This window comes from Nocardioides sp. (assembly GCF_035481145.1).
In the GTDB taxonomy this organism is placed as follows: Bacteria; Actinomycetota; Actinomycetes; order Propionibacteriales; family Nocardioidaceae; genus Nocardioides.
This window is the reverse complement of record NZ_DATIHB010000003.1, coordinates 1-55,552: the sequence shown is the minus strand read 5'-3', so window position 1 is coordinate 55,552 and position 55,552 is coordinate 1. Positions and strand designations below refer to the sequence as shown.

General features: G+C 67.4%; 54 protein-coding genes, 2 tRNA genes, 1 other RNA gene and 2 pseudogenes (1 of these 59 cut by a window edge). 14 read left to right on the top strand and 45 right to left on the bottom strand.

Annotated features, from left to right (window positions below; genetic code table 11):
• Positions 1–1,121, top strand: the 3' portion of a protein-coding gene (locus tag VLF38_RS00375) for a hypothetical protein (RefSeq protein WP_325269311.1). Its footprint begins 118 nt before the window's first position; 1,121 of the gene's 1,239 nt are visible here — the last part of the coding sequence; the start codon falls outside the window, past its left edge; its stop codon occupies positions 1,119–1,121.
• Positions 1,122–1,221: 100 nt separating this feature from the next.
• Here VLF38_RS00375 and VLF38_RS00370 read toward each other — a convergent pair whose 3' ends face one another.
• From VLF38_RS00370 to VLF38_RS00355, 4 genes are all read right to left on the bottom strand, one after another.
• Positions 1,222–2,265 carry an aspartate-semialdehyde dehydrogenase gene (locus VLF38_RS00370; protein WP_325269310.1) on the bottom strand — a complete coding sequence of 348 codons (1,044 nt, stop codon included), beginning with the start codon at positions 2,263–2,265 and terminating at the stop codon, positions 1,222–1,224.
• Positions 2,266–2,318: 53 nt separating this feature from the next.
• The gene (locus VLF38_RS00365) at positions 2,319–3,596 is read right to left on the bottom strand and encodes an aspartate kinase (RefSeq protein WP_325269309.1); all 1,278 of its coding nucleotides are present in this window, start codon (positions 3,594–3,596) and stop codon (positions 2,319–2,321) included.
• A gap of 225 nt (positions 3,597–3,821) precedes the next feature.
• Positions 3,822–4,448: a response regulator transcription factor gene (locus tag VLF38_RS00360; protein ID WP_325269308.1), complete on the bottom strand. Its 627-nt coding sequence runs from the start codon at positions 4,446–4,448 to the stop codon at positions 3,822–3,824.
• On the bottom strand, positions 4,445–5,698 hold the full coding sequence (locus VLF38_RS00355) for a sensor histidine kinase (protein WP_325269307.1): 1,254 nt from the start codon (positions 5,696–5,698) through the stop codon (positions 4,445–4,447). The genes VLF38_RS00360 and VLF38_RS00355 overlap by 4 nt, the downstream gene beginning before the upstream one ends.
• A 116-nt stretch (positions 5,699–5,814) precedes the next feature.
• Here VLF38_RS00355 and VLF38_RS00350 point away from each other — a divergent pair, with 116 nt between their 5' ends.
• Both VLF38_RS00350 and VLF38_RS00345 read left to right on the top strand, forming a co-directional pair.
• A complete protein-coding gene (locus VLF38_RS00350) occupies positions 5,815–6,798 on the top strand; it encodes a gluconolaconase (RefSeq protein ID WP_325269306.1) in 984 nt (327 codons plus the stop codon).
• Complete coding sequence (locus VLF38_RS00345; protein WP_325269305.1) at positions 6,798–7,517, top strand: ankyrin repeat domain-containing protein; 720 nt, start codon at positions 6,798–6,800, stop codon at positions 7,515–7,517. The genes VLF38_RS00350 and VLF38_RS00345 overlap by 1 nt, the downstream gene beginning before the upstream one ends.
• Positions 7,518–7,528: 11 nt before the next feature.
• Here the strand turns inward: VLF38_RS00345 and VLF38_RS00340 are convergent, their stop codons facing one another.
• The 6 genes from VLF38_RS00340 to ffs form a co-directional block, all read right to left on the bottom strand.
• On the bottom strand, positions 7,529–8,152 hold the full coding sequence (locus VLF38_RS00340; RefSeq protein WP_325269304.1) for a DUF5063 domain-containing protein: 624 nt from the start codon (positions 8,150–8,152) through the stop codon (positions 7,529–7,531).
• A complete protein-coding gene (recR, locus tag VLF38_RS00335; RefSeq protein ID WP_325269303.1) occupies positions 8,145–8,744 on the bottom strand; it encodes a recombination mediator RecR in 600 nt (199 codons plus the stop codon). Before recR ends, VLF38_RS00340 begins: the two co-directional genes overlap by 8 nt.
• 172 nt (positions 8,745–8,916) lie before the next feature.
• Complete coding sequence (locus tag VLF38_RS00330) at positions 8,917–9,297, bottom strand: YbaB/EbfC family nucleoid-associated protein (RefSeq protein WP_325269302.1); 381 nt, start codon at positions 9,295–9,297, stop codon at positions 8,917–8,919.
• Positions 9,298–9,319: 22 nt separating this feature from the next.
• A complete protein-coding gene (locus VLF38_RS00325; protein WP_325269301.1) occupies positions 9,320–11,629 on the bottom strand; it encodes a DNA polymerase III subunit gamma and tau in 2,310 nt (769 codons plus the stop codon).
• A 99-nt stretch (positions 11,630–11,728) separates the two neighbouring features.
• Positions 11,729–12,718, bottom strand: coding sequence for a hypothetical protein (locus VLF38_RS00320; RefSeq protein WP_325269300.1), 990 nt, complete (start codon positions 12,716–12,718; stop codon positions 11,729–11,731).
• A 45-nt stretch (positions 12,719–12,763) separates the two neighbouring features.
• Positions 12,764–12,854, bottom strand: an RNA gene (gene ffs / locus VLF38_RS00315) — signal recognition particle sRNA small type.
• Between the two features lie 96 nt (positions 12,855–12,950).
• Here ffs and VLF38_RS00310 point away from each other — a divergent pair.
• Positions 12,951–13,038 (top strand) — tRNA-Ser (locus tag VLF38_RS00310).
• A 118-nt stretch (positions 13,039–13,156) separates the two neighbouring features.
• Positions 13,157–13,474: a hypothetical protein gene (locus VLF38_RS00305; protein WP_325269299.1), complete on the top strand. Its 318-nt coding sequence runs from the start codon at positions 13,157–13,159 to the stop codon at positions 13,472–13,474.
• 453 nt (positions 13,475–13,927) lie between these two features.
• On the opposite strand, the pseudogene VLF38_RS17340 reads toward VLF38_RS00305, so the two are convergent.
• Positions 13,928–14,716 (bottom strand): annotated as a pseudogene (locus VLF38_RS17340) (recombinase family protein); the annotation flags it as partial.
• Between the two features lie 229 nt (positions 14,717–14,945).
• On the opposite strand from VLF38_RS17340, the gene VLF38_RS00295 reads away from it, so the two are divergent.
• A tRNA-OTHER gene (locus VLF38_RS00295) sits at positions 14,946–15,029 on the top strand.
• Positions 15,030–15,217: 188 nt separating this feature from the next.
• Here the strand turns inward: VLF38_RS00295 and VLF38_RS17335 are convergent.
• From VLF38_RS17335 to VLF38_RS00220, 15 genes and pseudogenes are all read right to left on the bottom strand, one after another.
• Positions 15,218–16,030: pseudogene (locus VLF38_RS17335) on the bottom strand (tyrosine-type recombinase/integrase); the annotation flags it as partial.
• 173 nt (positions 16,031–16,203) lie between these two features.
• On the bottom strand, positions 16,204–16,446 hold the full coding sequence (locus VLF38_RS00285; protein WP_325269296.1) for a helix-turn-helix domain-containing protein: 243 nt from the start codon (positions 16,444–16,446) through the stop codon (positions 16,204–16,206).
• A gap of 23 nt (positions 16,447–16,469) precedes the next feature.
• Entirely contained in the window at positions 16,470–16,877 is a 408-nt protein-coding gene (locus VLF38_RS00280) for a helix-turn-helix domain-containing protein (protein ID WP_325269295.1), read from the bottom strand.
• Between the two features lie 197 nt (positions 16,878–17,074).
• Positions 17,075–17,359, bottom strand: coding sequence for a hypothetical protein (locus VLF38_RS00275; protein ID WP_325269294.1), 285 nt, complete (start codon positions 17,357–17,359; stop codon positions 17,075–17,077).
• 138 nt (positions 17,360–17,497) lie between these two features.
• Positions 17,498–18,238, bottom strand: coding sequence for an antirestriction protein ArdA (locus VLF38_RS00270; RefSeq protein ID WP_325269293.1), 741 nt, complete (start codon positions 18,236–18,238; stop codon positions 17,498–17,500).
• The gene (locus tag VLF38_RS00265) at positions 18,235–19,266 is read right to left on the bottom strand and encodes a site-specific DNA-methyltransferase (RefSeq protein ID WP_325269292.1); all 1,032 of its coding nucleotides are present in this window, start codon (positions 19,264–19,266) and stop codon (positions 18,235–18,237) included. Before VLF38_RS00265 ends, VLF38_RS00270 begins: the two co-directional genes overlap by 4 nt.
• Complete coding sequence (locus VLF38_RS00260; protein ID WP_325269291.1) at positions 19,263–19,670, bottom strand: hypothetical protein; 408 nt, start codon at positions 19,668–19,670, stop codon at positions 19,263–19,265. The genes VLF38_RS00265 and VLF38_RS00260 overlap by 4 nt, the downstream gene beginning before the upstream one ends.
• Positions 19,667–20,638, bottom strand: a complete 972-nt coding sequence (locus VLF38_RS00255; RefSeq protein WP_325269290.1) for a replication-relaxation family protein — start codon at positions 20,636–20,638, stop codon at positions 19,667–19,669. The genes VLF38_RS00260 and VLF38_RS00255 overlap by 4 nt, the downstream gene beginning before the upstream one ends.
• Complete coding sequence (locus tag VLF38_RS00250; protein WP_325269289.1) at positions 20,635–22,746, bottom strand: type IV secretory system conjugative DNA transfer family protein; 2,112 nt, start codon at positions 22,744–22,746, stop codon at positions 20,635–20,637. Before VLF38_RS00250 ends, VLF38_RS00255 begins: the two co-directional genes overlap by 4 nt.
• Complete coding sequence (locus tag VLF38_RS00245) at positions 22,739–23,005, bottom strand: hypothetical protein (RefSeq protein WP_325269288.1); 267 nt, start codon at positions 23,003–23,005, stop codon at positions 22,739–22,741. The genes VLF38_RS00250 and VLF38_RS00245 overlap by 8 nt, the downstream gene beginning before the upstream one ends.
• Before the next feature lie 157 nt (positions 23,006–23,162).
• Positions 23,163–23,357 (bottom strand): hypothetical protein, encoded by a 195-nt coding sequence (locus VLF38_RS00240; protein ID WP_325269287.1) that lies wholly within the window; start codon positions 23,355–23,357, stop codon positions 23,163–23,165.
• Positions 23,354–23,887, bottom strand: a complete 534-nt coding sequence (locus VLF38_RS00235; protein WP_325269286.1) for a hypothetical protein — start codon at positions 23,885–23,887, stop codon at positions 23,354–23,356. The genes VLF38_RS00240 and VLF38_RS00235 overlap by 4 nt, the downstream gene beginning before the upstream one ends.
• A 115-nt stretch (positions 23,888–24,002) precedes the next feature.
• Positions 24,003–24,131 (bottom strand): hypothetical protein, encoded by a 129-nt coding sequence (locus VLF38_RS00230; protein WP_325269285.1) that lies wholly within the window; start codon positions 24,129–24,131, stop codon positions 24,003–24,005.
• A gap of 21 nt (positions 24,132–24,152) precedes the next feature.
• Positions 24,153–25,244 (bottom strand): hypothetical protein, encoded by a 1,092-nt coding sequence (locus VLF38_RS00225; RefSeq protein WP_325269284.1) that lies wholly within the window; start codon positions 25,242–25,244, stop codon positions 24,153–24,155.
• 104 nt (positions 25,245–25,348) lie between these two features.
• Positions 25,349–26,161: a hypothetical protein gene (locus VLF38_RS00220; protein WP_325269283.1), complete on the bottom strand. Its 813-nt coding sequence runs from the start codon at positions 26,159–26,161 to the stop codon at positions 25,349–25,351.
• 169 nt (positions 26,162–26,330) lie between these two features.
• Between VLF38_RS00220 and VLF38_RS00215 the strand changes: the two genes are divergently transcribed.
• Positions 26,331–27,110: a hypothetical protein gene (locus VLF38_RS00215; protein WP_325269282.1), complete on the top strand. Its 780-nt coding sequence runs from the start codon at positions 26,331–26,333 to the stop codon at positions 27,108–27,110.
• A 168-nt stretch (positions 27,111–27,278) separates the two neighbouring features.
• Positions 27,279–27,569, top strand: a complete 291-nt coding sequence (locus VLF38_RS00210; protein ID WP_325269281.1) for a hypothetical protein — start codon at positions 27,279–27,281, stop codon at positions 27,567–27,569.
• Positions 27,570–27,633: 64 nt separating this feature from the next.
• On the opposite strand, the gene VLF38_RS00205 is transcribed toward VLF38_RS00210, so the two are convergent.
• Complete coding sequence (locus VLF38_RS00205) at positions 27,634–28,458, bottom strand: hypothetical protein (RefSeq protein WP_325269280.1); 825 nt, start codon at positions 28,456–28,458, stop codon at positions 27,634–27,636.
• 181 nt (positions 28,459–28,639) lie between these two features.
• On the bottom strand, positions 28,640–28,918 hold the full coding sequence (locus tag VLF38_RS00200; protein ID WP_325269279.1) for a hypothetical protein: 279 nt from the start codon (positions 28,916–28,918) through the stop codon (positions 28,640–28,642).
• A 221-nt stretch (positions 28,919–29,139) separates the two neighbouring features.
• Here VLF38_RS00200 and VLF38_RS00195 point away from each other — a divergent pair, with 221 nt between their 5' ends.
• Positions 29,140–29,457: a hypothetical protein gene (locus VLF38_RS00195; RefSeq protein WP_325269278.1), complete on the top strand. Its 318-nt coding sequence runs from the start codon at positions 29,140–29,142 to the stop codon at positions 29,455–29,457.
• A gap of 11 nt (positions 29,458–29,468) precedes the next feature.
• Here VLF38_RS00195 and VLF38_RS00190 read toward each other — a convergent pair whose 3' ends face one another.
• The 3 genes from VLF38_RS00190 to VLF38_RS00180 are packed head-to-tail and all read right to left on the bottom strand — an operon-like array spanning position 29,469 to position 31,265.
• On the bottom strand, positions 29,469–29,867 hold the full coding sequence (locus VLF38_RS00190) for a DUF6527 family protein (protein WP_325269277.1): 399 nt from the start codon (positions 29,865–29,867) through the stop codon (positions 29,469–29,471).
• Positions 29,864–31,030 (bottom strand): ThiF family adenylyltransferase, encoded by a 1,167-nt coding sequence (locus VLF38_RS00185; protein ID WP_325269276.1) that lies wholly within the window; start codon positions 31,028–31,030, stop codon positions 29,864–29,866. The genes VLF38_RS00190 and VLF38_RS00185 overlap by 4 nt, the downstream gene beginning before the upstream one ends.
• A complete protein-coding gene (locus VLF38_RS00180) occupies positions 31,005–31,265 on the bottom strand; it encodes a multiubiquitin domain-containing protein (protein WP_325269275.1) in 261 nt (86 codons plus the stop codon). The genes VLF38_RS00185 and VLF38_RS00180 overlap by 26 nt, the downstream gene beginning before the upstream one ends.
• Positions 31,266–31,419: 154 nt before the next feature.
• Between VLF38_RS00180 and VLF38_RS00175 the strand changes: the two genes are divergently transcribed.
• Positions 31,420–31,791: a hypothetical protein gene (locus VLF38_RS00175; RefSeq protein ID WP_325269274.1), complete on the top strand. Its 372-nt coding sequence runs from the start codon at positions 31,420–31,422 to the stop codon at positions 31,789–31,791.
• A 2-nt stretch (positions 31,792–31,793) separates the two neighbouring features.
• Positions 31,794–32,372, top strand: coding sequence for an ImmA/IrrE family metallo-endopeptidase (locus VLF38_RS00170; protein ID WP_325269273.1), 579 nt, complete (start codon positions 31,794–31,796; stop codon positions 32,370–32,372).
• A gap of 9 nt (positions 32,373–32,381) precedes the next feature.
• On the opposite strand, the gene VLF38_RS00165 is transcribed toward VLF38_RS00170, so the two are convergent.
• Positions 32,382–33,632 carry a hypothetical protein gene (locus VLF38_RS00165; protein ID WP_325269272.1) on the bottom strand — a complete coding sequence of 417 codons (1,251 nt, stop codon included), beginning with the start codon at positions 33,630–33,632 and terminating at the stop codon, positions 32,382–32,384.
• A complete protein-coding gene (locus VLF38_RS00160; protein WP_325269271.1) occupies positions 33,599–35,302 on the bottom strand; it encodes an AAA family ATPase in 1,704 nt (567 codons plus the stop codon). Before VLF38_RS00160 ends, VLF38_RS00165 begins: the two co-directional genes overlap by 34 nt.
• A 162-nt stretch (positions 35,303–35,464) precedes the next feature.
• Between VLF38_RS00160 and VLF38_RS00155 the strand changes: the two genes are divergently transcribed.
• A complete protein-coding gene (locus tag VLF38_RS00155; protein ID WP_325269270.1) occupies positions 35,465–36,778 on the top strand; it encodes a site-specific DNA-methyltransferase in 1,314 nt (437 codons plus the stop codon).
• Between the two features lie 45 nt (positions 36,779–36,823).
• On the opposite strand, the gene VLF38_RS00150 is transcribed toward VLF38_RS00155, so the two are convergent.
• Positions 36,824–37,780, bottom strand: coding sequence for a DUF4365 domain-containing protein (locus tag VLF38_RS00150; RefSeq protein WP_325269269.1), 957 nt, complete (start codon positions 37,778–37,780; stop codon positions 36,824–36,826).
• A gap of 4 nt (positions 37,781–37,784) precedes the next feature.
• On the bottom strand, positions 37,785–38,357 hold the full coding sequence (locus VLF38_RS00145) for an NYN domain-containing protein (RefSeq protein WP_325269268.1): 573 nt from the start codon (positions 38,355–38,357) through the stop codon (positions 37,785–37,787).
• A gap of 215 nt (positions 38,358–38,572) precedes the next feature.
• Here VLF38_RS00145 and VLF38_RS00140 point away from each other — a divergent pair, with 215 nt between their 5' ends.
• Positions 38,573–40,000: a TIR domain-containing protein gene (locus VLF38_RS00140; RefSeq protein ID WP_325269267.1), complete on the top strand. Its 1,428-nt coding sequence runs from the start codon at positions 38,573–38,575 to the stop codon at positions 39,998–40,000.
• Between the two features lie 410 nt (positions 40,001–40,410).
• Here the strand turns inward: VLF38_RS00140 and VLF38_RS00135 are convergent, their stop codons facing one another.
• The 9 genes from VLF38_RS00135 to VLF38_RS00095 form a co-directional block, all read right to left on the bottom strand.
• A complete protein-coding gene (locus VLF38_RS00135; protein WP_325269266.1) occupies positions 40,411–41,289 on the bottom strand; it encodes a MaoC/PaaZ C-terminal domain-containing protein in 879 nt (292 codons plus the stop codon).
• 60 nt (positions 41,290–41,349) lie between these two features.
• A complete protein-coding gene (locus tag VLF38_RS00130; protein WP_325269265.1) occupies positions 41,350–43,083 on the bottom strand; it encodes a lipase family protein in 1,734 nt (577 codons plus the stop codon).
• A 92-nt stretch (positions 43,084–43,175) separates the two neighbouring features.
• The gene (locus tag VLF38_RS00125; protein ID WP_325269264.1) at positions 43,176–43,529 is read right to left on the bottom strand and encodes a Rieske (2Fe-2S) protein; all 354 of its coding nucleotides are present in this window, start codon (positions 43,527–43,529) and stop codon (positions 43,176–43,178) included.
• A 92-nt stretch (positions 43,530–43,621) separates the two neighbouring features.
• Positions 43,622–45,352 (bottom strand): aldehyde dehydrogenase family protein, encoded by a 1,731-nt coding sequence (locus VLF38_RS00120; RefSeq protein WP_325269263.1) that lies wholly within the window; start codon positions 45,350–45,352, stop codon positions 43,622–43,624.
• Between the two features lie 10 nt (positions 45,353–45,362).
• On the bottom strand, positions 45,363–47,141 hold the full coding sequence (locus VLF38_RS00115) for an NAD(P)/FAD-dependent oxidoreductase (protein ID WP_325269262.1): 1,779 nt from the start codon (positions 47,139–47,141) through the stop codon (positions 45,363–45,365).
• Between the two features lie 62 nt (positions 47,142–47,203).
• Positions 47,204–48,442, bottom strand: a complete 1,239-nt coding sequence (locus VLF38_RS00110; protein WP_325269261.1) for an oxygenase MpaB family protein — start codon at positions 48,440–48,442, stop codon at positions 47,204–47,206.
• Between the two features lie 43 nt (positions 48,443–48,485).
• Positions 48,486–50,261: an NAD(P)/FAD-dependent oxidoreductase gene (locus VLF38_RS00105; RefSeq protein WP_325269260.1), complete on the bottom strand. Its 1,776-nt coding sequence runs from the start codon at positions 50,259–50,261 to the stop codon at positions 48,486–48,488.
• The gene (locus VLF38_RS00100) at positions 50,258–52,057 is read right to left on the bottom strand and encodes an NAD(P)/FAD-dependent oxidoreductase (RefSeq protein WP_325269259.1); all 1,800 of its coding nucleotides are present in this window, start codon (positions 52,055–52,057) and stop codon (positions 50,258–50,260) included. The genes VLF38_RS00105 and VLF38_RS00100 overlap by 4 nt, the downstream gene beginning before the upstream one ends.
• Positions 52,054–53,265 carry a DUF2306 domain-containing protein gene (locus tag VLF38_RS00095; RefSeq protein WP_325269258.1) on the bottom strand — a complete coding sequence of 404 codons (1,212 nt, stop codon included), beginning with the start codon at positions 53,263–53,265 and terminating at the stop codon, positions 52,054–52,056. The genes VLF38_RS00100 and VLF38_RS00095 overlap by 4 nt, the downstream gene beginning before the upstream one ends.
• A 91-nt stretch (positions 53,266–53,356) precedes the next feature.
• On the opposite strand from VLF38_RS00095, the gene VLF38_RS00090 reads away from it, so the two are divergent.
• Positions 53,357–54,058: a TetR/AcrR family transcriptional regulator gene (locus VLF38_RS00090; RefSeq protein WP_325269257.1), complete on the top strand. Its 702-nt coding sequence runs from the start codon at positions 53,357–53,359 to the stop codon at positions 54,056–54,058.
• 217 nt (positions 54,059–54,275) lie between these two features.
• On the opposite strand, the gene VLF38_RS00085 is transcribed toward VLF38_RS00090, so the two are convergent.
• A partial coding sequence (locus tag VLF38_RS00085; protein ID WP_325269256.1) for a hypothetical protein occupies positions 54,276–55,552 on the bottom strand: 1,277 nt, incomplete at its 5' end.

Sequence of the window (55,552 nt, the reverse complement as noted above, 5' to 3'; positions counted from 1 at the left end):
AGGCACCCGAGGTCGCTCCGGAATCCGCAGACGAGGAGCAGGTCAGTGCGCCCGCCGCCGGATCAGCGACGGAGACGCCTGCTGCTCCGTCTGCTCCCGCGGCTCCGGCCGTGCCGGCGAGTGGCGCCCCGGTCCCGCCTCCTGTCGCCGCGCCGGACGCGGAGACGCCCGGGACGTCCCGGTTCGCGCCGCCAGCTGCCGAGGCTCCCCCTGCTCCGGCGCCCGGTGCTGCTCCGGGGCCGTTCACGTTCGGTCAGCGGACAGCCGGCCAGCCCGCTTCCACCCAGCCCACTCCCGCCCAGCCTCCGGCACAGCCTGCGGAGGCACCGACCCCCGCCGTGACCGAGCCGGCCGCGGCAGCACCGGAGGCTCCCGTAGCACCGGCCGAGCCCTCCGTGTCCCACCCGCCCCAGCCGGCCGACGACCCAGCCTCTGCCCCGCCGTCGACACCGGCCGCCCCTGCTCCGGCTGCCCCCGCGGCTCCGGCCGAGGCTGCCCCGGCGCCGTACGCTCCGCCCGCGACCGACATCGAGCACACCGCGGTCCTGCCGTCCGTCGCTCCCGCGCAGCCGGCAGTCACCCCGGCGGGCACCCCGGCCAGCGACACGGCCGGCGATGCCACGAAGGCCGAGGAACGCCCGATGTACGTCGAGGAGCGGCTCGACGCCAAGGCCCGCAAGCCGAAGCGCGAGAAGGCACCGAGCGTCCCGAAGCCGCCCAAGGACCGCGCCCCGCTGGTCTCGGTGCCGGAGATGGCGGCCGAGCGCGGCGCCGCCATCGTCGGCCTGGTCGTCGGGCTGCTGGCCTGTGGCCTCACCTGGGTGAGCCTCCAGGGCTGCGAGGCGATCCGCGGCACCAGCTCCTGCGGCGGGCCCGGCTTCCTGGTCCTCCTCGTGATCCTGCTGCTGCTCGTGGTCGTGGGCGCCTTCCTGCTGCGCCTCTTCCGCGTGCCCCAGCCGCCGAGCACGAGCTTCCTCGCGGTCGGTCTGCTCTCGATGCTGACGCTGCTCTTCCTCGCCAGCTGGATCTTCGAGTGGTGGGTGGTCCTGATCATCCCGCCGCTCGCCGCCGGGTGCTACGTCCTCGCTCAGTGGGTCACGCGCCACTCCGCGGAGGACTAGGGACGGCCTGGGCGCAAGCGAAAGGCCCGGCGGCCGAGGAGTCCCACCGCATGGGCGTGAACTCTTCCTCGGCCGCCGGGCCTCTTCGCGTGCGCGGAGATCAGATCTGGCTGGCGATGATCTCCGCGAGCTGCACCGTGTTGAGCGCGGCGCCCTTGCGCAGGTTGTCGTTGGAGATGAAGAGCGCCAGGCCGCGGTCGCCGTCGACGCCCGGGTCCTGCCGGAGCCGACCGACGTACGACGGGTCCTGGCCGGCCGCCTCGAGCGGGTTCGGGATGTCGACGAGCGCGACGCCGGGGGCGTCCTCGAGCAGCTCGGCCGCGCGTGCGGGAGTCATGGCGGAGGCGAACTCGGCGTTGACCGCCAGCGAGTGGCCGGTGAAGACCGGAACCCGGACGCAGAGGCCGGAGACGCGGAGCTCGGGGATGCCGAGGATCTTGCGCGACTCGTTGCGGAGCTTCTGCTCCTCGTCGGTCTCGTTGAGGCCGTCGTCGACGAGGCCGCCGGCAAACGGGATGACGTTGTAGGCGATGTTCTTCTTGTAGACGCCCGGAGCGCCGAAGTCGACGGCCGAGCCGTCGTACGCCAGCTCGGTGGCCTTGTCGCCTGCGGCGGCCACACCGTTGGCGAGCTCGGCCACGCCGGCGACGCCGGAGCCGGAGACCGCCTGGTACGACGAGACGACGAGACGGACCAGGCCGGCCTCGTCGTGGAGCGGCTTGAGGACCGGCATGGCGGCCATCGTGGTGCAGTTGGGGTTGGCGATGATGCCGCGGCGGGCAGCGATCACGCCCTCCATCGCCTCGGGGTTGACCTCGGAGACGACGAGCGGGATCTCGGGGTCCTTGCGGAACGCCGAGGAGTTGTCGACGACGATGACACCGGCGTCGACGAAGCGCGGGGCGTGGGCCTTGGAGGTCGCACCACCGGCGGAGAAGAGCGCGATGTCGAGCCCGGTCGGGTCGGCGGTCTCGAGGTCCTCGACGACAACCGTGCGGTCACCGAACGGGATCTCCTTGCCCGCCGAGCGCGCGGAGGCGAAGAAGCGGATCTCGTCGACCTCGACGTTGCGCTCGAGCAGGATCTGCCGCATGGCGACGCCGACCTGACCGGTGGCGCCGACGACGCCCAGCTTGATGCCCATGGATCAATCCTCTCCAGTGCGCCCGGAAGGCGCCAACGAATATGCGGGCCGCGTCAGCGGCCGGTGCCGCCGTAGACGACGGCCTCGATCTCGTCCGAGCCGAGGTTGTACGCCGCGTGGGCAGCGTTGACGGCCGCCTCCACCTGGGACTCGGCGACGACGACCGAGACCCGGATCTCCGAGGTGGAGATCATCTCGATGTTGACGCCTGCGTCCGCCAGAGCGGCGAAGAACGTGGCGGTGATGCCGGGCGCCGTGCTCATGCCGGCGCCGACGACGGAGACCTTGCCGACGGAGTCGTCGTACTGCAGGCGCTCGTAGCCGACCTCGCCCTGGAGCTTGGAGAGCGCGGCCATGGCGGCCTGGCCCTCGGCCCGCGGCAGGGTGAAGGAGATGTCGGTGCGGCCGGTGGCGGCGGCGGAGACGTTCTGGACGATCATGTCGATGTTCGTCTGGGCCTCGGCGACGGCGCGGAAGATCGCGGCCGCCTCGCCGACCTTGTCGGGCACGCCGACGACCGTGATCTTGGCCTGGCTGCGGTCGTGCGCGACGCCGGTGATGATGGCGGCTTCCATGGTCTCTCCCTCGGTGACGTCTTCGGCCTTCACGACCCAGGTGCCTTCCTTGTCCGAGAAGGACGAGCGCACGTGGATCGGCATGTCGTAGCGGCGTGCGTACTCGACGCAGCGCAGGTGCAGGATCTTGGCGCCCTGCGCGGCCATCTCCAGCGTCTCCTCGTAGGAGATGCGGGGGACCTTGCGGGCGCGGGGCTCGATGCGCGGGTCGGCGGTGAAGATGCCGTCGACGTCGGAGTAGATCTCGCAGACGTCGGCCTTCAGCGCCACCGCGAGTGCGACGGCGGTGGTGTCGGAGCCGCCGCGGCCCAGCGTGGTGATGTCCTTGGTGGTCTGCGAGACGCCCTGGAAGCCCGCGACGATCGCGATCGCGCCCTCGCCGAGCGCCTCGACGATGCGGCCCGGGGTGACGTCGATGATCTTCGCCCGGCCGTGCTCGGCGTCGGTGATCACGCCGGCCTGCGAACCCGTGAACGAGCGCGCGTCGAAGCCCAGGCTCTGGATCGCCATCGCGAGGACGGCCATCGAGATTCGCTCGCCGGCGGTGAGCAGCATGTCGAGCTCACGGGCAGGCGGCAGCGGCGTGACCTCGTTGGCGAGGTCGATCAGCTCGTCGGTGGTGTCACCCATCGCAGAGACGACCACGACGACGTCGTGACCAGCCTTCTTGGTCGCGATGATGCGCTGTGCGACGCGCTTGACGCCTGCGGCGTCGGCCACGGAGGAGCCGCCGTACTTCTGCACGACAATGCCCACGGTTTTCCCTCACTCCACTGCTGGACGGATCCCGGGCGCGCCAGCGGGCGCTGCCCACGGGTCGTGAGTCTACCGGCGGGATAGGTGACCCTCAGTTGCTATCTCAGTCACGTACGCCGCACCCCGCGGCCGGCCAAAGTGTCAGTCTGAACCTTTGGACTCACCTGACAGTTCGGAAGTGTCAGGGGCGACCGAACTGTCAGCCTGACAGTTTGGCGCGGGCACTCAGCGGCGGATGATCCGGCGTTCGAGGGCAGCAGCCACCGCACCGGCCCGGGTGTCGACCCCGAGCTTGGTGTAGACGTGCGAGAGGTGCGACTTCACGGTCGCCTCCGAGACGAAGAGCTCGCGCGCCATCTCCTTGTTGCCCAGCCCCCGGCTGAGCAGCTCGAGGACCTCGACCTCGCGCTCGGTGATCGCGGTCGAGCCGGGCAGCGAACGCCGGACCAGCGTCGCCGCGACACTCGGCGCCAGGACCGTCTCGCCACGGGCCGTCGCCCTGATCCCGGCGAAGAGATCGGCGGGCGGCGTGTCCTTGAGCAGGTAGCCACGGGCGCCCGCATCCAGGACCCGGAGGATGTCGGCCTCGGCGTCGTACGTCGTCAGGACCAGGACCTCGGGCGGCTCCGGCAGCGCACGCAGCGCGGCGGTGACCTCGACGCCGCCGGCGACTCCCTCGCCGAGGCTGAGGTCCATGAGCACGACGTCGGGTCGCTCGGCCCGGACGGCGGCGACCGCGGCGTCCAGGACGTCCGCCTCCGCGACGACCGTGAGGTCGTCCTGGCCGTCGATGAGGGCGCGCAGGCCTGCGCGTACGACAGGGTGGTCGTCGACCAGCACGATCCGGATCATCGGGTCTCCTCGTCAGTCGCCAGGGCCCCAGACGTGACGGCATCAGGTGTCAGGGGGAAGTGGACGGTGAGAGTGGTGCCCTCGCCGGGGGCGCTGTCGACATCGACGGTGCCGCCAAGGGCCCGCACCCGTTCGCGGATGCCGGCCAGGCCGCGCCCTCGGGTGTCCTGCGGACGCACGCGCGCTGGCTCGAAGCCCCGGCCGTCGTCGCGGACGTCGAGGATCAGCTCGTCGCGGTGGAAGGTCAGCGTCAGCGCGACCCGGCTCGCCGCCGCATGCTCCCGCACGTTCGCGAGGGCACCCCGTGCCGTGCGGACCAAGGCAGCCGAGAGCGCTGCGGGCACCGGCACAGGGTCGCCGTCCACCCGGACCTCGACGCGGCCATCGGGCATCGCGAGCACGGCGGCACGGCGCAGCGCGTCCGGCAGCGCTGCACCGGAGGGGTCGGAGGCGAGGTCGGCGGGCGCGAGGTCCCGGACCACGCGGCGTACCTCGTCGAGGCCGTCGCGGGCGGTGGCTGCCGCGGTGCGGACGTGGTCGCGAGCGGCGGCGGGCTGGCGCTCCCAGGCCTGGTCGGCCGCCTGCAGGAGGAGGTTGATGCTCGAGAGCCCCTGCCCGACGGAGTCGTGGATCTCGCGGGAGAGCCGGGTCCGCTCGGCGAGCGCGCCTGTGCGGTGCTGCTCCTCGGCGAGGTCGGCCTGGGCCTCGACGAGCCGGTCGAGGAGCTCCTGGCGGGCCCGCGACTCCCGGTCGAGCGCGCGGTAGGCGAGCACCGTGACGAGGGCGACGCCGAGCGGTCCGGTGAGCTGGACCGGGTCGACACCCTCGGTGATCCGCAGCCAGGCGGCGGTGAGCAGGGCCGTCATCGCGATCACCACCGCGACGGCGGCACCGAACGGAAGGACGCGCAGCAGGGCGAACGCCACCGGGACGGCGCACCAGGCGAACGAGGGTGCCACGACCGTCAGCGCGCCCCACAGCACGACCATCGCCAGCGCCCAGGCCGTCGGCCACCATGCGCGCCCGGCGAGCAGCCCGCGGGTGGCGTAGGCCGTGCCCAGCACCGCAGCGCCCGCCAGCACTGCAGCACCCGCGATGCCCAGGCCGTGCCGGTCGACGTACCGCGCGCCGCAGGCGGCGAGCAGCACCACGAGCACGACCAGCAGCCAGCGGTCCAGGGCGCTCGCGGGCGCGAGGATCCCGCGTACGCCGGCGGCCGGGCCGGGTGCGGAGGCGGAGGGGGCGGGCATGGTTCCTCCACCCTAGGGACCGGAACCGGGCACGGGCATCAACCAATTGGCTATCGACGCGTGGCCGGCCGACCGACCGACGTGCCCGCACCCTGTCGCGGCGCAGAGTGGAGGACATGAAGCGAACCCACCTGCTGCTCAGCTCCCTCGTCCTCTCCACCACGCTCGCGGGGACCGTCGCATTCGTGGCTCCGGCCTCCGCCGACGCCGGCGGCCGCCCCACGGCGTACACGCTCCAGGGCGACGCCGTCGACGCCGCCAACCCGGCCGGCTCGAAGTTCGAGGGCATCGGCGCCGACGAGCGCCGCGGCCTCTTCTACGTCAGCGAGGTGACCGGTGGCGAGATCCACCGCGGCTCCGTCGGCAGCGCCGCCACGCAGGAGTGGCTCGCGGGCAACGGCACCGACGGCCGCTTCACCGCCCGTGGCATCACGGTCGACGACGCAGGCCGGATCTACGTCGCCGGCGGGCCCAACGGCATCGGCACCGACCGCCCCGACCTGTGGGTCTACTCCCCCACCGGCGAGCTCCTCGCTGCCCTCCGCGCACCCGGCACCGACGTCTTCCTCAACGACGTGGCCATCGGCACCGACGGCGCGGCGTACTTCACCAACTCGAACGACGCGCAGGTCTTCCGTGTCGCGGACGACGGCGCCGGCTGGAACGCCAGCCTCTGGGCGGACGCGACCGCCACGATCGAGCGGCGTACCGGCTTCAACCTCGGCGGCATCGTGCTCACCGCGGACCGCAGTGCCTTCGTGGTCGCGCAGGGCAACGCCGGCCTCCTGTGGCGCTTCGACCTCGCCACGCAGCAGGCCACCCGCGTCGAGACCGGCGGCGCCGACCTGGTCAACGCCGACGGGCTGGTCCGCCAGGGCGACCGCCTGACCGTCGTGCGCAACTTCAGCAAGATGATCGCGACGCTCTCCCTCGCCGACGACGGCTCCTCGGCGGCACTCGTCGCGCAGCAGCAGTCGTCCGCCGACCGTGTGCTCACCACCGCCAAGGCCCTGCGCGGCCGGATCCTCTACGTCGACAGCAAGTTCGACGAGCCGGTCGCCTCGGGTCCGTACGAGGTCATCACCAACCCGACCCGCTGATGCGACCGGCACCCCTGCTGGCACCACTGCTGTCGCTCCCGCTCGCGGTCCTGCTGACCGCGTGCGGGAGCGGCGGCGCCCCGACTCCCGCGACACCCGAGACGAGCCAGACCGTGATGACCCAGACGTCCGCCGACGCCGACCTCCTCCGCGCCGCCACGGCCGGTGACACCACACGGGCCCGCCGGGCCCTGCAGGACGGCGCACGTCTCGAGGCCCGCGACCTGCAGGGGCGTACGGCGCTGCTGCTCGCCGCGACGTACGACCATGTCGAGCTGGCTCGCCTCCTGGTCGCGGAGGGCGCCAGCCCGGACGCGCTCGACGACCGGCACGACACCCCCTGGCTCGTCACCGGTGTCACCGGGAGCGTGGCGATGCTCGAGGCGCTCCTCCCGGCCAACCCGGACCTGACGATCCGCAACAGGTACGGCGGCCTCTCCCCGATCCCGGCGAGCGAGCGCGGCCACGCCGACTACGTACGCCGGGTGGCCCGGACCGACGTCGACCTCGACCACGTCAATGACCTCGGCTGGACCGCCCTGCTCGAGGCGATCGTGCTCGGCGACGGAGGGGCCGACCACCAGGAGGTCGTCGAGGCCCTGTTGGGTGGAGGCGCCGACCCGTTGATCGCAGATGCCGACGGCGTCACCCCGCTGGCGCACGCCGAACGGCGCGGCTACGACGAGATCGCCGACCTGCTGCGCGACGCGACCCGCTGACGCTCAGCGAGTCACTCGCCGAGGATCGCCTCGGCGACCGCGATCTCCTCGTCCTCGCCGGTGAACTCGGCGTCGAGACGGTCGTGCGTGATGACGGCGAGCAGGGCGTTGAGTGCCGCCCCGGCGAGGTTGCCCCAGTTGCTGACGTAGGAGAACTGCCACCACCACAGCGCCTCGGCGGTGTTGCCGAGCCGGTAGTGGCGCAGGCCGTTGTCGAGGTCGGCCGCGATGCTCACCAGGTCGTCGGAGAGCTGGCTCTCGACGACCTCGGGGAGGTAGGGGTCGAAGACGAAGCTGTAGGTGTCGAGGTTGTCGAGCACCTTCGCCAGCGAGATCCGCAGGTCGTCGACGCCCTCGGGCTCGGGACCCACGTCGGGCTGGAACTCCTGGGTCGGGTTGAAGTCCTGCTGGACACCGAGCCGAGCGCCGGCGAGCAGCACCTGCGACACCTCCAGCAGCAGCATCGGCACGGCGACGCCGGCGGAGTCCTCCCGCGCGATCGCGTTGAGCGCGATCAGGAAGCTCTCGACCTGGTCGGCGATCTGCGCAGCGAACTCGCCGTGCTCCCCGTCGAGCGCGGCCAGGCGCTCCCCTCCGTCGTGGACCTCGACCTGTCCGTCGTCGTACTCAGCCATCTGCGCTCCTCCGTCCGGCGAATGCACGCCCCAAGGTCACTTCGTCGGCGTACTCGAGGTCGCCTCCCACAGGCAGTCCACTCGCTAGACGCGTCACACGCAAGCCCAGGGGCTTCAGGTTGCGCGTGAGGAACGTCGCGGTCGCCTCGCCCTCCAGGTTGGGGTCGGTCGCCAGGATGACCTCCTGGACCGTGCCGTCGGCGAGCCGCATCAGCAGCTCGCGGATCCGGAGCTGGTCGGGCCCGATGCCGTCGATCGGGCTGATCGCGCCGCCGAGCACGTGGTAGCGGCCCTTGAACTCGCGCGTCCGCTCGATGGCAGCGACGTCCTTGTACTCCTCGACGACGCAGATGACGCTCGGGTCACGCCGCGGGTCGCGGCAGATCCGGCACTGCTCCTCCTCGGAGACGTTGAAGCAGGTCGAGCAGAACTTCACCCGCTGCTTGACCTGGATCAGGACCTCGGCCAGCCGGCGTACGTCCTCGGGCTCGGCCTGGAGCAGGTGGAACGCGATGCGCTGGGCGCTCTTGGGACCGACGCCGGGAAGGCGCCCGAGCTCGTCGATGAGGTCCTGGACGATGCCTTCGTACAAGGCCCTGTCCTTTCAGGCCCGGCCGTCGCGAGCGGCGCGCTGCGCAGCTCCCGGCAAGGCGGAGGAGGGAGCCGATGCGGAGCATCGGCGACTGACGACAACGCCGTCCGGGGGCGCGCAGCGCGCCGCGCAGCAGGTCGGGATCTGGAAGGACAGGGCCAAGTCGAAGTCCTCAGAAGCCGGCGGGCGCGGAGCCGCCGCCCATGCCGGGAATGCCGCGGGACAGGCCGCCGGTGATCATGCCGATGCTCTGCTCGGAGGTGGCATCGGCCTTGGCCTTCGCGTCGCGGTAGGCCGCGACGATCATGTCGCCCAGGTCGCTCAGCTCGTCGGGGTTGGAGCCGTCGAACTCGCCGGCCTTCACCTGGACACCGAGCAGCTCGCCGTGACCGTTGACGGACGCGGAGACCGCACCACCGGCGACCGTGCCCTCGAACGCCGTGTTGGCCAGCGCCTCCTGGGCGACGGCGAGGTCGTCCTTCATCTGCTGCGCCTGCGCGAGCAGGGCGCTCATGTCGAAGCCGCCTTCGGCACCGAACGGGTTCTGCGTCATCTCTGTGTCTCCCTGTGATCGCTCAGCCGTCGTGGCGGATCTCGTCGATGATGGTGGCGCCGAGCTCGCGCTGCAGCAGCTCGGCGGGGTCGAGGCCTGCCGACTCGACGTCGGGGTCGTCACGGTGGGCCTCGGCGTCGGCTGCGTAGGGGTCGGGGCGCTGCGCCTGCCCACCCGGGTCGCTGGACGCCTGGCGCAGGGCCTCACGCGCGGGGTTGCTGGTCGGCCGGTCGCCGGCCGCGACCGAGCCGGCCGCCTGCTCGGCCGAGAGCGCCCGACGGTCCTCGGCGGACGGATCGTCCGGCTCGTCGTCGACCGGGGGCTCGGGAACGGCGGCCACAGGGGCGGCACTCACGGGCGCTGTCGGGCCGCCCTGGGCCACGATCGCCTCGACCCGCCAGGCGTGGCCGACGACCTTGACGCCGGCCTTGCTGACCAGGTCGGCGTGATCGCCACGGGTGAAGCTGTCGCGCGCACCGGCGCTGTCGAAGCCGAGCGTCAGCGTCGTGTCATCGACACCGACCACCTGCGCGTTGTTGGTGAGCAGCATCCAGGTCAGGCGGCGCATGCCCTTGATCTCGTTGATCATCGTCGGCCACAGGCCGCGGACGTCGGGAAGGCCGAAGCGGCTACCGCTGCCCTGCGGGGCTGCGGACTGCGGGGCAGGCTGAGCGGGGGTCGCAGACGCCGCCGGTGCGGACGGGGCTGCCGGCGCTGCCGGGGCTGCGCTGCCAGCCGGGGCCGCCGGAGCCGCCGGAGTCGGCTCAACTGAGATTGAGCCAGACGCAGCGCCACCCGATCCCGGACGGACGGCGTTCCAGCCGTGGGTCGCCGGATCGGCGCTCGGCGCAGAACCGGAGGCCGGAGCACCCGGTGCCTTACTTGATGTTTCGTAAGCCACGGCGGGAGCGGCGGCGGTCCCCTCATCTGGCCCCGGCTGACGCGGTGCCCCGGGGACGGAGGAGGCGACCTGCCGCGCAGCCGCACGGGCCGCAGCGAGACCCGACTGTGCCGTGGCGACGCCGCGCTGGGCGACGGCGGCACCGGCTTCGGCAACCGCGGCACGCGTGGCGCCCGGGGCCGGCTCGGCAACGGCAGGCGAGGTGCCAGCCGGCGCCCCACCACCCACGGCAGCCGCGGGCGCAGAGGCCGGGGCAGCACCGCTGATGGTCATCCGCCGCTCGAGGCGGTCGAGGCGCGCGAGCACCCCGTCGGACGTGTCGTCGGCACCGGGCAGGAGCACCCGGGCACAGATCAGCTCGAGGAGCAGGCGCGGCGCCGTGGCACCACGCATCTCGGTCAGCCCCTTGGCGACGAGGTCGGCGGCGCGCGAGAGCTCGATCGCCCCGAAGCGCTGGGCCTGGGCGACGAGCCGCTCGCCGGCGTCCTCGGCGACGTCGAGGAGCCCGGTCGACGGAGCGTCGGGGACAGCCGCGACGATGACCAGGTCGCGCAGGCGTCGGAGCAGGTCCTCGGTGAAACGGCGCGGGTCCTGACCGGTCTCGATGACCTTGTCGACGACGCCGAAGACGCCGGCACCGTCACGGGCCGCGAAGGCGTCGACCACCTCGTCGAGCAGCGAGTCGGGCGTGTAGCCGAGCAGGCCTGCAGCGAGGTCGTAGGTGACGCCGTCTGCGCCGGCGCCGCCGAGCAGCTGGTCGAGCACGGAGAGCGTGTCGCGGGCCGACCCGCCACCGGCGCGGACGACCAGCGGCAGCGCGGCCTGCTCGATCGCGACACCCTCGGCGTCGCAGAGCTGACCGAGGTACGACGTCAGGAGGCGCGGCGGGATCAGCCGGAACGGGTAGTGGTGCGTGCGCGAGCGGATGGTCGGCAGGACCTTCTCCGGCTCGGTGGTCGCGAAGACGAAGCGGAGGTGCGGCGGCGGCTCCTCGACGAGCTTGAGCAGGGCGTTGAAGCCCTGCGTCGTGACCATGTGGGCCTCGTCGATGATGTAGATCTTGTAGCGGCTCCGCACCGGCGCGAAGAACGCCTTCTCGCGCAGGTCGCGGGCGTCGTCGACACCACCGTGGGACGCGGCGTCGATCTCGATGACGTCGATCGACCCGGGGCCACCGCGGGCCAGGTCGCGGCACGAGTCGCACTCCCCGCACGGGTCGGCGATCGGCGCCTTCTCACAGTTGAGAGCGCGCGCGAGGATGCGCGCCGAGGTGGTCTTGCCACACCCGCGCGGGCCGGAGAAGAGGTAGGCGTGGTTGACGCGGTTGTTGGCGAGGGCAGCACGCAGCGGCTCGGTGACGTGGTCCTGGCCGATCACCTCGGCGAACGTCTCCGGCCGATAGCGCCGGTACAGGGCGAGGGGTGCTTCCACGTCGTGAACCCTAGTTGGCCGCACCGACAGGCACCATCGCCGGCCACCAGCTGACGGTCGCCTCGCCGGCGACGACGCCCGGCTCGCCGAAGGCAGCTCTCAGGAGAGGCGGGTGAACCAGCGACCCAGCCGTCCGCCGTGGCCCGGGCACGTCACGTTGCGGTCGCGGTCGTCCTCGACCCACTGGGCGAGCACCGCCGGGCCACCCCCGAAGGACCAGTCGGACCCGCAGCGCCCCAACGCGGTCGCCATCGACGTCTCGCCGGCCGCGCGCCACTCGGCCGCTCCGCCGGTGCGCAGGTCGCCGACGACCCTCTTCCACAGCGACGGCACCGAGTAGTAGCCGATCCGCAGTCCTGCGTCGCGGTAGCCGCGCGCAGTCCCCTCCACCACGGCGGCGTTCTCGGCGGTGTTGCTGCTCCAGTCGAAGTCCGGGACCGGCTCCACGTCGATCCAGACGCCGGGAGCGTCGAGCCCCGCGGTCCGCATCGTCTTCAGCGAGTACGCCGCCGCGGCGTACCCGGCGTTGCGGAGGGCGCCGAGGCGGGTCGTGCCGTCGTACGGACCGTCGTCCCTCACCCGCACGAGCGTCGCGGCAGAGGGCCACGACACCACCGCGTACGCCGAGATCAGCAGGCCGCGGGAACGGACCCACGCGACCTGGTCGGCCAGACACGGGTTGGGCGTGAAGCTCGGTCCGTTGGTGAGGCCGAGCACGACGAACTCGGCTGCGTCCGTCGGCATCGGCGCACCCTTGGACCGCTTCTGCGCGATGCCCATGCCCCTCGGGCACTGTGGCCAGCTGGCATCAGCACCCAGCACCCGCCGGTCCGGCCCGTCGGGAAGGGCCGAGCGGGCCGTCGCGTTGGCCTTCGCGATCGCCTCGTCGAGGCCCTCCGGGATCTCGATCCCGGGCTCGAGGGGCACCGCAGGCCGGGAGCCGGCCGGTGCGCTGGCCCCCGGCGAGGCCTGCGTGCCCGGCACCCTCGAGCGTGCCTCCGCCGGCTCTGCGGCAGGCGCCTGTCCCCCGCAGGCGCCCAGGAGGGCGACGAGGGTCAGCAGCGCGGCGGGAACGGCCCGAGAGGTCACCGCGCCAGCGTAAGGACAGCGACCCAGCGGCGTACGCGGAAATGCAAAGGCCCCCCATGCACCCGACAGAGCTCACCTGCCCTTGCTGCCTTCCGGCCCTGGGGGAGTTCAGCGAGATGCCGCCGCATGGGGGGTTGCCCCGAAGTCTAGGGGGCTCCGCCGACCGGCCCAAATGGCGGGGGCTGCCCGGGGCGATTTCTCGCCGGTCGCGCGGACCGGTAACCTCCTCTACGGATCTGTCGCCTAGTGGCCTATGGCGCACGGCTGGAATCCGTGTTGGGTTAACGCCCTCGGGGGTTCGAATCCCCCCAGATCCGCCATGAGGTGCTTATTCCAACCGTGAGGGTCCTTGACCCCCACGGTTGGGATGAGCCCACACAACCGAACCGACGTTCCGCGCCGTTTGGGCGCGTTCTGGGCGTCCCGCACGCGCCCGGTGTGCACCGGCACGACCGCCCGGTTTTGGAACGTCTGGGCGGCCTCCAGGACCTCCAGGAACGGCTCTCGCACGTCGGCGCCGTGGACTCCGTCCTCGCCGATGAGGATCCGGGCGAAGATCGCATCGTTGAGCGCACCTCGTGCTTCGTCGTTGGCGTTCCGGTAGAGCGTCCGTACGTCAGCGAGCAGCCCAAGGCACTCCGTCAGAACGTCGGCACCCGTCGCGAGCGCCGCTCCGCTGTGGGCGTGATCGGCCTCGAGTCGGAGCCGCTCCTCTCGCAGTGCGTTGACGCGCTCTCGGATCTTGTCCTGCGGTAGTCCCGCCTCGGCGAGGTCGATGAGGCGCTCCTCGCGCTTGTCGATGTCGGCCAGCCGCTTGGTGAGCGATGCATGGAGTTCACGAAGGCTGGCTTGCTCATCAGCAAGTGCTTCATGCATGTTCGCGGTCACGAGTTCGGCGAAGTCGCTCGGCAGCTCGACGGCCGCGTAGTGCTCGACGACGTGGTCTTCGACGAGCTCGGTGGGCAGGTGCGGCAGGTCGCACAGCCCCTTCTTCTTGTTGATGCAGACGAAGTACTCGTACTCGCCGCCGTTACCCGCCGCCCTCGTGTAGACGAGCTTGCTTCGCTGCCCAGCCTGCTCGCAGCGGAAGCAGTAGAGCTGCTTCTTGAGGTAGTGGAAGTGGGTACGGTCGCGCCGAGTCGGGGCGGACCGCTCCGCAAGGATCTGCTGAACGAGCGCGAACTGTTCGGCGGTGATGATCGCCTCGTGGCGGCCCGGGAACAGTTCGCCCTTGTAGCGCACAAGCCCCACGTAATACGGGTCGGCGAGCATCGAGTGCCACTTACTGACGGAGACCTGGTTGGCCCCAGGGTGGCGCCGGGTCGCACGGACGGTCAGGCCGCGGTCGTTCATCTCGCGGGCCAGTCGCTCAAGCGAGTAGTTGCCGGTCGCGTACAACTCGAAGCCGGTTCGGATGTGGTGCGCGCGCGTCTGATCGACCGCGACTGAGCTGACGAGGCGTCCGTCCACGTCTTCCTTGACGTTGAGGTAGCCAAGCGGCGCCCGTCCGATGGTGCCGCCGAGCTTGGCCTTGTGCGCGAGCTTCCGGGCGATGTCCTCGCCTTCGGATGCCGAGCGGTACTGGTTGATCGCAGCGAGGATGCCCCGGGTCATCTGACCGGCTGGCGAGTCGTCGATGTTCTCCGTGGCGGAGATCAGCTGCACTCCAGCGGCGTCCATCTGGAGCATGACGAGCGCGTCGTCGATGCGGTTCCGGTTGAGCCGGCTGAGTTGGTAGACCATCACGTAGTCGACGTCCCGCTTGCCGCTGATGCGCTGCATCATGGCTTGGTACTCCGGGCGGTTCTGGACGGTCGTCGCGCTGCGTCCGGGCTCGACGTACTCATCCACGATGGTCAGCCCGAGCGACTCTGCCTTGCGCTGGCAGATTGCACGCTGAGCGGGGATCGACAGGCCCTCCGGGTCGAAGTCGGTGTCGACTTGCGACTTGCTGGAGACGCGGAGGTACAGCACGCATCGCTGCGACGTGTCGTACATGGTGATCACTTCCTTCGTGCTGATCTGTCAGGCTCGTGGGAGTAGCGAGTAGGGGAAGGACAGTCCTCGGATGCGTTCCGAACTCAGGGCACGATCTAGGTGACGGAGCAGCTCACGATCGTCCAGTGGTTGCTCAAACGCCCGATGAGTACGGGCGGCTGGTGCAGCAGTTAGTGCAGCAACGCGGCCAAGAATCAGCGCGCGCGAGCGTGTTTGCAGGTGCCGCACAACAGGGGTCAAGGTGTCGACCCCTGAGGCTTGAACGAAGCTTCGGAACCAGGTGTCAGAGGTTCGAATCCTCTCGGGTGTACCAGAGGTCAGAGCGGGAAGTTTCGCGCCTTGACCTTCGGAAGACGGGGCTACTTCAGCAGCTACTTCAGCAACGCGCACCTGCTTCAGCGAGCGTGCAACTCGGTCAAGCGCCTCGCGCTTCGCCGCGAGGTCGCTGTGCTGGTAGATCTGCTGGGTGGTCGTGATGTCGGCGTGTCCGAGGATCATCTGTGCGTCCCTCGCAGGCACGCCCAGGTTCTTCAGCGCAGTCGCTGCGGTATGACGCGTGTGATGCACCGTGATCCGCCGCAGGCCCGCCTCCTCGCGGATCTGGTGAAACGCCCGCACAAAGTTCTTCGGATCGATCGGCGTCCCACGGTTGCTTGTGAAGACGAACCCAGACGGTCTGCCGCCCTGCTCTTTGGCGGCATGCGTCAGGACCGAGTGCAACTCCCCGATGACGGGAAGCGAACGGTTTCCAGCAGCGGTCTTTACTGGCGTGAGCTGGAGATGCGAATCGATGCGCTGCAGCTGCGCGGCGACCTGGAGGATGCCCCTTTCCAGATGGACGTGCTCCCACGTGAGCCCGAGCACCTCCCCCCGACGCATGCCGTAGGCAAGGAGCAGCAGAAATGCGCCGTACCAAGGATGGCGGCGCGCTGTATCCAGGAACCGAATGACCTCGTCGGGCTCCCACGGCTCGATTAACTGACGCTCGTAGGTTGGGAGTTGCACGAGCTTCGCCACATTGCGAGCTACCTGTTCTTCACGTTCGGCCTGCGACAGCACAGCCCGGAGGACGGCACGCGCGTGGTGCAGAGTCCGCGCCGAGGCTCCCGCCTCAAGATGCCCGTTCATCATGCTCTGTACCCGTGCGACGGTCATGCGCTGCAAGTCAGCGGAGGCAAGGGCAGGGCGCAGGTACTTGTTGGCGATGTACTGGTACCGAACGAACGTGGTGCGCCGAACTTTCGTGCTCGCGACCGTCTCCATGTAGTAGTCCAGGTACTCGCCAAACGTCCAGTGTCGAGCCGGGCTCAGCATGCCGCGGGCTTCGGCGCGAACGCGCTCGTTGAGTCGCGAGCGGACATCTGCGCGAGCCTTCCCCGAGACATAGATGCGCTTGCGAGTGCCCGCAGTCGTCGTGACATATGCGGCGCCTATCCAGAGGCCGTCCTTGCGCTGGTAGACCGACCCGTCGCCGTTCCCCTGGCGACTCATGACACAGCTCCGATCAGGTTCCGATCGAGGAACGCGCGGAGGTCAGCAAGAGGCACGAGGCGTCGCCGGCCGATCTTCACGCTGCTGAGCTCGCGCCGATTGATGAGGTCGTTGACCTGCCAGCGGCTCACGCGGAGCAACTTGCATGTCTCCTCGACAGTGCACAGTTGCACTGCTGCGAGTCCGAGCCGCCTGGCGATCTCGTCACTGCGGTCTTGTTCGTTGATTTCGTCGTTCATGTCCTTGTACCTCCCTTCGTTCGTCAGATGTCGTTGAACTCGTCAGGCTGCGGCGCCGGTGCGGGCGCGACAGGCGTCGGCACGAGCTCTTCGATGTAGCGCTCGACCTTCGCGAGCAGGTCCCTCGGCATCCGGCTCAGCGCCTCCTCGAGTTCCGGCGCCAGCCCGGAGATCGAATCGGGCGTGCGGTAGCCCGCCGCCTTGTAGAGCGTGTAGATGTTCAGATTCAGCGGCCCTGCGAGTGTTGCCAGGTGGCCTACGTTCGGCTTCTGCACTTCGTCGTGCTCCAGCTTCGCGATCTGGCTCCCAGGCACGCCGCTCATCTGCGCCAGCCCCTTGATGGTGTACCCGGCCTCGTGTCGAGCGTTCCTGAGCACGTCACCAAGGGTCTCAGCGACCGTTTCTGTCTTGGTATTGCCATCTGCTGTCATATTCCTATTCCTCATTTATCAACATTCAATTGTATTGAATGGGAATCGAAATGGGAATGGAGATTGTGAATTCCACATCAGAATAGGCCAGCCTTATCTGTTGATTTCTACATTCGTCTTGCAGTCTTGATGTTTGAGTTGGTGGGGACCGGCGAGCACGGTGTGCTCGGGCCGGTCCCCACCGGGGAGGTGAGATCTCACCCCTTCGTGCTCCGAGTGCCACGGGTCGTGGTCTTCGGGGCTTCCTTCGCGGTGGAGCCGAGAAGCGACGCCAGTGCCTGGCGCTGCGCTTCGGCTTCCTTCTCGATGGCTTCGGTCAGTTCCTGGGCCTTGGCGGTGATCGTTGGATCGGCCGCCAGGACCTCGAGGTGCTGCTCGATCGCGGTACGGATCGTGTCCGTCACGCTGGTGCCAGCGAGCTTCGAGAGCATGCCCAGGCGGGCGTGCTGCTCGTCTTCCAACCGGATGGCGAGGGTCTTCATGACCTTCCTCCTCCTTCCTGAGGGGGTTCCTCCAAACAACTCGTGCGAGCCGTTCAGCCACTTCCTCGGGGTGGTGCGACCAGCGATGACGGTGCCATCACGCTCTTGGTCGCAGGCCCCCGACGAGGGCCATGGGTACTACCGGGTGGAGAAGACGAAGATCCGTCCTTCTGGTGTTGGCTCGATGTTGACGTCGCCACTGAGTTCGGCGTCGCGGGCCCAGCCCTCGTAGTCGACGTGGAGGTAGGGCCGGATGGACTCTGGGATGGCGCCGAGCCGGAGGAATCCGTCCAGGTTGAGGTCGTCGAGGACCTCGCGCGCCCATGCTTCAGGGGACTCGTATTCGCCAAGGAACGCGTCCTCGAAGCCATCCAGTATGTCGGGATCGGCGTCGTGGAGTTGCGCCCATACCCCGAAGGCGTGCCCGTGCTCCTTGATGCCGCGCGCCACTCGTGCGACCGTCTCCAGCCGCTCGTATTCGCCGACTCGGAAGGCGCCAAACTCGTCGGTGTCGAAGATGGCGTGCTCCTCGGCGCCGCGGACGGGCGAGGATGCCAAGACGCGCTGCGCGGCGGCGTGTAGTACGTCGTCCTCAACCGCAGCGTCGACCCACTCGCCGTGAAGGTTGCCGTCGTTGTACGCCGCGAGGCAGGCGATCCAGACCATCGGACGTGGATGTCGGAGCCGCTCAGCGCTCTCGATCTGTCCGTCGTCTCTGATCTCGATGCTGTAGATGTCGCCGGCTTCCTCGTCTGCAGCCCATGGACCGGGGTCCTGGTTCCACGGATTGCTGTTGACGAGTTCGACGATCTCCTCGATGTCGTGCTGCGACTCATCTGGTCGTTCAGGTTGTTCTGGTTGTGGTTGCTTCTCACTCATGCCACCTCCTTTCGGCTAGTTGCTTGATCGCGCTTGTCGCGCTCGACTCGGATGCGTCCGTGGGCCAGCGCGACGAACTCCGGGTTGAGCTCGATGCCCAGCCAGTCGCGGCCGAGCCCCTCGGCCGCGATAGCCGTCGTTCCGGAGCCCATGAATGGATCGAGGACGAGTCCGGGCTCGCTACCTGCGTCGCACTCGCACATGGCCTGCAGCGCTAGACGGGTTGCGATCGCGCCGAGTCGGCGCACCGGTCGCTCGTAGGCCGTTCGGCAGTTGGTGCACCGGGCCTCTGGAGTTCCGGCCAACACCATACGTTCGGCGATCGTCACGGGAAACGTCGCGAAGTGTGCGCCCCGGTAGCTGCTGACCGCCAACGACCAGACGTCGCCCGGGTTCTTACCGAGCGGGTGTCCGGACAGGCCTGCGGCGTGAAGGGCAGCGAGCCCGCCGTCACCGTCGCTATTGGGGCCTAGCCAGTCCGGGCGTCCCGGCCCGCGCTTGTCCTGACGGGGCTTCGGCGGCCTGCTGGCGTGGGGCTCACGGAGGCTGTCGAGGTCGAAGTAGTACTTCGGCTGCCGGGCGAGCACGTAGATGACTTCGTGTTTGGTCGCGAGTCGGTCGCGCACGCTGGTCGGAATCGTGTTCGTCTTCGCCCAGATCACCTTGTTGCGGATGATCCAGCCGTCCTCGATGAGGAGCAGCGCGAGCCGCTCCGGTCCGAGCAGGAGGCTCTTGCGTTCTGCGCCTTCCCGGGCGTGCGTGCTGTAGCTGTCGCCGAGGTTGAGGAAGACGGTGCCGGTTGGCACGAGCACCCTGGCGGCTTCGTGCAGTAGACCGCGGAGCTCGTCGACCCACTGGTCGACGTGACCCTCCAGACCGAGTTGGTCGTCATGGCCATAGTTGCGTAGCCTGAAGTAGGGCGGGCTGGTGACGATGCTGTCGATCGAGTCGTCCGGGAGCTCCTTCAGTCGAGCGAAGGCGTTCCCGTTCAGGACGCGTCCGCGGGGCACCGCTTCTCGGCGACTCATGACTGACCGCCTTCCTCAGGGCTGTCTTCGTCATGACACAGACCGCGTCGGTGCAGCTCTTGGTGAATGAAGTCGGCCAGACCATCTGCGAGGAAGCGGACGTTGCCGTCTCCGTCCTCCGCCATGACCAGTTCGGATAGCTCATCCATGAGGTCACCGATGCGACCTTCACCCATCACCGCGAAGTGATGGAGCGCGGTCGGCTGCCTGTGCCCCTGCAGGTTGGCGAGGTGGCGGGCGATGGCGCGTGCGCCCCAGTTCGGGATCGGGTTGTGTTCGCTTTCGGCGAGCGCCTGGCGGATCGTCAGCGCGAGCAAGCCCGGTTGCGGGACAACCCCCGTGTAGTCGAGTTCGTAGTCGCCGACCCGGTCCCAGCTCGGCTGGTTTCGTTCGCGGCGGGTCATGCGGCACCTCCCGCCAGCACCTCCGTCAACGTGTCCGGAATGGCGTACCGGTACATCGCGTCCGTGAGCTTGCTGCTGCGCCGTACTGCGGCTTCGAGCTTCTGGGCTCGTCGGTGATCGACGAACAGCCAGACGACCAGCGGGAAGCTGCCGCTCCGAGCTTGTTCGACCCCGGATCGCCGGTAATCCTCGTACTGCTGGCACTTCTTGATGAGTGTCGGCAGCGACTCGGTCCCGAGGTCGACCTCGATGAAATGTCGGTCGAGGAAGTCGGTCGTCATGATCTCGGCGTACAGGTCGGGCTGCAGCCAGCGGCGCTCGCCGGCCGGGCCTTGGTAGGTGCGCCATGAGGCCGGTTCGACCTGCACGGCGATGTCCTCGATGGTCTCGATGCGCTTGTGTTGGTTGAGCAGGACGTGGACGTCCGCGATGGCCAGGCTGTGCTTGAGAAACCGTTCGGTCGGTCTGCCGGGTCGACGACGCTTGTCGTCGCCGTAGACGAGCCGGCTACCCGCCGAGGTCAGGCGCCAGATGGTGGCGGCGCTGCCGCCGCGGAAGCCGCCGACTGGTCGGCCGAGTGGTTCGAGCATTCCGTCACGCTGCAGTCGGGCGAGCACCCGGCGGGCGACGCGAGCACCAGATGCTTCGCTGTTGTGGGTCTGGAAGCGGAAGGCCTGCACCTGATGGGTTGTCAGGAAGCGATGCTCTGCCACCAGTCGAAGGACGTCCCGGTCACGGTCGGACAGCGATCGGTCGAGGGATTCGAGCATCCGATGACCGATGCGTACCGAGGTCGATTCCGAGGGAACTTCGGCAAGCGGAGCGGCCGAAGTATTCGGCTCCCTAGATTGACTGAACTCGCCGCTGACCTGCGAGTACGCCGTCTCGGAGTCCGAGCCGGTCGGTACACCGAGCGGTAGCCCTGTACCCGGGGTGTAGCTGTCGTGGTGGCGACGATCGGCACTCATGAAGCACCTCCGCCGTTCGGCCGCCGGCTGCGGCCGAAGGCCTCGTCCTCCTTGGTCGGGCCGAAGCCACCGACTTCCAGCAGCTCGGCCTCGACGTCCGCGATGGGTCGTCCGTAGCGGTCCCGTGAAGTGGCGATGAGCGACGACGGAGCCTGCAGGGCCGATGCGAGCGGGCTGGTGCGGATCGAGCACCACGGCATCCGGTCGCTCCTCGACAGCAGCGACGCGTAGCAGCTGAAAGCCGGAAGCTCCATGAAGTCCTGCATCGTCAGGGCGCCGTTCGTCGTGGCTGCGATGGCTTTGGCGTCCTTGGGGCTCAGTTGGAAGCAGATCCGGTTGCGGGCGTTGGCCATGACGGCGTCGGTCATGGCGGCGTTCAGCTGCGTCAGTGACTGGTGGCTGAGGGTGAAGCTGACGCCGTACCCGCGAGCCATGGCGAGAGCGGTGCCCAGGTCGCCGAGGCGCACCACTTCCTGCATCTCATCGACGTGGATCGCGACCGGGTGCCGCTGGTCCTGCGGGACGACGGCGCGCTCCTTGGCTCCCTCCCACAGCAGCGCCAGCAGGATCGAACCGAGCAGCCGGCTGCCCTCAGGACCGAGCGACGCGCTGGCCAGACTGACGAGCAGGATCGGGCGACGACCATCTCCGGGCTTGAACACGTCGGAGAGCGCGAACCGAGGGCTCGTCTGGCCGAACATGGCACGCAGACCAGGTCGCAGCGTCAGGACGGGATCGAGCTTGTTCCGTAGCGGTGCGACAACGGTCATGCGTTCGGCGTCGGAAATCGACTCGAACCAGCCCCAGAAGGCACCGAGGCCAAGCGGATCCTTCGGTGCGACGCGTCCGGTGATCTGACGGCGGAAACTGGCGTTGGAGAGCAGCATCGGAAGCATCGAGAGGCTGCATCCACCAGCTCGTGCAAGCGTGACCAGCCCGGCGTGCAGGAGATCACTCGACCGTGGCCCAAGCTCGCCACCGTAGAGGTCCTTGAACACCCGGTAGATGACATCGGCCGAGCGTTCGGGGTCGCCGCGGAAGACGTCGATCCCGATCGGTGAGGGGTCGGTCGGGTCAAGCACGACGACGTCCTGGTGTCTGTCGGCCGGGATTCGGGCTAGCAGATCGGTGATGGTGTCGCCCTTGGCGTCGATGACGCAGGTGGCCCGTCCGGACGTGATGTCCTGCAGCGCCAGGTTCGCCATGAGGACCGACTTGCCGACGCCGTTGGGGCCGAGGATGTGCAGGTGCCGCAGGGAGTCGTCCACGCTGAGCGCCACCGGGCGTTCCTCGTCGACCGCGGCGTACCCGATAACCCGGCCCGACTTCGCGACACCGGATGCCACCGGCAAGAGCCGTGGATGCGGCGACGGAACTCCAGGCAGGACGGCGTCCGTCGGCCCCAGCGGCCAGCCCAGCAGCGCGGTCAGCTCGGACACGTTGAGTTCGAGCGGCCACAGGAACGGATCGCGAACGTCGTCGAGTGCTGAGAGCGATGACTTCTTGAGGCGGAGCGCCAACCCGGGCGCCTCGAGAACGCGGATGCTGGCGGCGACGCCTTGCATCAGGTTGGCGGCTCGCTTGGTGTCCTCGGCTTTGGCGCCGATACGCACCTCACACGAGAAACGGTGCTCGCTGTACTTGGCCTTCACCTTGGCCCGGTGTTCAGCCGGAACGTCGCGAAGCTCGCGAGGTCGGTGGCGCGGTCCGAGGATGATCTGCAACCGAACGAGTTCGTCCTTGCGGGCCGCAGCCAGCGCACCCAGCACGCCCCGAGCGGCTTCGTCTGTCGAGCCAACCGACAGCTGAACCGCGCGATGCCCCGCCAACCGAACGGCACCAGCGGCGCTGGCCTTGGCGGGTGCCTTGCTGTCCGAGGTGCGTAGCCCTGCGAGGTGACTACTCACCACGGCGACCGCTCGACGGGCCACACCGGCTTCAGCGCCGAGGTGCCAGGTGACCAGGCCGCCTCGTCCACGGGCTTCGAGGACGATGCGGGGATGGCCGGACATGGCAGCCAGTGCTGCGACGGTGGCGCGGGCAACATCGACCGGCATCGGCGTCGGCGGGTGGAGTTGTCGCCAGATGAAGGGTCCGCGATCAGGCATCGGTCGACTCCTGATTCTGGGTGCGCTCTGGCGCCGACTCGGCCTGTGCCGCGGCTTCGCGCTCCGCTTCGGCCATCGCCATGCTGATGATGGCTCGGGCGATCTTGCGGACGTCGGGCTGCTCGCGCAGTTCCGAGTGAACGACGATCCGCCGACGCGGTCGGTTCGTTCGGGCGCGGCCTTGTTGCACAGCCCTCCGGCTGCTGCGGTAGGGCGCGTTCTTGGCGATCTGTGGATCGTTGTTACTTGCGTTGGACATGGGGCTACCTCCTTTCCGTCACTCGTGATTAGCCGCGCTCGTTCTGCATTTCGAAATGGAAATGGCGAGGGGTGCGCTCGACTATGAACCTTTTGTCGAGAAAGTCAACGATGTTTGTGAATTCCACAACAACGGCAGGTATAGCGTTCATCGGATATCACCAGCCCCTAAATCTGGCGGAAATGCGCCACCACACCAGGGCGCCGATACCTGCCAGGGCGACAACGATGCACAGCGGCACCCAGATCGCCTTGACGATCTCGATGGCCCCCCACAGCGCCATGGCGGCAACCAACAGGCCGACACAGAAATCCTTGACGACGTTGCCGGTGCGCTCGGGCTCGTTACTCATGACGCAATCCGCCGCAGCTCGTGCAGGATCCCTGCGTCGAGGCCGAGCTCGACGCAGGTGCGGGTGAAGGCGCCCTGGTCGAAGGGGAACCGTCCGGCGATGCCCAGCAGGATCACCTGCCCAAGCAGGTCGAGCCGCAGCAACTCGTACTCACGGGTCTGCGGCCCGAGCCCGGATTCCGCGAGTCGGTCGAGGTGCCACAGCGTCAGCTCCCACTCGTCTTCGAGACTGAAGCTGAGCCCGAGGCGGCAGTGCGAGACGTCGTGCCAGAAGCGGAAGGCGAGGTTGTCGCGCGCCTCGGGGTAGATCGTGTTGTCGCAGAACAGGTTGGACACGGGCAGCGGCTCGCCGGTCTCCTTGGAGCGCTGGAACGCTCCGCGAAGCTGCTGGTATGTCGAGGGCGCGTCAGCGACTCCGACGAAGCCGAAGTCCTCCTCCTCGGTGATCTGTGCTGCTTGCGCATGCACGAACCGAGCGAGATTGATCCGAGCGCCCTGCGGGCCTCGGGCCGTACGGTAGGTAGTGGTCATTGCACTTCGTCCTTACTGACTCATTGGCGTGAGGTGGTTCGGGTGTTGCCTTGGCCGAGTGGCCTGGACGGGGCGTTGCAGCGTTCCCGTCCAGGCCCACCCGGCGCTTCGGGGGCTACTTCTTCGGCCACTTGATGGCCTTGGCGTGCTCGGAGTGCTTCTTCGCCTCCTGCGGCGTCATGTAGCGGACGCACAGGCGGCAGAACGGCATCGGCTTCGCGATGCCACTGAGGGCCTTGAGCATGGAGATCACCTCCTCTCGGGATCAGAACGGCGGGTGGCCGTTGGACTGGAAGGCGTTGCGGATACCGGTCGCGGCTGCGCCGCCAGATCGCTCGACCTCCTCGAGGTCGGCCAGATCCACTGGCACGAGCCGGGCCGAACGGAACTCCGCCATGCCGTGACCAAAGATCTGCGGATGGCGCCGGTAGACCTCATGCTTGAGCGCTCGAACGCCAGCGGCCTTGGCCTCGCCGCGGATCTGGTGCTCGGACTGGATCGAGGCTGCCTCAGCGGCGTGGGCATCCTGTGCTGAGGGCTGAGGTGCGCCAGCAAGAGCGCGCTGCCGGGCGAGCGCCATGCTCATCCGGGCTTCGAGCACTTCGAGGACGTCAGCAACGTCATCGGCATGTGCCCATGACGAGATAAAGCTCGCGAGCGCGACCGCCATAGCGAAGCCGAAGAAGGCGACGCCGAGCAGCCCTTCGAGTGCGGCACGGATGCCGAAGATGCCCAGACCGACGAACAGCACGACCACCAGCGCCCCCTTGATCGCCAGCCCATAGGTGTCCTTGTCCGGGGCGGCCGGGCCGAACAGACGCGGATAGCGGCGGACGATCGCAGAGTCGATCTGGTCGGATTCGACGAGCGCGCGGCGTTCCCGAGCCAGCTTCAGCTCCCGAACGTCACCGCCGACCATCCCTGCAGTGACGCCGCTGAGTCCGACCGCGAGGGCCGTGCCGAGCGCAAGCAGCGGCACCTCGCCGACATAGATGAGTGCGCCGAGCACTGCTCCGGTGTCTGCACCGAGTAGCACCCAGCGCGTCACCGAGTAGCGTCGGTTGTCCTTCGGGCGACGCCGGACGAACGACCCCAGGTCGTCGTGCGCCGCGGAGTACGCCGCAACCGCGCGCTCGACCTCGGAGACGTGCATGGTCGTCAGGCGCCGGGCGTCGTCAGCTTGCGCACCCATGCCGGCTGCGGCCACGGTCGCTCGTCGGCTGGCAGCGACGCCTGCTGCGTCCTCGTTCCGAGCAAGTTCGGTCGCGTAGGCCTCGAACTCCTCGCCGACGTCGTAGGTGATCCCCCCGGGTCGCAGGATCGCCCCAGAACGCCCCTCGACGTCGGGGATGACCAAGGTCTCGGCGTGACGCCCCAACTCGCGTGGACGACGCCCTGGGCGGTCCTGGCGACGGTTCCGTCCAAAGATGCGCGCCAAGCCCGCACGCAGGCCTCCCGGCTTCACGACCCGCTCCCGACGGGGCTGGTGTAGTCGGTGACGGCCTGGCAGGCAGAGGCGCTCGTACGCTCGCACACACGCGCGTAGATCGACTTCAGGTTCTCGACCGTGACGGTGCTGACCTGCTCGCCGTCGATCCGGTCGCCAAGGCCAGTGAAGAGCAACTCGCCAGACAGCTTCGGGACGCTGACGCTGTCGGCAAAGGCGCGGGCGTCCTCAGCGTTGCTGATGACCCACTTCTGGGTGGAGACGGTCTGCAGTCCGTCGGTGACCACGATCGTCCAGAGGCTGGCGTCGGGACCGACCTGCTCGGCGTATTCGGCTGCCAATCGCAGCTGCCCGATCACGTCGGTGCCTGGGAAGGGCCCACGGTTCAGGGTGGCGTTGTAGTTGTTCGCCACCTCGTGGTCGATCTGCTTGATTAGGTCGGGCAGCCGCCGGTAGCGGGCGTTATCCGTAGCCCCGGGCAGTGACAGGTCTCCGTCCCAGAACAGGTACGGATTGGCGCTGCTGCCCGCGAACCCGGTGACGAGCAAGTGCCCGCCACACACAGCGGTCCGAGCGACCGCATCCTCCAGCACGGCGTACTGGTCTTGCCCGCCACCGAACGGCTGCGGCGAGGACGACGCACTGATGTCGTAGGTGACGTAGGTGGCGAGTGTGCCGGTCGGGCAGGTCTTCTGCCAGGCAGTGCCCCACGCCAGCGGGCCTGTCGAGGGCGCGAGGCTGCAGGCGGCGAGCAGGGCTGCGAGCAGCAGTGCCGAGGTCGCGGAGGTGGCCTGCCGCAGGACGCGACTAGCCTTCGATGTAGTCACTGACGGACTCCTTTGCGTGTTCTTCGCGGGATGAGTTGGACCCCAAGGTGATGAGGGGGGGCCGACTGTTGGCGCAGGCGGACCGCCCGGCCGCTTCTACGAGGCGGCGCAACAACTCTCATTCGCGTGCGTAGATCGCGCATGGCAGGAACGTGCAAACTTCTGACTCGTGGAGGAGAAGACCTGGGCCGAGCTGGACGCCGAGGAGGCGGCCGAGCGCGAGAAGCTTCGAGGCGTACTCGAGTTCGAACTGCGCGACCTGTGGCGCCATGTCCCACTGACGCCAGATGCGATCGCCCAAGCGGCGCCGACCCTGACGCAGTCGTTGGCAGGCGGGGATGGACATGAAGCGCTCCGCGCAGTGGAACACCTGCTCCGCGCGCGGCTTACCCAGCGCGACGCCGGGGCGCTCGCAGCTGCCCTCGGAGTCCATCCCTCGATTTCCGAGGGCGACGTGCTGCATCGGTTTACGACTTATGCCGAACTGATCGGGCGCGACGATGCCTCAACCGCTCGCCGTGCGGCAGTCCGTGCTGCCGCTCAGGTCGCGGAGCTGTTGATTCCCCGCCGGTTTGATCGCACCGCTGGTCAACTGAACGTTCTTCTTCTCGCCGACGGCGACGACCTCGCGGTCCGGTTCGTCCAGATCTATCCCAGCAGCGAAGCGTCGTTGTTGGTCAGCGCCCGAAGTGCCGACCTGCCGACCCACAGGCTCCTCGGAAACACCGACAATCCCGGCCCTATCGCCGGAGAGAGCGAAGCTGCACGCAAAGCGACCTGGACCGCATGGGAGTTGGCGGGAACCCTCAAGGAGTCTGCGACCGTCGAGATCGTCTGGCTCGGATCGACCAACCCGCACATGCTGGTCAAGTCAGATCCGTCTTTCGCCTGCTCCACTACTGTGCTTACGCAGGGAAATCGGATCAGCATCACGATTCAAAGAATTTGAAAGCGGGTCCTAGCCGTCTCCGCTAACGCGGCATTAGTGCCTGCACTGTTGTACAATTGATCGAATTGTGATATAAATATCAGCATTCCTCCATTTGGGATGGAGCGCTCCCGCTACGAGTTCGCCTCGCGGTTGGAGCGCTCTATCGCAATCAATCAAGGAGGAGCCATGAACGCGAACAGCGCGACACCTAGCGGTGAAAACGAAAACGCAGCCAAGGTCTGGAATCTGATCTCTACGGTTCTCGAGATCCCGGAGAACGCCGGTCATCCGCGCGACTACTGGGACGACGTCATGCAGGGGACATGCCTTCTGCTCGGCATCATCCTCAAGCTCGCGCGCGAGGCCGACCGGCACGGCCAGGACTCTCGGCCCGCGTTGACAGCCTTCCTGATTCGGCAGGTGCTGCAGCATGAGGACGAGATCGAGAAGGCGTGGCTGCAGGCGATTTCCTGCTAGCTCATCCTCGTATCGCCACAACACGGCCCCGAGCCGCAGATATCTCTGCGGTTCGGGGCCTTCTTCATTCCGCGAAGCGAAGTACGAGCAACCCAACGACACGAACGGCCAGTTCGGCATCCCGGCGGTCAGGGGCGGAGCCATGATGAGCGTCCCCGTGTTGGTTTCGGATTGATGCGATCCACCGTCCAAGGCTGTCGACAGCGTCTGCCAGCGGCGTGTCGGTGCCAGTGAGCCAGCCGGCCTTGCGCGCGGCTTTCAGCTGATCTCCAAGTTGGCCGCCGGTGTATCCGAGGTGCTCAAGCAGCATCTGGAGGGCGGTTCCCGCATCCGTGACGGCGTCTGCCGCCTTGCCAGCGTCCAACTCGGTTAGCGCCTCGCGCAGCTTGTCGTCGACTCCTCTGAGCGCAGGATCGCCCGTGATAAGTGCTGCAAGCGGTCTATCGATCAAGACCGACGCGCCGAGGTCCTCGCGCAGGATCACCTCTCGACCTCGAACGGCGAAGATGGTGCCGGCAAGGATCTCGTCGACGCCGGACAGGAACCGTCGCTCTTCCTCACGGAGCCACGAGAGCCCAGGGAGCCGGGCGTAGGCATCTGCCCACGCGCCAACGGCGTCCAACGCGAGCGGGCAGTCGCCCTCGATGACGTACCTAGTCAGGTCTTCGAATGGACGCGGAAGAATCTGCGGATGCGGCCTGTGCGAGCGGAGGGATAGGTCGCCTCGGACGGCGACCATCCGCTCGATAGCGATGTTCGCCATTTCCTGAGCAGGCGCGTTGAACCGGGATCCAGGGATAGGCACCATCGGTTGGCACTGCTCGATGAGGATCACCAACTTGTGGCGGACCGGCTCGGTCAACGGGTCCCTGTACAGCGCCCTGCTCATTGCGCGCTCAGCGCTGTCGATCGGCCGGGTGCGACTTGGCCGGGAGTCGATGTAGTCGCTGTAGAGCCGAGCCGGGCCCGGCCGTGCGTCTTCTAATGGCTCTGAGGGCTCAGCACCTGGCTGAGGCTTACGCGATCGACGGAACAAGCTCACGCGCCAAAGTATGGACGTGCATCGCCACTCATAGGCTGTTGACCGCAATGACGACAACGACACCGATCGCAATCCACACGGCCAGCGCCAGATAGCCGAGAATCAGGCCGACCAGCGCCATGCCGCTCCCGTTTTCACCCGTTCGACGAGATCTGCGACGTCGCGACATGGCCGAACGGAATCGCATGGACCCGGTAGAAAGCTCGAGGACAAGCGCGGTCAGGGTGAATGAGTTCGTGCGCTGGCTTAGCGCCGCCGTGCCGTGGATCGTGCCGATAGACGCCGACGGGTAGCCCTGCGGTCGCATGGTCCCAGTGACGGATCTCGTGAAGTGCATAGTTGCGCTCCGCTTCGCGCTCGTAGTCGTAGCACCCCAGCAGCCACTGGGCTTCGGCAGCGGCCTCAATCGATCACGTGACGAATCCTACGGTCAGGTATCCGCGCCCCCTGGAACTTCCCAGGTAAGGGCCCGGCTCATCAGCCCATGGCGCCGAAGATTAAGGGACGGCAGCTTCGTAAGATGGCGCCGTGTCTGACGATCTGTCCTTGTTCGGCGACGACGAACCCGAGGCGCCCACGGAGGCGCCGTCGGAGCCGACGCCGATCTCCGACTGGCAGATCGACCTCCTCAGAAAGGCCCTGGACGCACGAGGCCTCATCTCGATGACCGAGCGTCAGCAGGCCATCGAGACGGCTGCAGAACGTCAAGTGGAGTCCTTGCGCGCCCTATCCCACCACGAGGCCCTTGCTGTCCTTTCTCGCCTTGGCCAGGCGCCTGCGCCAAAGTCGCCCAGCGGCTCTGCTTGGGATCAGCGCGACGGGGACACCTGGATCGATCGGCTGTAGCGCGGCTTTCGTTAGCCCTGCCCGCGGCGCCAGAGGCGCTTCCACCAGCTCACCCCGGGCTGCGGAACTTGAGCCCGATGGTCTTCGACAGCCCGACGATCAGCGGCCTGAGCCCGCGCGGCCCGAGCGCCATCAAGCTTGTCATGCCAATCGACTTCACCACGCGTGATGAAGTAGTGAGAGTTGCACGGCAGTCCAGTGGCCGCGACCGACGGCTTCAGCGACACCTCGCCGTCGAAGATGACTCGGTAGCGCGCCGGCGACAGCTTTGTGACAACCTCGCGGCCGCACCCACATGGGCAGATGTGTCCGGCGGTCGAGTAAGCGGTCGAGACGTACAGGACCCCCGGCTCCATTGGCGTCGGGAACGAACTGACGAACTCCGCGCCGTAGTGGTCGATTCGGGTCATTCGACATCTCCGTTGCGCAGTTCGTTGAGGAACAGCTTGTAGACAGTCTGGGTCGCGGCGGTATGCGTCGCGTAGAAGCCGAGGTACCGCTTCCACTCGATGACGGCATGCATAGCGTTGAGTGCGTTCAACTCCGCGACCTGGATGTTGCTGCTGTAGTCGTCCTCGCCCGGCGGGAGCGCAGACGCAGGCGGCAACGACACGTCGTGCCCGGGCAGGTAGGCCGTGACCTGGGCCATGCCTGTCAGGCCGCCCTCGCCCTCTCGAAAGCTCATGCCAACATCGATGAACGGTACGCCCCGATCGCGGAGCCATTGCATGATCTCCGGCCGCGCCGCTGCATCGGCGGCGGCAAGGAAGACGAAGGTGGATCCCTCGAGGAGGGGCAGGTTATCGGACGTGAGGGCGACTGGGTGTGCGGTGATGCCGGTGTGCATCCGCGAGTACTCCCGCGCGAAGTACTCGGCCTTGTATGGCTTGGCCTGGACCACGTCGCGTGCCGCTGCGCCAGGAGCACGGAACGCGTTGTGATTCTCGAACCGGTCGCCGTCGATGAGGACGATGCGGTCGACCCACGTCTTGGCGACCTGATCGAGGATGTAACTGCCGGTGCCGCCGACGCCGACGATGGCGATCGTGTGGCCCCTGAACAGGTTGCTGTACTTCCCCAGTCCAGCGCGAGTCGTGTTGGTGTCCGCGTAGGCGAGCGGGAGGTTGTCGGGGACGACCTGCCACGATCCGCCAGGTGTATCGGCGACCGTGTTATCGAGCTCTCGGGCGGCGCCGAGCAAGATCTGTGCGTACTTCTGGATCTTGTCGCGGAGGCAGGCGTAGGCGCCACTGGGGGGCTTGAACGACAACATGTAGTCGGCGACTTCGCCATTCGCGAAGCCATGGTTCTGCCCGGCAGTGCCGAGATTCTGACCGCGCTCGTCACGGGGCTCCTCGCCAGCGAACCAGATTCGGTGATCGCCACTCGCATCGGCGACCACTCCACCAGTCATCGTCACGGGAAGGACCAGGCGGCCGTCCCTGCGGAGGCCGGAGGGTCCGACGTAGGGCAGCCGGCGTACGACAAGGTGCCCACTTTCGAGCACCATGTCGTAGCCATCGGCGACGAGCTGGGCGATCTGCTCGTCAGGAGCGGTTGGCAGGCTCGACATCGAAGACCATTCCGTCCTTGACCTGAATGTCCTTGCCCGGACGAAGGGCGTGGTCCGGCCCGTGCCCGCGGCTGTACTCGACGAGCGTTCCTGCCGGGTCGTACGGCTGCCCGGGGAAGGCGAGTTCGACAACTTGCTCGTAGGTGATCTTCGAGCCGGTCCACTGGACCTCCCTGGTGTTGACGATGATCGTGACGACCTTCGTCTCGGTGGCTGCTGCATCGATGGCAGTCATGCCTGTTCCTCCAATCTCCCGGGGCTTCCGGTTCGTAGTGCGTCGGATCTGAAACACTGTTTTGAGTGTAGGACACTGCGCGTCGACTTACAAGCAGTGCGTCGATGGTGCAACACTGTCAGGGGCCACCGACACTTCCGAGCGAGAGGACTCCATGGCAAAGACCAAGATCGACACCGCGGGGCTCTACGCGGCCCTCGATGCTGAACGCACTGCCCGCGCATGGTCCTGGCGTCAGCTGGCCAAGGAGATCGGCACGAGCCCATCCCTCCTGTCGCGCCTCGGCAACGAGCAACGTCCAGACGCCGACGGCTTCGCCACTCTGGTGCGCTGGCTCAAGATGCCCGCCGAGACCTTCATGATCGACGCGGACAGTCCAACCGAGAGTCAGTCCGAGCCAGACCTAGTCACCCAGCTCGCTCCGCTGCTCCGGGCGCGCCAAGACCTCAACGACAAGGACGTCGCCTACCTTGAAGAGGTCATTCGAGCGACCGTCAAGCACATGCATGCGAGCCGAGAGGACTGAACGTGAAGGCCACGCGCATCAACAAGGCTGCCTGCAAGCGGCTCGCTGTTGAGGTGCGCGCTGAGCTTGGCCTCGATCCCATGCAGGCGCTCAACCCGTGGGATCTGGCCGAACTTTATGGCATTCGGGTCGTCGCGCTTGGTGACCTGGCCTTGGATCACGCGATCCGCGATCACTTTCATGCGGTGCGCCCGGAGGTCTTCTCGGGCGCATTGCTTCCTCACCGCAGCGGTGCCGTGATCGTCGAAAACGACGCACACCCGCTAGCCCGACGACGCTCCACCATGGGCCACGAGCTGGCGCACCTTGTGGCGGAGCACCAATTCGGGACCAGCCTGGTCAACGAGCGCGGCTGCCGAACCGCGGACAAGCTCCAGGAAGACGAGGCAGCCGAAATCTCCGGAGAACTGCTGGTCCCGTCCGATGCTGCCAAGAGGCTCGCCCGCCAGAAGGCAACCGACGACGAGGTTGCACTTCGCTTCGGTGTTTCCATCGAGCTCGCACGTTGGCGTATGAACGCCACGGGGGCGCGAATCATTGCCCAGCGCGCGGCGAACTACCGGCGCGCGTCCGGCTCGTAACCAGCAGGACTACATTGCCCCGGAATCGGCGTCCGGAGCTTGGACCACACCTCGGACGAGATCCGAGACGTCATTGATGCTGCACGCCCCGACCACGGCCGTTGCGTCTGGCCAGCCCAGGTCGAACTCGCTGCGCTGCGTGACAACTTCCTCGGGGCCAATCACAAAAGACCACGCGTCCTGCGCCAGTCCTGAGCGAGCTTCGACGGCATAGGACACCGCCTGGTGGTAGCCATCTCGACCCACGTACGTCGCGAGCGGGCTCCACTTGCATTCGAACATCAGGAGTCGCTTACCTGGCAGGCTCAACATGATGTCGGCACCGATGCTCCGCTGGTTTCGCGCGACACCCGAGGTTGCTTCGCGGTAGGGCGACACCCCGCCGTAGTAACGCGCGGCGCCCGCCGCTTCAAACCATAGATCCCAGTGTTCTTGCCCGACCGTGATCTGGAACTGTGGACCCGAGCTGCCAGACGCGCTCAGCGGAGCTCGCCAACGGACCCGTCCACCCAGCGTCCGCAGGCTGGTCAGAACCTCGCCCATGACGGACAGATGGAACAAGCGCCACTCAAGTTCAGGGTCGGGCTCAATCAGCTCGAACGCAAGGAACTCCAAGTCCGTCTCGGCTCGAACAACGGCATCGGCCACGGGGGCCAACCCCGACCACGGTCGACCCGAACCGGCCAGCGATCGCAAGTCGAGCCGATCGGGCCGCATGACTTCGACGCCCCCGAGGTCCTGTTCAGTGACGTCGAGCATCGCCACCACGGGCGCATCTACGCGACCAACGAGAAGCGGGGCGACCGGGCGTACATCCCGCACAATCCGTTCAAGTGAGCGCGCCGTCCAAGCCAATGCCCTCAGGGCTGACTCATCCTGCACACGGGAGCGTGGGTGCGATACGAACGCCTGGGGTGGCCATCCATAGCGCCGAGCAGTCATTGCCCAGTTCGTGGGGTGCAGCGGGCGCCCAGAGACTTCACGGTTTGAGACCGTCGTGACAGGCAGGTGCTCGCGCCAAGTCGCCGCGTCCTGCGGAAGCTGTGCGAGCTCCGGTTCAAGGCGCTCCAGAAGTACTCGCGAGGCACGGCGCTCGACATCGCGCGAGGACCACTCGACATCGACGTCGATGCTGCCAACGGCACTCAAAGCGTCGAATAGCTGGCCGTCGCTGGACCAGCCGCGCAGCAGCTCCTCGAGGCCTCGGCGCGGCAGGACCGGCGCGACTAGCTCAGGACGTCCCGCTGCGTCTTCACCCATGACCACTGTCCCGTCGTCAGCGCAGTCTCATCGTTGACGATCCGCTCCCCGAGTGCTTCGAACACCCGATCATCGAACCCGGCCAGGTACCGACCCGCGCCCATGACATAGGCCTCGGCAAGGAGCTCGCCCAGAAGGATGGACCCCTCCTCAGCAGGAGCCTCCTGCTCGTCGTCGCCGTTCGATTCCGCCTGAGCCTGATCGTCTGCGCCAGCAGCTGGGCCAAGCTCGGTGAGCACGTAGCGCGCCATCCCCAAGAACAGCGCCGGGCCAAGCGCAGTGACTTCATCGGCGAGGTGGGCCGAGTACAGGCCGCCGATGGCCGCCATCGCGTCAGCGCTCAGGTTCGGGTAAGCATCCTCAAGAAGCTGAGAGAACTGGCCCGGCCTGACGGCAGGGATCGGGACGATCACGAAACGTCGCGACAGCGCCTGGCCGAATCGGAACACCCGCTGGGCATCCTGCGGGTTGTAGGTCCCGAGCAGACGCCAGTCTCGGCCAGCCTTGTAGTCCGTGCCGTCAGCATCGTCCTCGACCGTGGACGGCCGATCCGATGCCCATCCGATCTTGATCGGCTTGCCGTCGTGGGCAGCCGATCGGCCGATCTCAACGTCCTGCTTGGACAACCACGTCAGGAGTGGGCCCATGATCTTGTCCATGTCGCCACGGTTGGTCTCATCAAGGATGAGCCAGCGGTCTTCGTCGATGGCATTGAGCAGCGCGCCCGGCGACCATGTGAGCACGCCGTTCTCGTTGGGGGCCAACCCGCCGATCAGCTCAAACGACGTCCAGCTCTCGTCTGGAGTGCGCCAGAGCGGATCCGGGGTGTAACCCGCCTCGAAGCCGTACTTCTCGGGCTTCGCAGCCATGTCAGCCAGCATCCATCGGAGCAACGTCCCCTTGCCAGTACCGGGAGGGCCGACCAGCAGCACGGACGAGTACGCCGTGATCGCGAGTCGCAGCATGCGCTCGACACGGCTGTCCACGATCACGGACAGCGTGCCTTCCTCCGGCGCCGTGGGACCACCCGCCGGGGCGGCGGCAGCGGGAGTCTGCACCACCACGGCCTCTGACGGGCGCAGCGCTTCGTCAATGGTGTCGAAAGACCACTCGGTCGCAGAGAGAAGCGGAACGCCCAGCGGAGTGTTCGTCGTAATGGCTCCCAACTCGGTCGCCGTCAGTCCGAGAGCGCTGAGCAGCTCAGTCTGCGCGACCGGCCAGTCGTCACTCGCGGCGAAGTCGTGCTCCCGCAGCACCAGAACCGCCAGCGACTGCCAAGACGGGCGATCGGCCGGGAGCAGCGCGCCAAGCGTCGCGGCTGCGTTGGCCTGCAACCCACCGCGGATGTCGTTGTTGACGAACAAGGTCAGGGAGACCTTGGTCCCGCCGCGCGAGTTGTTGTTCCAAACGGTCTTGCGCCCAGTGTCTTGGAGCGTCAACCAGTCATAGCGGAAGGGCGCGAGGCGTCCGAGCTCGTTGCCAGGAAGCACGCCGAAGACAGCCGGCACCGCACGCTTGATGTTGCTGAACGACGGCAACGCGCCGCCCTCGTTGACCTGCACCCACTTGCTCGCCAGAAATGCCTCGTACGCGGAGGCGACCTGCGTCTGATACTGCAGCGCCTGCAAGTCCGCCAGGGCGGCGTTCATCGCTTCGGCACTGAGTCGCATGTGCCCGCTCTCCTTGGGCTCGTGTCTGGCATCAGATGCCGTGCATCCGATGCCATATGTCTGATGCCGCACACTACCGTTCAGCCCCGACAACCTGAGGCCGAACGGTCCGCATCGGCGAGGCGTACGCCCTTCGTCGGCGGAGGCCTTTAGAGTCCGACCATGACCAACTCGACCGCGCCCGCCAGCTCGCCCCGACGGCGTGCGGTGCGTCCCCCGAGCACCCCCGAACTCCCCAACATCTACCCGCGCACGACCATCGCGAGGCTCGATCGCGACACGTTCAAGGACCGGTCTGAGACCTTCCCGATCGAGGACGTGGCACCGGTTGTCGGCATGGCTGAGTCTTTCATCCGACGAGTGCTCGGCAACAAGAAGCAGCTCACCGTGGCCGACGTCCTTGAGCTCCTCGACCAGGATGCCTTCGCGGAAACCTTCGTGCCACGCAGCCGCGTCCTGGAGTACCTGTTCTCCGAGCTCGACGCGACCGAGCGTGATGAGGAGCTCTCAGACGAGGAGAACTGGAGCCTTATCCACGGCGACTTCCTGCAGATCGTTGGCACTCTGCCCGAAGCCAGCGTCCAGTGCGTTGTGACCTCGACGCCGTACTGGGGCATGCGGGTCTACAAGGACGCGCGGTTGGTCCGGTGGGCCGACGGCGAGGAGTGCGCGTTCGGCCACGAACAGACTCCCGAGGGCTTCATCCGCCACACCATCGAGATCCTCCACCGGCTTCGCCCGGTGCTCACGGAGTCGGCCTCGGTCTGGTGGAACCTTATGGACACCTATATGACCCGGACCCAGATCCGAGGCAATGCCTATGAGGCGCTCCAGGCCATGGACGGTCGCAACCGCAAGAAGTGGGGCGACCACGAGCACCACCGCTATAGCGCTGGCCACTCGTACATCAAGGATGGCGAGCAGTGCGGCATCCCGGCTCTCGTCGCAGAGCGGGCGAGCCGCATCGGCTACTACACAAAGAGCATCATCACCTGGGCGAAGATCAACAGCCTGCCGGAGCCGCAGAACTCTCGCGTCAGCCGGAACCTCGAGTACGTGCTTCACCTGTCAACGCAGCGCGCCCCCAAGTTCGACAAGGCAGCCTATCGGCGCCTCGCGGCCAGCCTCGGTGGGCGGAACACGCTGTACGAAAGCGACAAGCTCTCGGACGTCTGGGTGATCCCGGTGTCCTCCGGCGGCGACGGGCATGGCGCGCAGTTTCCCCTGGCGTTGCCGGGCCGCTGCATCGCCATCTCAACCGAAGCCAATGATGTGGTTCTCGACCCGTTCATGGGATCAGGAAACACGGCAGTCGCGGCGCTCTCGCTCGGTCGTCGCGTAGTCGGCGTCGACGTGTCACAGCAGTACCTTGACGTGGCCGAGGGCAAGATCCGCGAGCTGGAGAAGCGACTGCCAATCGACATCACGGCGTCCACGAAGAGCGGCGATTCAGGGCGCGAACGGAAGTCTGGGTAGGCCCCCGGGCCTCAGCACTCAGCACGCAGCAGGGTCTTGGATGACTCATTCAGTGAGCTGAGCGTGTCCCGACGTCGCGAAGGTGTCGACTTCAAGGAACGCCTTTCCGAGTGCGCTCAGGGTGAGCTCCAGGCGCCAGAAGTCGACCTCGCCAGCGCCATTCGCGTACGGCCGTAGCCCCTGGGAGATGAGCGGCGCTCGCCAATCCTCGAATGTTTCTCGGGCGAAGCGGTCGCCTTCGTCGTAGAACACACACTCGCCCTCCCACCGCTCGTACTCGGCCTCTTCGTAGGTCTCGGCGTGGACATCGATGTCGGCCCACGCCAGGAGCTTCTGGATCACTTCGCCGTAGTCGCTCAAGCCGAACATCACACCCCAGGTCGCGATCGGCTCCGGGTCGTTGCCGTCTTCGTGATCGATACCGAGCGTGATCGCACCACGACCAGACGTCTTGTTGATCCACTCCTCCACGTCGATCACAAGCCGCTGGCCATCGGCCAGCCGCCGCATCCATGGCAGCGCGAGCCTCAGCTCACGGAGCCGCAACTCGTACGCATCGCCCTCGGACGCCCGAGCAAGCTCAGTGATCGCCGATTTGTCGAGGACGTTGGCCCTGGGAATCAGTAGTTTCGGAGTGCCGCCCTTTGAGGTCTGGAGCGTGCCGTTGGCGACGATCTGCCAGTGGCACAGCTTGGTCTTGGGATGGACGAGCACAACGACGACGGGAAGCGAATGACTCGTCCAGTACCGCACGTGCTTGGGCTCCGGGCGGAACCACCAGCCGCCAGCCGTTGGTTCCTTGAACCAGCTACTCCCACCCTTGATCTGCATCGCCAGTAGGCGGCCGGTGACCTTCCCCGCCTCCACCACCTCGGCGTGTGCGTCGATCCCGTAGTCCTCGGTCGGCTGTTCCCGGAAGAGCCAGCCGAGATCGTCCTGGACCGCCAAGGCAGTTCGACTGACGCCGATGCTCCCCGCCTTGGCGGCCGGCGTGTGCTCCATCTTCCTAGGCCGTCGATTCCCGCATCGAACCGGCGTGGCTGATCGCGTCGAAGATCCCATCGAGCTCGAAGAAGTCATCCGCAAACTCGCGCAGGTCGTGCGAAAGGCCGTGCGACCAGAAGACGACGGTCGTCGGGAAGCCACGGCTCACGAGTGATCGCAACGTCGGCAGGTAGTCCCGGTCGCCACTCAGCAGCACCACGCGGTCGTTGCGGTCTGCGCTCATGTACTCGTAAGAGTCGGCCATCATCTGGGTCGCGATGGCGACGTCGACTTCCTTCTCCTTGTTGCGGAAGTTTCGATCGAAGACTTCGACCTCGAAGCCCTGTCGGCGCGCCATCTCCCAGAGCGAGTCGTTGTCCGGCGGGCGCGACCCGAACAGGCTTGACCGGCCAATCTGGGCGTCCTCGGGACAGATGGCCTGGTACAGCCGCCCGAAGTCGAGTCGCCAGGACTGATCGGTGACGTGGTCGTTCATCGCCCCATGGATGTCGGCTGCAAGGCCCTTGCGCACCGCACTCACGCGCATGCCTTCGATCCATACGTTGGAGTAGTCGACGTATACGAACAGTGCCATATGACCTCCTTGGCGTGCTCTCGGCAGGGCGCCCCGGCACAGTTCCTACATTCTCCCAGCGGGCGGGGCACTCATGTGACGCGAAAGCCAAACTCTGCCACCACAACCCCGGGACTTGACCGCCCTAATCGAGACCGGATCATTGGTGCCCCACGTCCTACACTCAAGCGCACACGCTCTGATCGCCGCTGCCGACCTCACAGACAAGACCGCCCATGCGATTCTTCATCAGCTACAACACTCAAGATTCACGTTGGGCAGAGTGGCTTGCTTGGCAACTGGAGGACCTAGGCCACACCGCAATCGTCCAGGCCTGGGATTTCGCCCCCGGAAGCAACTTCGTACTTGAAATGGACCGCGCCTTAGGCGGCGCAGACGTGACGCTGGCCGTCCTGTCCCCGGCATTCCTGAGCAGCGCATTCGCAGCCGCTGAATGGGCCGCCGCCTTTGCTACCGACCCCACTGCAATAAAGCGGAACCTAGTCCCAGTGAGGGTCGGTGAATGCGATCCACCTGGACTGCTCGGGCAGCTCGTATACCTGGATCTGGTCGATCTAGACGAGTCAGAGGCACGGCGGCGAGTCGAAGCCTGGATCGAGACTCTGACAATCGGCAGAGCCAAACCGATCTCGCAGCCACCGTTTCCGCCGTCGCATTCATCGAACACTGCGGCCAGTTCTGATCGTTCAGAGTTGAAGCTAGACCTTGAGTGGTACGCGGACCGTTCGTCGATCCGCCACTTTGAACTTGCTGAACTACTCGGCCTCACGGCGCCGATGACGAAGGAGCAGATCTGCGCCCGGTGGACCTCTAGCGACGGACTTCCTCTGCAGGTACTGCTCGGACGCGGTCGCTTAGGAGAACGCGTTGTCCTCGATCTCCAGTGGGACGGCCCTTGCGGATACGTCCTCGGATCCTCCGGAACAGGCACAAGCACCCTACTCAAGAGCATCGCGCTCGGATTGGCAGCCACCTACTCGCCGGCGAGAGTTCAGTTCTGCCTCGTCGGACGCAAGGACGGATCGGTCTTCCGTGACTACGCCGGTCTTCCCCACGAGCGCTTCCACTTCGACCACGAGAACTGGAGCATTGAGTCTTTGGCGGAGGCGCTAGCCGGGGAGAGCTCTCGACGGATGCAGACTTTCCGCGAAGCCAACGTTACCGACTTCGGACAGTACAACGAGCAGAAGCGATCAGCGCAACAGCAACCATTGCCGTTTCTCATGACCCTCGTTGACGAGTGCTGGGATCGCGAACTTCTGGAGCTTCTTGCGTCTTACCAAAGCCGCGGCAGAGCGCTTGGAATGGGCCTCATCGTCGCCGTCCAATCTGCGTCGCGCCTTACGGCCTCGTTCGTGGCACTTGCACGCTTCGCGGTCGTACAGGGACACATCCATGCAAGCGACGTGCCAATGCTCAACGACGCCGGCGGCACGCTTCGCGAGCTGGCTGCCGCGTCATCCGCGCTGCGCTGGGCGCCGGGACGAGGCGCTCTCATCCGGTCTGCCGCACATCTCGAGGTATTTCAAGCGCCGCACGTGGAATGGATTCGGGGAAGCATTGACTCTCCCTACCTGACGAGCCCCGAGATCGAGTCGATTCTCGACGGCATTCGCCGGGCTGGACAGACAAGCGACTCCTAGTCTTGCGATAGGCGCTGCGCCTCCTAGATCCGGGCTTGATCGAACGCGCCGTGTTGAGTCGTCGCAACAATCAGGTTCTCCGAAGACGGACCGCCACGGTCTGCCGAGTTAGGCCATATCTGTCCCCTAGCGCTTTTAGCGTCCAGCCTTCGGCGCGGAGGGCGTTCGTTTCCTCAGCCTCCCTTGGGTCGGAGAATCCCTGCGGCCGTTCGACCACGCCCGCCTCCTTGAGTCGGGCCACTCCTTGAGGTGCTTACTCCAACCGTGGGGGGCCGACCCTGGCCCCCACGGTTGAGGCACTCCAGCCAGGGCACCGCCCCCAGCAACAGCCGGACTCAGCTCGCACGGACGCGCCGCGGGGCGATGAGAACACCCGAACAGGCTGTCTACATGCCCGGCTCCGAGTACACCTAGTCGCGCCAGCGACCTGCCAGATGCACGGTCCCGGCCTCGCCCGCGAGTTGCAACGCCCGCCAACCATCACTGTCGGGAGCAGCAACCTGCACCGTCAGGCGTCGCGACGGGAGCGGCACGGGCCGCAGGAACCGCACGTCGATGACACGCAGGTTGGGTGCATCGAGTTGCTCGTAACTGCGCACGAACATGCCGAAGCCGTGCAGGACCTTCTGCTTGAAGGCCGAGAACTTGCCGGCAAGCCCGATCCAATGAATCGGGTTGAAGTCACCGGTCAGGATGGCGAACTCGAGGCCATCGCGAGAGCCCGCCTGCCACTGTCCGGCGGTGTGCCAGATCGGCTCCTCGCGGCTCTCCTGGCCGCCCTTTCGCTTCGGGGAGCCAGACTTGATGAAGACCATGTGCAGGATGACCTCGACCAGGTCAGGTGCCTGTGCTGTGCCGGTCGTGAGGGACACCGAGACGCGCGTACGTCCCTGGTCTTCGTCCACCGAGTGCATGGCCGCACGCAGGTGAAGCTGCTCGCCCCGGGGCAGGTCGCCGTGCACGCTCATGGTGACGCCTTGGTTGATCACCGTCGCCAAGGGGTACGCCGTCTGCAGCAGCAACTCGGTCACGAGCGGGATACCCCACTGCGACATCATGTGCGGCGGCAAGGTCTTATCGTAACGTCCCGTGGCACCGCACCAGGCGACGTAGGAGTCAACCAGCGAAGGGGCCGGCGCGGAAACGACGCGGTCGATCGCCGGCAGGTCCATGGCTGAGCCGCCCGAGCGCATGCGACCGATGGGCAGCACGGTCTGTAGCGCCACTCGGCCGAGGCCCTTGAGCGCCGGGACCTGGAACCGCACCAGGCTGGGGGATACGTGTGTCATGTCGATCTCCTGTCGTGGCAATGCCTGCCGGGCCGAGGCGGCGCGGGAGGGTGAACGCGGTCAGCGGTCCCCGTCGGCGCAGCTGGGCGTCCGCCAGGCCTTGCCCATGAATCGCTCGGTGGTCCAGGCCATGAGCTCACCGATCAGCGGCGAGTCTTGTGCGACGAGTCCGAGATGGTCGCGACCGGCGTACGTGCGGTAGTCCACCTGCTGTCCCGCTTTGCATCGCCGATCGACGTAGGCCGTCTGCATGGAGGGCTCGATGATCGTGTCGGTGGTGCCTTGGGCAATCAGCAGCGGCGCGGCGATCGGCCCGGTCGGCGTGTTCTCTTCCAACCGAGCGCCGAGGGGCCCCTCGGTCGCGGGCTGGGAGAACACGGTGTTGCCCAGGCCGAGTGAAGTGGCGATCGAGACGAGGGTGCCGGGGTCGGACAGGCAGCGCTCGGCGGCACGGCGTTCGATGGTGATGGCCCCGGGGCGCACGTAGTCATCGAACTTAACGTCGGGGTAGATGGCGCTGTAGGCGGAGATGACGAAGGCTTCGAAGACGCTTCCGCCGGGCATGTGCTCCAGCGTGCCGACGAACTGGGTCAGGTCGCTTGCGGGGGCCATCGCAACCACCCCTGCGAGCGGCACGTCGGGCGCGTAGGTCTCAGCAAGCTGTCCCGCCCAGAGCGCAGAGCCACCCCCTTGGGAGTGGCCCCACACCGCTGTCTGGTCTGAGAGGGACACGTCCGTGAGCTGGCGCGCGGCCTTCACCGCGTCGAGAACAGCACGGCCTTCTCCTTGACCCACAAGGTAGGTGTGGGGGCCTTCTGTGCCCAGGCCGATGTAGTCGGTTGCCACGATGGCCCAACCGCGCTCGAGGACCTGGTCGACGGCCGGCATTGCGCCCGCGACGAACGGATCCTTCATCAGCGAGGGTGCGCATGGCCGAGCGAACCCGGTTGTGCCGTGGGCCCAAGCGATCACAGGACGCGGCCCAGTCGGGGCCGTGGCGCTGACGACGACCAGGCCGCTGGCCACCGCGGGAACACCCTCGTCGCGGGTAGTCGTATAGAGGATCCGCCATGCGCGCGCACCCGAGGGGATGCCGCGGGTGAAGGCCTCGCTGCGCAGCAGCCGTCCCGGCTCGCTCGGAACATCGGCCGGCGCGGTATAGAAGTCGTCAACCTCGCCCGAGCTGCCCTGGTTGAGCACCACGCTCACCGCCGTCAGCGACAGCGCAACGAGGAGTCCCAGAGCTGCACCTGAGGCACGGCGGATGCGCACCAGGCGACCATCCGGACGCTTCTCGTCGCGGCTCTGCTCGGCGCCTCGAAGTGCGTTCGCGAGGAGAGTGAAGCCGTGCATCACCGTTCGAGCGCCGAAGACGACCGCGATCACCAGGATGGAGATGTCGGGCCAGCTGAGCGCCAGGACGCCGAAGACAGCGCTGGCGGCCCCACCAAGGACCGCCGTCACCGTGTCAGTGCGGCGACCCCGGGTGGCCGCCCACACGCGCAGGCCGCCCGCCACGATCATCGCGATTCCAACCAACATGGTGAGGGCGGCAAGGGACAGGTCCGGCCGCACGAGCACAGCCGCTCCTGCGAGGACCCAGGCGACTCCGGTGATGCGCTCCGTGCGGTCGTGCGTATTCCTTGACTGGACAAGGTCGCCCACTCCAGTCGCAACCATGACGGCCGCGACGTAGAGCAGCAGCGTGGCCAGCGACGAGAAGGGGCGCAGGGTCAGCGTCGCACCGAGCGCGATCATCAGCACGCCGAGGACTCCGGCGGTCCAGCGCGGCATTTGGGGAGGTAGGTGCGCCATGGGTTTGCCTCTCAACGGGTGGGCCTATCGCAGTCTTGCAGGACGGTCAGGGTGTCGGTCGACAGGTGAAGTCACGACGCTTCGGTGTCATCTAGGTGCAGTCGACCGTTGCGCACGACAACGGGCCTGATTCCGAGCGGAGCGATCCGAGTGAGCTGCTTGAAGACCGCGCCGAGACCAGGAATCCGTGCGAAGACGCCGCCGGGGCCCTTCACCATCTGACCGGTGGTGACGTCGTACTCGGCCTTGTGCCACGGACACACGAGGCAGCCATCGGCAGAGATGGTGCCCTCGGCGAGGTCCGCGCCCAGGTGCCGGCACTTGCGGGTGACTGCGAAGTAGTCACCGTTGTTCCCGACGGCGTACTTCTCGACGCCGGTGACACTTCCTCGGGGTAGGTCGCTGGCGGGTCCAATGTCGGTCATGTGTCGGCCTCTTTCGGTGGGGCGTGGGTGTGCGGCGGGCGTTCGGTGTCGAGGAACCTGCGGCAGGTCCCCGATCGGCAACGTGCGTTTGTTCAACCGCGGCTGGCGCTGGCGATGATGCCGGGAAGGCGGCGCCAGGCAGGGTCTGCGGCGAAGCTGGTGAGCTTCTTGGACGTGGCCGTGGATGCCCTCGCCGTGACGAACCAGGCCGGCTTGGGCGAGAGGGCCAGTTCGCCGTGGAGGAGGGAGCGGGGGCTGGGCCGGAAGGGGCCGGCCACGACCGCTCGTTCGGGTGCGTCGATGAGGTGGGCGTTGTGGACGATGCCGATACCGCTGCCGACCTGCTCGAGGGTGTTGCCGGGGTAGGCACCCCAGGGCAGTCCGGGGATCAGGAACGCGATCGCACTCCAGACGTTGATGCCGATGGCGCCGTAGCGCAGGTCGGCGATTGCCTCGTCGAACTTCGCGCCCAGTTCCTTGCGGTCGCGAGGGTCGATGATGATGCTGGCGCCGAGGGACCCTTCGAGTCGGTCGTTGGCGAACGCCACCGCATTGGTCAGGAAGTCCCCATCCAGCCCGGGCAACGACGTGTGGCCAAGGACGGGCGCGAAGTACTCGGTGGTCAGGAGGTCCTGCGAGGTCGAGTCGGTGACCTCGATCAGCAGTCGACCGGTGCGTTGTTCGGCGGACGGATAGCTGGCTTCGGCAGCCGCGGTCTTGCGGTCGCTGCCCGGGTACCACGGCGGCCGGGGAGGGATCTCGTCGAGGACGCGGCGCAGCTGGTCGAGGAACTCGTCGCGCTGGTCCCAGTCGGCCGACAGGATCAGCGCCTGGCCGGCGATGCAGTTGTGGCCAGCGTTGTGCAGCCGTTGTGTCGCGACGTGTTCTGCCTGGTAGCGCAGGTCGGCCTGTGACCACTTTCCGGGGACGACGATGATCGGGGACACTCCCCCGAGTTCGCTGCTGATCGGCTTGCCCAGCAGCGGGGTGCCCGTCGCGCGTCGCTTCGTCGATGCCGACCCGGTGCCCCAGACGATCGCGTCGTGGGTCAGGCCGCTGCCGGTGATGTGCACGTGGCTCACCGATGGGTGTCGGGCAAGGTAGCCGCCGACGGCCGCGGCGCCGTTGACGATCCGGAGTACGCCAGCCTCTACGAGCGGCGCGAACGCTTGGAGCAGCACCGGTAGCAGTGTCGCGAACGTGGGGTTGAGTTTGAGGATGCTTGCCCGGTTGTGCGCGACGAGTTCGTAGAGGACGTCGGCGGGGCCGATGGCGGTGATGTTGCCGGCCCCGAGCACCAGGCCCACTCCGCCGTTCTCCCCCGTGCGCGCCGCACCGAGGCCAGCGCGCTGCCGCACCTGCTCTGCGGTGACACCGGGGGCCGTCCAGATCTCGGCGCTGAAGCCGTGCAGCAGCACGGTCTCCTTCAGCTCGGTGGGAAGCACCTTGATCGTGGTGCGGCCGCCGGGTGCCGTACCGGTCGTGAGGCCGTCGACGGTTGAGCGTCCTTGAGCGATGGCGTCGAGCGAGTCAGCGAGCGCAGCGACTGTGGTGAGCGCGACGTAGGGGCCCGACATCCACTCCTCACCTGCCAGCGCGACGGGGGTTCCCTTGGCTGCGGAGGCAGCCTCTGCCCACTGCTCGGCGCTGTCACGGATCGTCGCGTGGGTCTGGCGAAGGACCTGGGATCGCTCATCCGCGCCCATCCGCGCCCAAGCGGCGGCCCCATGGCCGAGTTCTTCGAGGGCCTGGTCGAGCATCGCCCGGTCGGCGCCGGTCAGGACGTCGGCGGGTGCCTTGGGTTGGGGGGCAGCGGTGGTCATGGGACTCCGTTCATGAAGGATCGGTGAGCGGCGTGCTGGTCGGCCCGAGGCCTCGGGACGCGTTGAGGGGATCGAAGTCGGCTCCCCACGCGCGGAGTCGGGTGGGGTCGGCTATGACGGCGCCCTCGCGGACTTCGGTGGCGAGGTCGCGGCCAAGGACCGCTCCGGCGGCGTGCTGGCCGCTCAGCATCGAACCTTCGGTGCCGGGGCCCCAGGCGGTGCTGGTGCCGGCCAGGAACAGGCCCGGGATGGGCGTGCGTACGCCGGGGCGGAAGGGGCCGGACTGACTGGGACGGCATTCGAGGCCGTAGGCCGAGCCGCCGGTGTTGCCGACGAAGCGCTCCTGGCTGGCCGGGCTGCCCAGTTCGGCCAGCCGGATGCGGGAGGTGGAGCCAGGGTAGGCCTGTTCCATCCGCTGGAACATGCCGTCGGTGATGATCTTCTTGACCTCGAGGTAGGTCTTGTCGCGGCGGTAGCCGCCGCTGGCGATGTCGTGGTCGTCGAAGCCCCACAGTCTGGGGTTGTAGGGCGCCAGGGTCTGCGCCTCGATGACCGAGTGCCCGACAGGTGCCGCTTGCCGGTTGGCGGGGTCACGCTGGGAGGAGGACTGCAGGAACATCGGCTGCCGGGCGGCGAACTCGCGGGCCCACGCGATGCCGTCGGTGTGGCCCTTGCCTGAGGTGACTTCGCCGACCATGCGTCGCAGCGCCAGGAGTGAGGTGGCGTCATCCCAGCTGGGGATGGCGAAGTAGTTGGTGTTCGGGGTGGTGGACAGGTCGAGCTCCACGCCGAAGAAGCCGTTGATCAGCGGTCGGGCCATCCGCCAGTGCTTGACGCGTTGCCGGTAGGTCGCCGGGAGGTGCTCAAGACCGACCAGGTCGGTGTAGGTACGCATGATGTCGGCGCCGGAAACCACCGCTGCGGCGTCGATACGTTCGCCACCGTCGAGGCGGACGCCAGTGACCTTTCCGCCCTCGATGAGGATCTTCTCGACACCGGTGTTGGTTCGGATCTGGCCGCCGTGGCTGGTGATGACCTCGGCAAAGCCGGCCGAGAGCATCTGGCCGCCGCCCTGGGGGAACCAGGCGCCGCCGCCGACGAAGTCGGCGAAGTAGTTGGCCATCACGATCGTGGGGATCGTCAGCGGTGTGCTGGCCATTGCGCCGCACTGCACCGAGAGCGCCAGGATGGTGCGGGGCTTGAGTCCGCAGGCGATGAGCAGGGAGATGTACGGGGCCATCGCGAAGGTGGCCGCCGCCCCGGCGCGTTTCATGGCCTTGGCGAACTCTGCGCTGGACGTGGGCGTGAGGCTGCGGTCGCAGGATTCGCCGAGGCTCCGGACGACCGAGACGAACCGCCGCAGGCCCCGGGCGTCTTCGGGGAAGGCTTCGACCAGGTTGGCGAGGTAAGCGTCCCACCCGTGCGGGGTCCGCAGCTCGAGGCCAGGCGCGAGTGTGGTGTCATGACCGGCTGGATCGAGTGGGAGCCAGTTGATCCGATCGTCGAGGGCGAGCCCTCGCAGTAGCGTCGGGACAGGACCGCTCGGGCCGCAGTCGCCGATGTAGTGGACCCCGCAGTCGAACTCCCACTTGCCCTGTCGACGGAACACATGCGAACTGCCGCCCAGGACCGAGTACCGCTCAAGCAGCAGGACCCGCTGTCCCGCCGCAGCCAGGTAGGCGGCTGCGGTGCTGCCGCCGAGGCCCGAGCCGATGATGACCGCGTCGAAGCGCTGGCGCCCAGGTGAGTGAGGCAACGCGGCGGATGGCAGGGAGGGCGAGTCGTTCACGGGAAGCTCCAGGGTCGAAGGTGGGCGGGGCGAGGACGGGCGGGTGCCGCGGCGCGGGAGGGTTAGCCGCGGTCACCTGCGACGGGCGTGGCGTGGTAGTCGGCGCTGATGCCGTCGAGGCCGCGCTCCACGGCGTGGTTGACCAGTTGCTGGCCGCGTCGTTCCGCAAGGCGGCGTACCGGCGGGATGCGCAGGACCTGGTTGGCGCCCTTGAGGCCCAGCGTGGCGGCAGCGAGAGCGAGTTCGGCGGGACGATCGGGCGTCAGCCCGAGGTCTTTCTGGACGTCGCGGCCGGGCAGCGTTTGGAGCATCTGTTCGCTCATGACCTGCCGGACGATCGCGGCGTGCACGCGGCGCGGAAGTCGGAAGGCCTTCATCCCGGCCAGGCCATCGATCATGGTGGCGGTGACGGCTCGGCTGTGCTCATCCGGGGCGTAGAGATACTGGTGGATGCGCTCGGAGATGTGGAGCTGCTCGGCATGGGTGGTTCCTAGGAGCTCGGTGTTGGCGCCTTCGAGGCGGCTGATCCAGCGCCACATCAACGCGAAGCTGTCTTCTTCCTCCTGGGTGACGTGACCGCCGAAGTAGCGGATGATCGCGACCCGGTACGGCCCGGAGATGTGGGTGAATGCAGCGGTGGCGTCCTGGCTGATCGGCATGCCGTCCAGGTCCCACCGTCCACTGCGCAGGATCCCCATCCGGATCATGGTGTGCAGCATCCGGATCCGGACCCACTGCTGCCAGCGTTCACCCCCGGGCTTCATGCCGTCGACGTCGAGGGCCCCGACGAAGCCGGTGGCGGTTTCCCAGAACCTGCGGCGGAAGTCGGCACCTTCGCGGGCCAGCCGTGCGGTGGACGACATCACGCGTGCCGTAGCCGGGTCGACGTAGGTGAAGGGCAATCCCCCATGCAGGCCCATGACCATGCCGATCGGGTTGCGTGCGGCCATCGCTGCCCCGAGTCGCATCTGCTCGAAATCTGCCCAGGCCGGCACGTACTCCATGTCCGCGAAGAACGCCTCTGCCGCCTTGCTTCCCTCGGCCTGCAGCTCGCGGGCACGCTCATAGAGGTTGCCGCTCATCTTCTTGCGCTCGCGCATCTCGGCGATCAGCGCCTCGCACAGCGGGTCGCCGACGTGGTTCCAGGCCTCCACATCGACCTCTGCCGGATCGATCCAGACGTCGTAGCCCGGAGTCGCCGCCTTTGCTGTGGCGATCGCGATCCGCTCGCGCAAGTCTGCGTCGGTCCCTCGCGCGGTCTGGTGCTGCGGCGCGTCGGTGGCGTGCATCTGGTTGGTCATCGAGATCAGTCCTTGCGGGTCGGAAGCAGTGCGTTTGTGGGGCTCAGGAGATGTGGATCGGGGCGGCCTGGGAGTCCGTCTCTGCGGGCTCTCGGCCGGACCTGGTGAGACCACGGCAGGCGTCGAGAGGGTCGAAATCAGGGGCCCAGGCCGCGAGGCGGGCGGGGTCGGCGATGACGGCGCCTCCGCGGACCGCAGCGACGAGGTCACGGCCGACGACGGCGCCGGCGGCGACCTGGCCGCTGATCATGGCGCCTTCGGTTCCTGGGCCGTATGCGGTGTTGGTGCCGGCGAGGAATAGGCCGCGGATCGGGGTGCGCACTCCGGGTCGTAGTGGCCCGACCTGGCTCGGTAGCAGTTCCAGTCCGAACGGGGCGCCGCCGCTGTTGCCGACGAACCGTTCCTGGGTGGCGGGGGTGGCGAGCTCACACCACCGGACATTCGAGGAGGAGCCGGGATAGGCCTGCTCCATCCGCTGGAGCATGCCGTCGATGACGATCTTCTTGATCTCGCGGTACTGGGGGTTGTTGCGGTACTCCCCGGTTCGCACGTCGTAGCCCTCGAACCCCCACAGGGCGGGGTTGTAGGGGGTGATGGTCTGTACCTCGATGGCGGCGTGCCCGGCAGGGGCGGATCGGTGGTTGGACGGGTCGCGGCGTGTGGAGGACTGCACGAACATGGGTTGTCGACGGGCGAACTCCCGCGCCCAGGACACCCCGTCGGACTGGCCGCGCGCGCCCACGACCTGGCGCGCCATCCGTTCGAGAGACAGCAGTGAGGTGGCGTCGTCCCAGGTGGGGATTGCGAAGTAGTTGCTGTTCGGTGTGGCGCTGACGTCGAGTTTGACCCCGAAGTAGCCGTTGATCAGCGGACGGGCCATCTTCCAGCTCTTGACACGCTGCCGATAGGTCAGCGGCAGGTGTTCAAGTCCGACCAGATCGGTGAAGGTCCGGATCGTGTCCGCACCGGACACGACGACGGAAGCTGCGATCTGCTCGCCGTCCTCCAGCCGGACCCCGGTGACCCGACCACCCTCGACGAGGACCTTGTCGACCCCGGCGTTGGTGCGGATCTGTCCCCCGTGGCTGCGGATGACCTCCGCGAACCCCGCGGCGAGGACCTGCCCGCCGCCCTTGGGGTAGTACGAACCACGCCCCGCGTAGGACTGCAGATACATGGCCTGGGCGATCGCCGCGATCCGAATCGGCGTGGTTGTCAGCGCCCCGCACTGCACTGACAGGGCCAGGATCGTGCGCGGATCGAGGCCGCAGGCAACCAGCAGCGAGACGTAGGGGGCCATCGCGAATGGTGCTGCCGTGCCAGCTCTCGCCAGGGCCTTGGCGAACTCCGTCTTCGAGCTCGGCGACACGGCTCGGTCGAAGGATTCGCCCAGCTTGCGCATCACCGATACGTACCGTCGCAGCCCGCGCGCCTCGCCCGGAAAGGCATCGATCAGGTTGCTTTGGTACTGGTCCCAGCCGAAGGGTGTCTTCAGCTCAAGGTCGGGCCCGATGATCGTGTCGAATCCGTCGGCGTCCATGGGCAGCCAGGTGATGCGGTCGTCCAGCCCCAAACCGCGCAGCAGCGCGGGAACGTGGCCATCCGGGCCACAGTCGCCTACGAAGTGGACCCCGCAGTCGAACTCCCACTTGCCCTGGCGACGGAACACGTGCGAGCTGCCGCCCAGAACCGAGTACCGCTCCAGCAGCAGGACCCGCTGCCCCGCCGCAGCCAGGTAGGCGGCGGCGGTGCTGCCGCCGAGGCCCGAGCCGATGACGACCGCGTCGAACTTCGACGCAGCCGCCCCGGTCGCAGTCACGGCGTCTCCTCAGATCCACGAGATGAGTCGCGGTGCAGGTCGACGGGGTCGGCGTCCTCATCGTCAGACCCGACGGCAGTGTCGAGCATGGTGCGGGGGCGGGCCACAGCGAGCGGGTCCCAGTCCTGGCCGTGGGCAGGGATGCGTGCGACTTCGCCGAACACCGCGCCGCCCTTGACCTCTTCGAGAAGGTCCCGGCCCACGATGGCACCTGCAGCGTGGACGCCCGAGAGCATCGCCCCGGTGGTGCCGGGCCCCCATCGGGTGCTGGTTCCGGTGATCAGCAGGCCGGGGATGGAGGTGGTCACCCCGGGTCGGGTGGGTCCGTACTGGGTGGGGGTGACGGCAAGTCCGAATGCGGCTCCGTTGGTGTTGCGGACGTAGCGTTGCTGGGTGGCCGGGGTGGCGGCTTCGCTCCAGGCGACCTGGGTGCTCGCGCCGGGGTAGACGCGTTCGATGCGTGCGAGCATCGCCTCGGTGAGGCGCTCCTTGAGGTCGCGGTAGACCGGTTCGTGGCGGTAGTCGCGTCGCTCGGGATCGTGGCCTTCGATGCCCCACAACCGCGGGTTGGACGGGATGAGCGTCATGACCTCCAACGAGGCACAGCCCTGGGGTGCGGTCCTGGGGTTGTCGGGGTCGCGGATCGTGCCGGAGTGGATGAACGCCGGGATGTTGGTGGTGAAGTCGTCAAGCCACTCCCCGCGGGGGCGCTTGTGTGCCCGGTGCAGTAGGTCGGGGCTGAACCGCAGCAGGTCGCGTCGGGTGGTGGCGCGGTCCCAGGTCGGGATGACGTAGTGGTTGGTGTTGCGCGCGCCGCGTAGGTCCTGCTCGATCCCGAAGTACGTGTTGATGAACGGGTAGCCCATCTTCCAGGTCCGTGTCCGCAGTGCGAGTGCCTTGGGGAGCCGGTCCGTGCCGATCAGGTCGCGGAAGGTGTGCAGGATGTCAGCATCAGAGACCACGATGTCGGCACGCAGCACCTGCCCGTCGTCCAGGATGACGCCCTGGGCGCGGCCGTTCTCGAGCAGGATCTGGTCGACCGTGGTCGAGGTGCGGACTTCGGCGCCGTGGGCTTGGGCGAACTCGAACAGGTTGGCCGAGAGCACCTGCCCTCCACCGCGGGGGAACCAAGCGCCCCCTTCGATGCCGCTGCCGATGTAGCCGGTGTGCATACCGAACGGCGCGAGATCCGGGGTCGACGCGTAGGCGCCAGCCTGGGAGCACAGCGTCATGATGGCGCGGGGGCTGAACCCACAGGCCATCAGCACGGCGGCGTACGGCATCAGGAACGCCGGCGCCGCGACCCCGGCAGCAGCGATCCGTCGTGCGGATCCGAAGTCGGGATGCATGCGGTCGGCTGCTGGTCCAGAGGCCATGGCCAGCCGCAGATAGCGCCCGATGGCGCGGCCCTCGGTCGGGAACGCTGCGTGCAGGTTGTCGCGGTAGGCGTCCCAGCCCACGGGGGTGCGCAGTTCGAGGTCGGGGCCCACGATGGTGTCGAACCCGTCCGGGTCGAGTTGGTTGAACTCGACCCGGTCGCGCAGGCCGAGCCCGGCGAGCACGGTCGGCACCATCCCGCCCGGTCCGCAGTCCTCCATGTAGTGGACTCCGACCTCGAACTCCCACCGTCCCCGGCGCCGGAACACGTGCGTCGATCCCCCCAGAACCGAATAGCGCTCCAGCACCAAGACCCTGCGCCCCTGCGCTGCCAGGTAGGCGGCGGTCGTCAGGCCACCCAGCCCCGCGCCGATGATGATCGCGTCCCACCGCGACGCGGTGCTTGCCTGGCTGCTCATCGCCCACCCCCGACCAGCGCACCGGTCTGATCGGCATCGACACTTCTGGACGGGGATCGACCGGCTCGACGCCGCCGGCGCCATGCGACCAGGAAGAGTCCCAGGCTCAAGGTCATGCCCGGAGCAGTCAGGGCAGCGCCGTTGAAGGCATCGGCGGCCGCAAACGGTACGTCATAGAGCATCCACAGCACCAGGTACGCCGGGATCGCCGCGAGCATCGCTCGGACATGGATCCGCCACTCTGCCGCCGCGTACGAACGAGCCTGACGGACCGCGGAGAAGCGGGACCCGAGGGCCAGCGCGAGGCCGATCGCGATCGCGGTCACCGACACCGTCGTGACCCGGTCCAGCCCGTCGAAGGTCGCTCGGTAGCGCGCAGCCAGCAGGACCAAGGCACTAATCGCGGCCGCCGCGAACCAGGCGTCGATGCGCCAGCCTGCCGACGCGGAGGTCTTCGACGCACTCTTGCCCGTGCGGTCGCGGTGGTCGAAGGATCGGGAAGCGAGAACGGCGCCGAATGGAGCCGCGGTCGCGAGCAGCGCGGAGCCGGCCAGGTGGGTGAGCTCCTGGGTCGCGTCCGCCCAGGCCAGCCCGAAGACGACGTACAGCCCGCGCAGCAGGGGCGCGGTCAGCAGCAACGCGAACGCGTAGGCCATCAGGGTTTGGTGCACCAGCACCTCCCGCGCCCGGATCGCCCACACCGCCAACAGCGTGCCCACCAGCGAACCGGTGGCCAGGCCCCACAGCTGCAGGTAGAACCCGGGCCCGTCGAAGATGCCGTCCGGGCCGACCAGCAGCAGGTACGCATACGAACCGCTCATGCTGACGACCACCAGGGCCGCGGTGATCCGGCCCACGATCCGGTGCAGTTGACGGTTGCGTCGCAACCGCGCCGAGAACTGGGCGAGGAACCCGATGATCGCCAGGCCGCCGGTGGTGGTGTGAAGCAGCAGCACGCCCCGGTGCTCGGCGTACTCGGCATGACGGGTCACATAGACCGAGCCGTCTCCGTACGCCTGAGCATCACCCACGACCCCTGCGTAGGCGTGGTTCCACAACTCGGGTGCGTCAGCGTCGAAGAAGCGCCACATGTACTCGATCGCCATGGGCGCGTAGAGGACCACGATCAGGCCGATCAGCCCATAGGCGACCAGGCCAACTGCCCGGTGCTGCCGGGGAGCGCCTCGTCGCGGTGAGTCAACTGCCATGGCCGGCCGCCTCTCTGACACCACGCAGCGTTGGATACGTGTTCAAAATTAGAAGTAGGTTCAAGAATGAAACCACAGTAGGATCATCGTTGTGAAGAGTGAGGTGTCTCCCAGCCCGCGGATCCAGCGACGCCAGCAGCGCAACCGCGACGCAATGCTCGACGCCGCCGAGCAACTCTTCGCCGACCACGGCTACGACGGGCTCCGCGTCGACGACATCGCCGAGACCGCCGATGTGTCGACCGGCACGGTCTACGTCCACTTCGGGAACAAGGAAGGCGTCATCGCGGCTGCGGCCGGCCGCATCCTCGATCGGGCTGAGCACTACATGGCGATGGCATACGTGGTCAGCGACTCGCCCATCGAGCAGGTCGCCGCGACCGGCGCCGCCTACCACAACCTTCTGGAAGACCACCCGTTCCTCGTGCGCTTCCTCGTCGCCGAGATCACGACACTGCCCGACGATCCCGCCCTGGAGTCGATCCACGCCCGCATCACGGCCCTGCACGAACAACTGGCGGCGACCATCGACGCAGCAATCGCCGCTGGCCAGATCACCCCGATCGACAGCCAGCAGATGGCCACGTTTCTCCTCGGAGCCTGGAACGGCGTCCACGCGCTCAGCGCCCGCCTAGGCCTAGCCGGCACCAGACCCGAAGACGTCCGCGACTGCCTCGATCAGGCGCGACGAGTACTTCTCACAGGGATTGCCACCGAAGCCGCCAGCGACTGGCGCCTACTGCCTGTGCCGCGCCCGAGCAAGACAGAGGACGCCGCAGATCCGATCGAATGACGGGCATCAGGCCGTCGGGAACCAACAAGGTACGGAGCCAGAACGGACCCTAGTGGCGGGCCTTCAGCCTTGGCCTCGCCCTCGTAGCTGACGCCGAATGGATTCATGTCGAGGAAAGGGCCGGGAATCAGTTGGCGATCCGCATAGCCGCAGCGCGCTCGGGCGCCACGGCTCCTCCGCGCGGGTCCTGCATAGCCTGAACCGGCTGGCGAGGCATCTACGGCTTATGCCACGGCACGTAGGCTCCGTCTCCAGCGCCACGGTACTCGGAGGTCTTGCCGAGATACCGCTCGTCGTAGTTGAGCCACCAGAGCATTGCCAGGTTGAACATGGTCGTGGCCGCGAACCCGGTCTCGGCCCACTCCTCAATGGTCCACTTGTTGGCCGTCTTCTGCTTGGGGTGGGCAACCTTGTTCCGCAGCCGCACGACACAATCGAGCGCATCGGGGGCTGGCAGCGTCGTGTCGGTGATGTCGGCCTGCACTTTCGCCAGATGCACGAGGTGCTTCGGTACGGACGTGTCGATTCCAGCAACACTGAGCAGGGTTCGGAGCTGCCCGATCGTGCCGAACTTCTTGTCGCCCCATTGACTGGCGGTCTTGTGGTTCGGATCGCCTACAGGGAGCTCTTCCACGAGGTGGGCGAAGGAGATCAATTGGAGCGCGGAGACCGGGAGAAGTACTTTCATGTTGACAGTGGCGTCGTGCTCGGCGGCGTAGTGGTATCCAAGCGCGTTCTCGAAAACCTCCCAACGCAGAGGGTTCTTGCTCGTCGCGACCCCTGCGCGAAAGATCTCGGCTACCTGTGCCGCCGTGTACGCATGGTCGAGGAAGGGAGTCGTACCGATCGGACGGTCGACGGCCCGGTTGCACTGCCAGCGGGCCCAGGCCGACTTTCCATCGCGGTATCCAACCGGCAGGATCACCGCAACGACCCTGCCGAGCGCGAACCCGCTGAGCGACTCGATGATGCCGAGCAGGGCAAGCGCATCATTCGCGTTGAAGCGGCTGCCGTCATCGCGCCGGAGACGTCCTACGTGGGTGACGGTCGACTTTCCGGTGCTGCGCAGGTGCTTGCGCAGCTTGTCCGGCGAGATGTCGCCTCGAGGCTCGATGCGTAGTTGCCAGGCATCGAGTGTCATGTCGATACGGCCGGCTCGCTCCTGGCCGTCGTAGCAGGTGTTGAGACCGTCGAGGCTGTACCAGCCGTTGACGACAAAGAACGTCAGATAATCGAGGTCGGACGGGTCGCCGACATCGATCCCTGCGAGGTGATCGGCCGTCGCCATACTGGCCCCAGCGGCCTTGGGCATCTGGGGTGGCCGCGCGGTCTTGGCCGCCTGCGGGACGACCTTGGTTGGGATGGTGACTTGCTCGAAGTCAACCCATCGTGCAGGTTCGCGCTTGCCGATAAAGCCGCCGATGTCTGTTGCGAAGTCCATCTCCCGAACGCCCTGGGCAACCAGGCTGGGGCGTGGCTCGAGCTCAATAGAGA

Excerpts from the sequence above, each read along its gene's own strand:
- VLF38_RS00370 (WP_325269310.1), bottom strand. The coding sequence starts at position 2,265 with ATGGGCATCAAGCTGGGCGTCGTCGGCGCCACCGGTCAGGTCGGCGTC.
- VLF38_RS00360 (WP_325269308.1), bottom strand. The coding sequence starts at position 4,448 with ATGATCCGGATCGTGCTGGTCGACGACCACCCTGTCGTACGCGCAGGC.
- VLF38_RS00355 (WP_325269307.1), bottom strand. The coding sequence starts at position 5,698 with ATGCCCGCCCCCTCCGCCTCCGCACCCGGCCCGGCCGCCGGCGTACGC.
- VLF38_RS00350 (WP_325269306.1), top strand. The coding sequence starts at position 5,815 with ATGAAGCGAACCCACCTGCTGCTCAGCTCCCTCGTCCTCTCCACCACG.
- VLF38_RS00345 (WP_325269305.1), top strand. The coding sequence starts at position 6,798 with ATGCGACCGGCACCCCTGCTGGCACCACTGCTGTCGCTCCCGCTCGCG.
- VLF38_RS00340 (WP_325269304.1), bottom strand. The coding sequence starts at position 8,152 with ATGGCTGAGTACGACGACGGACAGGTCGAGGTCCACGACGGAGGGGAG.
- VLF38_RS00330 (WP_325269302.1), bottom strand. The coding sequence starts at position 9,297 with ATGACGCAGAACCCGTTCGGTGCCGAAGGCGGCTTCGACATGAGCGCC.
- VLF38_RS00285 (WP_325269296.1), bottom strand. The coding sequence starts at position 16,446 with ATGAACGACGAAATCAACGAACAAGACCGCAGTGACGAGATCGCCAGG.
- VLF38_RS00280 (WP_325269295.1), bottom strand. The coding sequence starts at position 16,877 with ATGACAGCAGATGGCAATACCAAGACAGAAACGGTCGCTGAGACCCTT.
- VLF38_RS00275 (WP_325269294.1), bottom strand. The coding sequence starts at position 17,359 with ATGAAGACCCTCGCCATCCGGTTGGAAGACGAGCAGCACGCCCGCCTG.
- VLF38_RS00270 (WP_325269293.1), bottom strand. The coding sequence starts at position 18,238 with ATGAGTGAGAAGCAACCACAACCAGAACAACCTGAACGACCAGATGAG.
- VLF38_RS00265 (WP_325269292.1), bottom strand. The coding sequence starts at position 19,266 with ATGAGTCGCCGAGAAGCGGTGCCCCGCGGACGCGTCCTGAACGGGAAC.
- VLF38_RS00260 (WP_325269291.1), bottom strand. The coding sequence starts at position 19,670 with ATGACCCGCCGCGAACGAAACCAGCCGAGCTGGGACCGGGTCGGCGAC.
- VLF38_RS00255 (WP_325269290.1), bottom strand. The coding sequence starts at position 20,638 with ATGAGTGCCGATCGTCGCCACCACGACAGCTACACCCCGGGTACAGGG.
- VLF38_RS00250 (WP_325269289.1), bottom strand. The coding sequence starts at position 22,746 with ATGCCTGATCGCGGACCCTTCATCTGGCGACAACTCCACCCGCCGACG.
- VLF38_RS00245 (WP_325269288.1), bottom strand. The coding sequence starts at position 23,005 with ATGTCCAACGCAAGTAACAACGATCCACAGATCGCCAAGAACGCGCCC.
- VLF38_RS00240 (WP_325269287.1), bottom strand. The coding sequence starts at position 23,357 with ATGAGTAACGAGCCCGAGCGCACCGGCAACGTCGTCAAGGATTTCTGT.
- VLF38_RS00235 (WP_325269286.1), bottom strand. The coding sequence starts at position 23,887 with ATGACCACTACCTACCGTACGGCCCGAGGCCCGCAGGGCGCTCGGATC.
- VLF38_RS00230 (WP_325269285.1), bottom strand. The coding sequence starts at position 24,131 with ATGCTCAAGGCCCTCAGTGGCATCGCGAAGCCGATGCCGTTCTGCCGC.
- VLF38_RS00210 (WP_325269281.1), top strand. The coding sequence starts at position 27,279 with ATGAACGCGAACAGCGCGACACCTAGCGGTGAAAACGAAAACGCAGCC.
- VLF38_RS00205 (WP_325269280.1), bottom strand. The coding sequence starts at position 28,458 with ATGAGCAGGGCGCTGTACAGGGACCCGTTGACCGAGCCGGTCCGCCAC.
- VLF38_RS00200 (WP_325269279.1), bottom strand. The coding sequence starts at position 28,918 with ATGCGACCGCAGGGCTACCCGTCGGCGTCTATCGGCACGATCCACGGC.
- VLF38_RS00190 (WP_325269277.1), bottom strand. The coding sequence starts at position 29,867 with ATGACCCGAATCGACCACTACGGCGCGGAGTTCGTCAGTTCGTTCCCG.
- VLF38_RS00185 (WP_325269276.1), bottom strand. The coding sequence starts at position 31,030 with ATGTCGAGCCTGCCAACCGCTCCTGACGAGCAGATCGCCCAGCTCGTC.
- VLF38_RS00180 (WP_325269275.1), bottom strand. The coding sequence starts at position 31,265 with ATGACTGCCATCGATGCAGCAGCCACCGAGACGAAGGTCGTCACGATC.
- VLF38_RS00175 (WP_325269274.1), top strand. The coding sequence starts at position 31,420 with ATGGCAAAGACCAAGATCGACACCGCGGGGCTCTACGCGGCCCTCGAT.
- VLF38_RS00165 (WP_325269272.1), bottom strand. The coding sequence starts at position 33,632 with ATGGGTGAAGACGCAGCGGGACGTCCTGAGCTAGTCGCGCCGGTCCTG.
- VLF38_RS00160 (WP_325269271.1), bottom strand. The coding sequence starts at position 35,302 with ATGCGACTCAGTGCCGAAGCGATGAACGCCGCCCTGGCGGACTTGCAG.
- VLF38_RS00155 (WP_325269270.1), top strand. The coding sequence starts at position 35,465 with ATGACCAACTCGACCGCGCCCGCCAGCTCGCCCCGACGGCGTGCGGTG.
- VLF38_RS00150 (WP_325269269.1), bottom strand. The coding sequence starts at position 37,780 with ATGGAGCACACGCCGGCCGCCAAGGCGGGGAGCATCGGCGTCAGTCGA.
- VLF38_RS00145 (WP_325269268.1), bottom strand. The coding sequence starts at position 38,357 with ATGGCACTGTTCGTATACGTCGACTACTCCAACGTATGGATCGAAGGC.
- VLF38_RS00140 (WP_325269267.1), top strand. The coding sequence starts at position 38,573 with ATGCGATTCTTCATCAGCTACAACACTCAAGATTCACGTTGGGCAGAG.
- VLF38_RS00135 (WP_325269266.1), bottom strand. The coding sequence starts at position 41,289 with ATGACACACGTATCCCCCAGCCTGGTGCGGTTCCAGGTCCCGGCGCTC.
- VLF38_RS00130 (WP_325269265.1), bottom strand. The coding sequence starts at position 43,083 with ATGCCGCGCTGGACCGCCGGAGTCCTCGGCGTGCTGATGATCGCGCTC.
- VLF38_RS00125 (WP_325269264.1), bottom strand. The coding sequence starts at position 43,529 with ATGACCGACATTGGACCCGCCAGCGACCTACCCCGAGGAAGTGTCACC.
- VLF38_RS00120 (WP_325269263.1), bottom strand. The coding sequence starts at position 45,352 with ATGACCACCGCTGCCCCCCAACCCAAGGCACCCGCCGACGTCCTGACC.
- VLF38_RS00110 (WP_325269261.1), bottom strand. The coding sequence starts at position 48,442 with ATGACCAACCAGATGCACGCCACCGACGCGCCGCAGCACCAGACCGCG.
- VLF38_RS00100 (WP_325269259.1), bottom strand. The coding sequence starts at position 52,057 with ATGAGCAGCCAGGCAAGCACCGCGTCGCGGTGGGACGCGATCATCATC.
- VLF38_RS00095 (WP_325269258.1), bottom strand. The coding sequence starts at position 53,265 with ATGGCAGTTGACTCACCGCGACGAGGCGCTCCCCGGCAGCACCGGGCA.